Source organism: Streptomyces chiangmaiensis, from assembly GCF_036281785.1.
Lineage (GTDB): Bacteria > Actinomycetota > Actinomycetes > Streptomycetales > Streptomycetaceae > Streptomyces > Streptomyces chiangmaiensis.
This window is the reverse complement of record NZ_JAYWVC010000059.1, coordinates 1-40,415: the sequence shown is the minus strand read 5'-3', so window position 1 is coordinate 40,415 and position 40,415 is coordinate 1. Positions and strand designations below refer to the sequence as shown.

At 68.4% G+C, this 40,415-nt stretch carries 35 protein-coding genes and 4 pseudogenes; 21 read left to right on the top strand and 18 right to left on the bottom strand.

Going from position 1 to position 40,415, the window contains the following annotated elements:
• The 6 genes and pseudogenes from VXC91_RS19035 to VXC91_RS19010 all read left to right on the top strand — a co-directional run.
• Positions 1–1,249, top strand: a 1,249-nt coding sequence (locus VXC91_RS19035; protein ID WP_329508474.1) for a helix-turn-helix transcriptional regulator, incomplete at its 5' end; no start/stop codon positions are given.
• A gap of 270 nt (positions 1,250–1,519) precedes the next feature.
• Positions 1,520–2,296: an SDR family NAD(P)-dependent oxidoreductase gene (locus VXC91_RS19030; RefSeq protein ID WP_329508473.1), complete on the top strand. Its 777-nt coding sequence runs from the start codon at positions 1,520–1,522 to the stop codon at positions 2,294–2,296.
• 679 nt (positions 2,297–2,975) lie between these two features.
• Positions 2,976–3,281, top strand: coding sequence for a DUF427 domain-containing protein (locus VXC91_RS19025; RefSeq protein WP_329508472.1), 306 nt, complete (start codon positions 2,976–2,978; stop codon positions 3,279–3,281).
• A 112-nt stretch (positions 3,282–3,393) separates the two neighbouring features.
• A pseudogene (locus tag VXC91_RS19020) lies at positions 3,394–4,244 on the top strand (sigma-70 family RNA polymerase sigma factor).
• Positions 4,245–4,299: 55 nt separating this feature from the next.
• On the top strand, positions 4,300–4,551 hold the full coding sequence (locus VXC91_RS19015) for a DUF5133 domain-containing protein (RefSeq protein WP_329508471.1): 252 nt from the start codon (positions 4,300–4,302) through the stop codon (positions 4,549–4,551).
• A gap of 232 nt (positions 4,552–4,783) precedes the next feature.
• Positions 4,784–5,071 (top strand): hypothetical protein, encoded by a 288-nt coding sequence (locus tag VXC91_RS19010; RefSeq protein ID WP_329508470.1) that lies wholly within the window; start codon positions 4,784–4,786, stop codon positions 5,069–5,071.
• Between the two features lie 193 nt (positions 5,072–5,264).
• Here the strand turns inward: VXC91_RS19010 and VXC91_RS19005 are convergent, their stop codons facing one another.
• A complete protein-coding gene (locus VXC91_RS19005) occupies positions 5,265–7,061 on the bottom strand; it encodes an AfsR/SARP family transcriptional regulator (RefSeq protein WP_329508469.1) in 1,797 nt (598 codons plus the stop codon).
• Positions 7,062–7,613: 552 nt separating this feature from the next.
• On the opposite strand from VXC91_RS19005, the gene VXC91_RS19000 reads away from it, so the two are divergent.
• Positions 7,614–8,473 (top strand): IS5 family transposase gene (locus VXC91_RS19000; RefSeq protein WP_408057413.1). Its coding sequence is split into 2 segments (ribosomal slippage): positions 7,614–7,980 and positions 7,980–8,473, totalling 861 coding nucleotides; the frame shifts between segments, so codons are not numbered across the junction.
• Positions 8,474–8,504: 31 nt separating this feature from the next.
• On the opposite strand, the gene VXC91_RS47010 is transcribed toward VXC91_RS19000, so the two are convergent.
• The 8 genes and pseudogenes from VXC91_RS47010 to VXC91_RS18965 form a co-directional block, all read right to left on the bottom strand.
• Positions 8,505–8,630 carry a hypothetical protein gene (locus tag VXC91_RS47010; protein WP_408057411.1) on the bottom strand — a complete coding sequence of 42 codons (126 nt, stop codon included), beginning with the start codon at positions 8,628–8,630 and terminating at the stop codon, positions 8,505–8,507.
• 157 nt (positions 8,631–8,787) lie between these two features.
• Positions 8,788–9,588 (bottom strand): family 1 encapsulin nanocompartment shell protein, encoded by an 801-nt coding sequence (locus VXC91_RS18995; protein ID WP_329508468.1) that lies wholly within the window; start codon positions 9,586–9,588, stop codon positions 8,788–8,790.
• A complete protein-coding gene (locus tag VXC91_RS18990) occupies positions 9,585–10,646 on the bottom strand; it encodes a Dyp-type peroxidase (RefSeq protein ID WP_329508467.1) in 1,062 nt (353 codons plus the stop codon). Before VXC91_RS18990 ends, VXC91_RS18995 begins: the two co-directional genes overlap by 4 nt.
• Positions 10,647–11,357: 711 nt before the next feature.
• Positions 11,358–11,487, bottom strand: a pseudogene (locus tag VXC91_RS47005) (transposase); the annotation flags it as partial.
• Between the two features lie 360 nt (positions 11,488–11,847).
• A pseudogene (locus VXC91_RS18980) lies at positions 11,848–12,108 on the bottom strand (transposase family protein); the annotation flags it as partial.
• A gap of 73 nt (positions 12,109–12,181) precedes the next feature.
• Positions 12,182–12,676, bottom strand: a complete 495-nt coding sequence (locus tag VXC91_RS18975; RefSeq protein WP_329508465.1) for a cupin domain-containing protein — start codon at positions 12,674–12,676, stop codon at positions 12,182–12,184.
• Positions 12,673–14,079, bottom strand: coding sequence for an NAD-dependent succinate-semialdehyde dehydrogenase (locus tag VXC91_RS18970; protein WP_329508464.1), 1,407 nt, complete (start codon positions 14,077–14,079; stop codon positions 12,673–12,675). The genes VXC91_RS18975 and VXC91_RS18970 overlap by 4 nt, the downstream gene beginning before the upstream one ends.
• Positions 14,076–15,155, bottom strand: a complete 1,080-nt coding sequence (locus VXC91_RS18965; protein ID WP_329508463.1) for an isocitrate/isopropylmalate dehydrogenase family protein — start codon at positions 15,153–15,155, stop codon at positions 14,076–14,078. Before VXC91_RS18965 ends, VXC91_RS18970 begins: the two co-directional genes overlap by 4 nt.
• A gap of 178 nt (positions 15,156–15,333) precedes the next feature.
• Between VXC91_RS18965 and VXC91_RS18960 the strand changes: the two genes are divergently transcribed.
• On the top strand, positions 15,334–16,182 hold the full coding sequence (locus VXC91_RS18960) for a PHB depolymerase family esterase (protein WP_329508462.1): 849 nt from the start codon (positions 15,334–15,336) through the stop codon (positions 16,180–16,182).
• 6 nt (positions 16,183–16,188) lie between these two features.
• Here the strand turns inward: VXC91_RS18960 and VXC91_RS18955 are convergent, their stop codons facing one another.
• The 3 genes from VXC91_RS18955 to VXC91_RS18945 all read right to left on the bottom strand — a co-directional run bounded on the left by VXC91_RS18955 (position 16,189) and on the right by VXC91_RS18945 (position 20,354).
• The gene (locus tag VXC91_RS18955) at positions 16,189–17,364 is read right to left on the bottom strand and encodes a GDSL-type esterase/lipase family protein (protein WP_329508461.1); all 1,176 of its coding nucleotides are present in this window, start codon (positions 17,362–17,364) and stop codon (positions 16,189–16,191) included.
• 213 nt (positions 17,365–17,577) lie between these two features.
• Positions 17,578–18,903: a metallopeptidase TldD-related protein gene (locus VXC91_RS18950; protein WP_329508460.1), complete on the bottom strand. Its 1,326-nt coding sequence runs from the start codon at positions 18,901–18,903 to the stop codon at positions 17,578–17,580.
• Entirely contained in the window at positions 18,900–20,354 is a 1,455-nt protein-coding gene (locus VXC91_RS18945) for a TldD/PmbA family protein (RefSeq protein ID WP_329508459.1), read from the bottom strand. The genes VXC91_RS18950 and VXC91_RS18945 overlap by 4 nt, the downstream gene beginning before the upstream one ends.
• Before the next feature lie 301 nt (positions 20,355–20,655).
• Here VXC91_RS18945 and VXC91_RS18940 point away from each other — a divergent pair, with 301 nt between their 5' ends.
• From VXC91_RS18940 to VXC91_RS18905, 8 genes are all read left to right on the top strand, one after another.
• Complete coding sequence (locus VXC91_RS18940) at positions 20,656–21,813, top strand: C45 family peptidase (RefSeq protein ID WP_329508458.1); 1,158 nt, start codon at positions 20,656–20,658, stop codon at positions 21,811–21,813.
• A gap of 56 nt (positions 21,814–21,869) precedes the next feature.
• Positions 21,870–22,910, top strand: a complete 1,041-nt coding sequence (locus tag VXC91_RS18935; RefSeq protein WP_329508457.1) for an ABC transporter substrate-binding protein — start codon at positions 21,870–21,872, stop codon at positions 22,908–22,910.
• Positions 22,907–23,959 carry a FecCD family ABC transporter permease gene (locus VXC91_RS18930; RefSeq protein ID WP_329508456.1) on the top strand — a complete coding sequence of 351 codons (1,053 nt, stop codon included), beginning with the start codon at positions 22,907–22,909 and terminating at the stop codon, positions 23,957–23,959. Before VXC91_RS18935 ends, VXC91_RS18930 begins: the two co-directional genes overlap by 4 nt.
• The gene (locus VXC91_RS18925) at positions 23,956–24,984 is read left to right on the top strand and encodes a FecCD family ABC transporter permease (protein ID WP_329508455.1); all 1,029 of its coding nucleotides are present in this window, start codon (positions 23,956–23,958) and stop codon (positions 24,982–24,984) included. The genes VXC91_RS18930 and VXC91_RS18925 overlap by 4 nt, the downstream gene beginning before the upstream one ends.
• A 9-nt stretch (positions 24,985–24,993) precedes the next feature.
• Complete coding sequence (locus VXC91_RS18920) at positions 24,994–25,830, top strand: ABC transporter ATP-binding protein (RefSeq protein WP_329508454.1); 837 nt, start codon at positions 24,994–24,996, stop codon at positions 25,828–25,830.
• A gap of 87 nt (positions 25,831–25,917) precedes the next feature.
• The gene (locus VXC91_RS18915) at positions 25,918–26,637 is read left to right on the top strand and encodes a VIT1/CCC1 transporter family protein (RefSeq protein WP_329508453.1); all 720 of its coding nucleotides are present in this window, start codon (positions 25,918–25,920) and stop codon (positions 26,635–26,637) included.
• Positions 26,634–28,481, top strand: a complete 1,848-nt coding sequence (locus tag VXC91_RS18910) for an FAD-binding protein (RefSeq protein ID WP_329508452.1) — start codon at positions 26,634–26,636, stop codon at positions 28,479–28,481. Before VXC91_RS18915 ends, VXC91_RS18910 begins: the two co-directional genes overlap by 4 nt.
• A 9-nt stretch (positions 28,482–28,490) precedes the next feature.
• The gene (locus tag VXC91_RS18905; protein ID WP_329508451.1) at positions 28,491–29,078 is read left to right on the top strand and encodes a Chromate resistance protein ChrB; all 588 of its coding nucleotides are present in this window, start codon (positions 28,491–28,493) and stop codon (positions 29,076–29,078) included.
• 25 nt (positions 29,079–29,103) lie between these two features.
• On the opposite strand, the gene VXC91_RS18900 is transcribed toward VXC91_RS18905, so the two are convergent.
• The 3 genes from VXC91_RS18900 to VXC91_RS18890 form a co-directional block, all read right to left on the bottom strand.
• Positions 29,104–30,030 carry a MurR/RpiR family transcriptional regulator gene (locus VXC91_RS18900; protein ID WP_329508450.1) on the bottom strand — a complete coding sequence of 309 codons (927 nt, stop codon included), beginning with the start codon at positions 30,028–30,030 and terminating at the stop codon, positions 29,104–29,106.
• A gap of 134 nt (positions 30,031–30,164) precedes the next feature.
• Positions 30,165–30,383, bottom strand: coding sequence for a hypothetical protein (locus VXC91_RS18895; protein ID WP_329508449.1), 219 nt, complete (start codon positions 30,381–30,383; stop codon positions 30,165–30,167).
• A complete protein-coding gene (locus tag VXC91_RS18890; RefSeq protein ID WP_329508448.1) occupies positions 30,380–31,177 on the bottom strand; it encodes a COG4280 domain-containing protein in 798 nt (265 codons plus the stop codon). The genes VXC91_RS18895 and VXC91_RS18890 overlap by 4 nt, the downstream gene beginning before the upstream one ends.
• Before the next feature lie 130 nt (positions 31,178–31,307).
• On the opposite strand from VXC91_RS18890, the gene acnA reads away from it, so the two are divergent.
• Positions 31,308–34,022 (top strand): aconitate hydratase AcnA, encoded by a 2,715-nt coding sequence (acnA, locus tag VXC91_RS18885; RefSeq protein ID WP_329508447.1) that lies wholly within the window; start codon positions 31,308–31,310, stop codon positions 34,020–34,022.
• Between the two features lie 95 nt (positions 34,023–34,117).
• Positions 34,118–34,291: a hypothetical protein gene (locus tag VXC91_RS18880; protein WP_329508446.1), complete on the top strand. Its 174-nt coding sequence runs from the start codon at positions 34,118–34,120 to the stop codon at positions 34,289–34,291.
• A gap of 454 nt (positions 34,292–34,745) precedes the next feature.
• On the opposite strand, the gene VXC91_RS18875 is transcribed toward VXC91_RS18880, so the two are convergent.
• A complete protein-coding gene (locus VXC91_RS18875; RefSeq protein ID WP_329508445.1) occupies positions 34,746–36,062 on the bottom strand; it encodes a glycosyltransferase family 4 protein in 1,317 nt (438 codons plus the stop codon).
• A gap of 260 nt (positions 36,063–36,322) precedes the next feature.
• Between VXC91_RS18875 and VXC91_RS18870 the strand changes: the two genes are divergently transcribed.
• Together VXC91_RS18870 and VXC91_RS18865 are read left to right on the top strand one after the other, a co-directional pair.
• On the top strand, positions 36,323–37,543 hold the full coding sequence (locus VXC91_RS18870; RefSeq protein ID WP_329508476.1) for a sensor histidine kinase: 1,221 nt from the start codon (positions 36,323–36,325) through the stop codon (positions 37,541–37,543).
• A gap of 19 nt (positions 37,544–37,562) precedes the next feature.
• Positions 37,563–38,225 carry a response regulator transcription factor gene (locus tag VXC91_RS18865; protein WP_329508475.1) on the top strand — a complete coding sequence of 221 codons (663 nt, stop codon included), beginning with the start codon at positions 37,563–37,565 and terminating at the stop codon, positions 38,223–38,225.
• On the opposite strand, the gene VXC91_RS47000 is transcribed toward VXC91_RS18865, so the two are convergent.
• A complete protein-coding gene (locus VXC91_RS47000; protein ID WP_408057412.1) occupies positions 38,191–38,490 on the bottom strand; it encodes a DUF6233 domain-containing protein in 300 nt (99 codons plus the stop codon). The genes VXC91_RS18865 and VXC91_RS47000 overlap by 35 nt on opposite strands.
• A gap of 277 nt (positions 38,491–38,767) precedes the next feature.
• On the opposite strand from VXC91_RS47000, the gene VXC91_RS18860 reads away from it, so the two are divergent.
• Entirely contained in the window at positions 38,768–39,835 is a 1,068-nt protein-coding gene (locus VXC91_RS18860) for an alkene reductase (RefSeq protein ID WP_329508444.1), read from the top strand.
• 24 nt (positions 39,836–39,859) lie between these two features.
• On the opposite strand, the pseudogene VXC91_RS18855 reads toward VXC91_RS18860, so the two are convergent.
• Positions 39,860–40,415: pseudogene (locus VXC91_RS18855) on the bottom strand (C40 family peptidase); the annotation flags it as partial.

The following is a 40,415-nucleotide window of genomic DNA, read 5'->3' as shown; positions in this document are numbered from 1 at the left end:
TTTTCATGCCGCGGTGAACCAGTTGCGTCCGGAGCCGCCGCTGCTACTGGCTGTCGCGGTCCAGACGTTCGGTGACCCTGCTCGTGCTGGGGCGGCGACTGTGGATCAGCTGAACAGGATTCTCGACACCGCTATGGACGAGACTGATTCAGCCCGCATCGTGCGCATGGGAACGGCGTCGATCTATCCCGACCGGCTCTCGGTACTGCGTGAGCCCTCCTGGCGAGTAGTGCACCAAGGGCGTGACGGCGGCCCCGTGCGCAGACACCTCGGCGGCTTGATGCACCTGTGCCTGGACAGCTACCACTCAGGCCGCTGGGACGAGACGGCGCAGCTGGCCGACGAAGGTCTCCAGCTGTGCGAAGAGTCTGGGTACAGCTTCTTTGCGTGGTACTTCCTCTACAACAAAGCGATAGTCGCTGCCTCTCGCGGCGACACGGACACCGCTCAAACACTCACCGACCGGATGGCCGACTGGGCGACTCCACGTGGAGTCCGCTCTGCCCTCGATTACGCACGTCATGTACAGGCTGTCGCAAGCATTTCCGACGGCGACTTCGAAAGTGCCTACCGACACGCCAGCGCGGTGAGTCCTCCGGGCCGGCTGGCACCCTACACACCGCACGCGCTGTGGCTGATCTTCGACCTCGTTGAGTCCGCAATCCGTTCGAACCATCGGGTGGAGGCGGTCGATCACGTACGGGCATTGCGTGAAGCCCATGTCGAAGAGTTCTCACCCCGCCTTGCACTGTTGCTCGGCGGCTGTGCCGCTCTGGCCTGTGAGGAAGACGATGTGGCTCTGCGACTGTTCGACAAAGCACTGAGTGCTCCAGGCGTGGACCGATGGCCCTTCGACAGAGCGCGCGTCCAACTGGCACGCGGCGAGCGGTTGCGCCGCGCCCGCGAAACTATGGCCGCCAGAAACAGCCTCGTGAGTGCGCTTCAGGTATTCGAACAGCTCGGCGCGCGAGCCTGGGCTCAACGCGCGACTAAGGAACTACGAGCCGCCGGCTGGAACGTGCCACGCTCGGACGACCAGCAGAAGCAGGAACTCACCCCGCAAGAAAGGGAAATCGCGCAGCTCGCCGCCTCGGGCCTGACGAACAAACAGATAGCCGAGCAGCTGTTCATCTCGCACCGCACCGTCGGCGCCCACCTCTACCAGGTCTATCCCAAGCTGGGCATCTCATCCCGGGCCGCTCTCAGGGACGCGCTTACCGCGCTTGAAGCGTCCGGCTTCGATGGCTGACCTCGGCATGGCGCAGAGCGCCTGCGTCTCATCAGCGGCTCTGCACGACACTGCCAGTGCTGACCGACAAGCTTGGAAAGCCGAGCGGTCCGCCGTGCTCATGACTTAGACAAGCCATAGCAGACGACTTAAGTCATTCTCCCGATGTGAGTGATGACCTCGTCTGTTGCTATAGCCGGTGTGCGGGTGCGCGTTGAATCGAGTGATGCCTGCCCAGGCCCGGCGATGGTGCGGCCAGCCCGAACCTCGCACTCCAGTTATGGGAAGCAGATGACCAAAACAATCTTCGTGACCGAGGGAACCGACGGTTGGGGCGAGTACATCGCCCGGGCACTGGCTGACGCGGGCCACACCGTGTACGTGGGCAAGGGCCAGGCAGGCACCGAGTCCAAGCCGGTGGACACTGGTTCTGACGATGGCACCGAGGCAGGCTACAAGGGACTGCGAACAGTCGCGTTCGAAGCCGTCGACCAGCATTCGATCGCTGCTGCAGTACGTGAGATCGTTGACGAGACCGACGGCATCGACGTGGTGATCTACACAGCCTCACCGGTGACGTTTGGACCTGCCGAGTCTTTCACGCCGTACCAACTGAGTCAGGTCTACGACATCGGAGTTCTGTCGGTGCAACGCATCGCCCGCGCCGTCCTGCCCTTGATGCGCGAGCGCCGCGACGGACTGCTCATTTGGATAGGTGCCAGTGTCGATCCAGGACCAGCACCCTTCGCAGGGCCAGGTCACGCCGTACGAGCAGCACTGCATCAACTCGCGACGAGTTATGCAACGGAACTTGCCGCCTTCGGGATCGACGCCACCTTCCTCACCTACGACCCCGGACATCTGCTGGACACACACGCGGCTTCGGCCCCCCTCCAGCCAGGGGATTCCGACACCGTTCAGGCCTACCGTCAGGTCATAGAGCATGGGCTGACGCTGCCGGCACAGCAGTCTCCAGATCCATCGGTCCACGCCTGGAAGGTGGCGGAATGCGTGATCGGCATCATTGACGCTCCTCAAGGCGCACGGCCAGCTCATGTGATCCTCTGACCGCTCCGATGCTGGACTCCGCCAAAGGTTGTTGACACTCCCGTCGGCGTTAGCCGAGGTGTGCTTGTGGCAAGCTGCGGCGAACAACGGGGTCTTGTCGGCGGGATGGCCGGACGGCTCACTATCGTGGCGAGCCATCCAGTCGCTGACTCTGTGGACGCACCGGAGGTCGGTGTCGCTGAGGTAACGACAGCCTTAGCCCTGGACGTATGGCGCTCTGTGCACGTCCCGATGGGCGCGGAGTCAAGGCGGAGAGTGGTCGCTTCAGTTTGGACTTGACCGCGTTCACCGTTGTGGTAAGCGCAACAAAAGCACCTGCCGACGAGATCGGGGCTATACCGCTGCGAGGGGCCTGGACCGGAAACCGCGGCGTCCTACGCGAGGGGCATGAGACCGTGCGCTTCCATGTGAGGGATCAGATTTCCACGCCGAGTACCGGGTCCGAAGGGCACTCCTGGCCGCCAGCAATGCGACGGTGAGCACACCGGCGGGCACACGCGCAGGCAGGGCCCGTCCACGCCTTTCCGGGGGCTGACACAAGAACTCGGCTCCCAGAGCCGCGCCGGGTAAGAGCACGACTGCCTGCAGCGCTAAAGAAAAAGCCCTCAAAATAGCCGGGGGCTGACGGCGCACCCTCGCCAGCAACGCGCCGACGGCGCAGTAAGGAGAGGCACCCTTTATGAAAGCCACCATGGACGGGCACGTGCTTGCTGAAGCGCCCGACGACGAGACGATCGTGATCGAGGGAAATGTCTACTTTCCCCCGACCGCAGTGATACACGGCCTCCTAAGCGAGAGTGACACTCAGTGCACGTGCCCCTGGAAGGGGCGCAGCCAGTACTTCGACGCCACTATCGGTGACAAGCGGGTGGGCGACGTGGCTTGGAGCTACCCCGACCCCCGTGCCAGTGCGATAGAGGTCGTGGGACGGGACTTTTCTGGCTACGTGGCTTTCAGCCCCGGCGTGGCCGTCAGTAGAGGCTGACCAACAGCGGGAGCGGTACAGCTGCTTCGGTGCTCCGGCTTCTCCGGGGCGACCCGGGCAGCGCCGTTCCCGCGGAAAGTCCCCTGAGATCACCGTTCAGGAGCGGATCCGCATGCTCATCGAAACGCTCACCATCCGTCCCGGTGCCCCAAAGTCCACCAACCCCTCCGCTGCCTCCGCCTGCCGCCGGCACGACGACGCGCCCGACACCATGGCGGTTTTCGGCCGCCTGGCGGGGCTGGTGGACGGACTCGAACGCAACGCCGTCCGCGACGAACTTGTCACGGCCTGGCTGCCTATGGTCCACCACACCGCCGGATGGTTCCGGGAACTTGGGAGATCCATCGAGGACCTCCGCCAAGCCTCAGCGCTCGGCTTGGTCAAGGCCATCGACCGCTTCGACTCCGAGCGGGGAACCTTCGAAGCTACGCTGTGCCCCCATCACCGGTGAGGTCAGGTGCCAATTCCCCGACCGGACACAGGGCCTGCGGGTGCACCGCCCGGTCCAGGAACTACGCAACAAGGTGCGCGTTGCCCGACGCGAACTCGCCCAGAGCCCGGGCAACCCCGAACCCTCGGTGGCCGCCCACACCGCACTGACCGAGGACGAGGACGCCGCCAGCATGGACGCGCTGGAGAGCTTCAGCAACCGTCCACTGGACGCCGAACTGCCGGCTGGCGACGACGGCTACAGCTTCGCGGACACCCTCGGCGCGGCCAACGCCTCGTCCGACACCGTGATCGACCGAGAGTCCGCCAAGGAGGGCCTGCCCAGGCTGCCCGAACGTGAACGCGTCATTCTCTACATGCGCTTCTTCGAGGACATGACGCAGAGCCGGATAGCCGTCTGCCTGGGCATCTCGTCGATGCACGTCTCGCGGCCCATCAGCCGCAGCTGCGCTCGTGCGCGACGAGGCGATGGGACAGCGAGCGGTCCGCCCCGGTCACCCGGCGCGGACCTGATGAGCCGGACGGCGATGAGTCGGACGGACCGGGGACCCAGGGAGGGACGAGACGGATGCTGATACCACACCCGGCGGTGCTGCGCAGGCTCCTGGAGGAGTACGAGGCCGCCGCGATGAACGAGCCCGACGACGGGAGGGGCGAACCGGGCCCGCGGACCCGGGACCTGGCCTACACACTGTGTGTGTCGACCGGTACACGTGACGTGCGGCAGGCTCTGGAGACCGCCCGACGCCAGCTCGCAGACGCGCCGTTACCGGCGCCGCCTCCCGTGTCCGGTGGCGCGCACACCGACGTAGCGGACTGACGCGAGTGACGAACAAGGACGCGAAGGCACGACTGTCTGTATATCGCCAGGCGGTGGAGGGACAGTCGAACGTAATCGTCCGGCACCAGTCGCTCAAGCGGCCGGCGACGGCGACGTCACTCGAGAGCACGGTCAGCAAGGAGTCCCCTGGCGTTCGGGCCTTCGTCGGGCCGGCTGCCGAGCTGTGGGCCGCCGACGCATTCGGGTTCTCCCTCAGGGCAGCTACACGGCCGTGGCCTTCACACGCCTGTGCCTGTCCGGCGCCGCCACGCCGGAGCTCACCAGCCTTTACCGCCGGAGCGCGCCGTCGGACGGCCGTGCCAACTCCAATGGGACCGTACGGGCTGGTGACTCAACCACGCCCCGTCCTGTCGGTGCTGTCGAGTACTCCGGCCCCTACGCAGCAGAGGTCACCGAGCGCTTCGTGCCAGCACTGTTCCTCCACGAGTTCGGCTCCATTGCTAAGTTCGGCCTTAACCGCTTCAACGGCCGTCCGGTTGAGGCGACTCGTTCGACGTGATGCTCTCCTCCGGGGCTGGGTCCTCCATGGAGGACGGTGTGGACGCCTCCAGTGTCTGCGCCGCCTTCCCTTACAGCGGCGCCCCCATACGATCGTGCGAAGCCGTCAGGTTTGCCGCCCTTTCGGGAGCTGGTCGGCCTCATCTACTGATCTGGCCTTGCTATGAGCATCTGTGCCCTCGGCGCTTCGCAGGTCAGGTCGTGAGAGCCTGGCCGGATGCCTCAGGCATGCTCGGCCTTGCCTGCTCCGCGGCGAACGCGGCAACAAGTCGGTTCCAGCTGTACCTGCCGGGTCCGACCTCTGAGATGAGGTGTGCGTGGATCAGCCGCGGTAGCGTCTGACGCACCCGTTGTTCGGGCTGCGCGGCCGTGTTTGCGGCGTCGGACGCGGCGAACATGGCGCCAGGCCAGGCACTCAGGGCGCGGAAGAGGCATGCTGCCTCTGGGTCGAGTTGGCGGTACGAGCGGGCTATGGAGGCGCGGACGTCGAGTGCCGGGTCCTCTTCGCTGGCGAAAGCGTCCAAGACGTTGTGCTCGGACGGGGCGTACTCGTCGGCCAGGCTCGCCAAATGCATCTGGGGGCGGTAGGCCGCGCGGGCTGCGATGTTGGCCAGCGCGAGGGGGAGGCATCCGGCGAACCGGATGATGCGATCGACGGCCTCGGGCTCAGCCGCCGTCCTCGATGCTCCGAGACGGCGGGCGAGGAAGCTGCGCGCGTCGGCCTGGCTCAGTGGAAGCAAGGTCAAGGGGAGCGCCTGGTAAGCAGCTACAAGTGCGTGAAGCTGCATGCGGCTGGTGACGAGAGCCATGGAACCGGGGCTCCCCGGGAGGAGGTCCTTGAGCTGGTCCGTACTCGCAGCGTTGTCGAGCACGACGAGCATGCGACGCTTGGCCAGCAGGCCCCGGAACATGAGCCCTCGGGCCTGTGTGGTCTCGGGTATGGCCTCGGGCCGCACCCCTAGAGACTGCAGAAAGCCCGCGAGGACCTCTGCCGGGTCCCTCGGTTCGGCTCCCGGCCCTGCACCGTGCAAGTCTGCGAAGAGTTGTCCGTCGGGGAAGCGCCCTGCCAGGCGGTGGCCGGTGGCTGTGGCGAAGGCTGTCTTGCCGACGCCTGCCATTCCGCCGACCACGCAGATGGCCACCGAGGACGACGCTTCTGCGTCGTCCGCCAATCGCTCCAGCTGCTCCTGCTCCTTCTCGCGCCCGACGAGGCTGGGCAGGGCGGCTGGCAGCTGTGCCGGCGCCTGGGGCGCGGCGGGGTGCCGCCCTTCGACCGGGCGGTTGGTGCTCTGCGGAAGCTGGAATCGCCCGGAGAGGATGCGTTCGTGGACTTGCTGCAGTTCCGGCGAGGGGTTGACTCCGAGGCGCTGGCGCAGCAGGTGGCTGGTCGTGTGGTAGATCGTCAGCGCCTCGGACTGCCTCCCCGCACCGTACAGAGCGGTCATGAGAAGCCCGCAGATGCGCTCACGCAGCGGATGCTCGACGAGGAGGGCGGAAAGTTCCGCGGCGGCCTCGGCGTAGCGCCCCCTCTCCACCTCGCAAGCCAGCTGTTCCTCGGCGCAGGCGAGGCGGAGCTCGCCGAGGACGCTGCGCTGCATGTCGGCGAACGGTCCCGGGACGCCGGCGAGGGCGACGCCGTTCCACATGCTGAGGCTCTGGGACAGCAGGTCCGCCGCCAACGTGAGATCTCCGTTGCTGCGGGCCTCTCGTGCCTTGGCCGCGGTCTGTTTGAAGCGATTCAGGTCCAAGTCATCAGGCCTGATGTGGAGCAGGTAGCCCCCGTCGACGAGTCGGACGGAGCTGTCACTCTGCTCGCCTAGGGCCTGCCTGAGCCGGTAGACGTATGTGCGTACTGAGCCGACGGCCGAGGGAGGGGCTTCGTCCCCCCACACATCGTCCACCAGCCTCGGAAGGCTGACTGGCCTGCCCGCTCTGAGCAAGAGCGAAGCGAGGACCGCGCACTGCCTTGGTTGGCCGGCTGCCTCCTCCACCCCTTGCTTGTGCAGTCGGACCGGGCCGAGGACTGAGAACTGGATGCCTGCGTGTATGGCTCCTACCGCCCTGAAGCCTTGTGAGGGTGGGTTGCCTGACTGTCCGTGGAGGGAGCACATACCCCAAATGTACCTCAGGTCGCTCTAATTTTCCGGACTAAATAGTCCCTTCCCAGACCGGCCACCTGCTCTTTGTGGGAACTTCAACGCCTCTACTCTTGGAGTTGCCGCCCTGGGACAGCTCGAAACACCCGGATCTGACCCTGTAGTTCGCCGGCTCTCGGACCAGGTACAACTCGCTTGCCCGGCCCGTGACTCGATACAGACGCGGACCCGGAAGGCGGCGCAGGGACCCGGGGGCGTTCCGCTAGGTCATCGCCACGCCTGCACAGATAGGCGGATCTTCATGGACGAGTAGCGTTATCCGGACCACATCGTCCAGTGAGGTGCAAGGCCGGCCAGGCCTGCTCCGGGTGATGCGGATGCGAGCCATGACACGCTCGAACTAGGGTCCGTCTTCAAGATCATCGGGTGGTGGATCATGGTGGGGTGATACGTCGTCATGAACTAACCGACCAGGAGTGGGAGTTACTCGCCCCGCTGATACCGCGGGCCGTGACAGGTCGTCCTCGTGTGGAGGATCGGCAGGTCATCAACGGCATGGTCTACAAGATCCGTACCGGCGTCTCCTGGCGTGACCTGCCGGAACGCTACGGCCCGTGGAAGACGGTGTACACCCGCTTCCGCCGCTACGCCCTGGACGGCGTGTTCACCCGAGCCCTGCAGCAGATCCAGGCCCGCGCCGACGCGGCCGGGGACATCGACTGGCTGGTCCAGATCGACTCCACCATCGTTCGCGCCCACCAGCACGCCGCCGACACCGGTCGAAAAGGGGGCAGCATCGACAGGACGAACCGGACGATCACGCCCTCGGCCGATCCCGCGGAGGACTGACCACCAAAATCCACCTCGCCTGCGACGGCAAAGGCCGACCGCTGGCCGTCCTGCTCACTGCCGGACAACGCCATGACAGCGTCTGCGCACGCTCCCTGCTCGAACGCATCCGCGTGCCTCGCACCGGACGAGGACGGCCACGCTGCCGCCCCAACCACGTGATCGCGGACAAGGCGTACAGCTCACGCGGCCTGCGCGCCTACCTGCGACGACGCAACCTCACCCATACCATCCCGGAGAAGCAGGACCAGAAGGGACACCGACGCAACCGCGGACGTCGCGGCGGCAGACCACCAGTCTTCGACCGTGACACCTACCGCCGGCGCAACATCGTCGAACGCTGCTTCAACCAACTCAAGGGATTCCGCGGCCTAGCGACCCGGTACGACAAGACCGCCACCTCCTACGAAGCAGCGGTCTCTCTCGCCTCGTTCCTGCTCTGGGCAAGATCCGTTTGAAGACGGACCTTAGGTGCAGTCGTTCACCGGGTTAGCCGGCCCTGCGGAAGCAGCGCGCAACGAAGTCGAACTGCATGTACGTCTTGGCGTGGCCGACGTGGCTTGGGCCGTAGGCAGTCGGCCCGCAGACGAACATCTTCACAGCCCCATCGCCCATCGGAGCGAACTCTTCCTTCTACTTTGTCAGCGTGTTGTAGATCTTGATGGCCATAAATCGACCACTCAGGCCTGGGGTCCGTCCCCTCGGTGGCAACGCCAGGCTGCACTCCAGGGGCTCGTCGCTCTCCGTCTTCGACCCGGCTCCGGCGGGCCGCTCACTTGCCGGCGAAGGGGAGGGCTGCCTCGGCGGCGTGCACGAGGAAGGTGAGCGTCTCCTGGAAGTAGAGCTGGATCGACTCGGCGTCGTGGGAGAGGTAACCGATCGACAGGTCCTGCCCAAGGCGGAGGGTGAAGTCGCCCCCTCGGGTCGTCACGAGGAAGGCGCCGGCGACGGCGGGCGCCCAGACGATGTCGCCCTCCAGCAGGCGTGCAATATGTGCTCGGACGGGATGGCCGTGGTCGGACGTCTCGCTGACCGCTTCGTATGCGCTCGCGCTGAGGGCGAGCGCGTATGGGCCTTCGACGCCGGAGAGCCTGAGCGCGGAGACCGCTCTTGCGACCGCTTCGGGGTACTCGCGCGCGTCGATGGGCAGTGCCAGGGGCGCATGGGGGGAGCCGTTACGCAGTCCCTCGATCCCGGCTGCCGAGAGTCCTTCGAAAATTACGTGGTCCTCGGCGAAGGCGATGCGCCTGGCTGCGTCCTTCACAGGCTGCCAGTCGGCGTCCCTCGCCCCCCTCTCAACGTCGTCGATCTGCTGGCGACTCAAGCTGAAGGGCACCCGCAGCTCAACGAGCGGCTTGGAAGACCTCAGTCTGGCGTGCACCGCCTCGTCCGGTGTGCTGACAGGCTCGCTGTGGCCTGTGGGGACCGCGGCTAGCTCGACTCCACCCGCCTCGGGGACGTCCACGAGGCGTCGGCCGGCGACGTGCGCCTTGAATGTCCGGCGGGCCTCGGCCTCAAGATCAGCCCACGCTGCATCCGACACGGGGGCGAGCTGGCGGTGCAGATTGTTCATACGGAAGGACCCTTTCCGAGGCTGCCGATGCCGAGAGAGCCGTGCCCGGTTCCGCCGGGGGCAGGCGGTGCGGCTGGCCGACTGGGAGCAGCCCGGCCGAGGAAGTTGTCGAGGAAGGTTTGGCTGGGGGCGAAGAAGAGCGCTCCAGTGACGGCGTGGGAGAAGTCCAGGATTCTGTCGTGGCTGGCGGTGGCGGTACCGAGGAACATGTTGCGCAGCATCTGCTCGATGACCGAAGGCGCACGTGTGTACCCGATGAAATACGTGCCGTACTCGCTTTTCGCGGCACTGCCGAACGGCATGTTGAAGCGGAGGATCTGCTGTTCGGAGCCGTCTGGTCGGAGGACCTTGTTGAGAACCACGTGGGAGTCGGGCTCCTGGGTGGCGTCGTCCAGTTCGATGTTGGTCGCCTTCGTGCGGCCGATGATCCTCTGCTGTTGCTCCACGGGCAGCGCGTTCCACCCGTCGAGGTCGTGCAGGTACTTTTGGACCACGACATAAGCCCCGCCCGCGAAGCATCGGTCCTCGTCCCCGACGAGGACAGCTGTGGAGGCCGCCTGCCCTGTCGGGTTCTCCGTGCCGTCAGCGAAACCCAGGAGGTCTCGTTCGCCGAAGTACTTGAACCCGACGACCTCGTCGATAACTGTGGCGGCCCCCTTCAGATGGTTGACGATTTCAACGGCTAGTTCGAAGCAGAGGTCGCTGCTCGTCGCCCGGATGTGGAAGAGGAGGTCGGCAGGGGTGGCGACAGCCCGCCGCCCGTCCCCAGCGATCTCGCGGAAGGGGTGCAACTGGGCGGGGCGCTGACCGGCGAACAGGCGGTCCCAGGCGTCGGACCCAATCCCGACGACACAGGTGAGGCGGCTGCCTGAAGCCCGTGAGAGGACCGCGCGAACCAGCGATGGGAGCTTAGCGAGCAGCTGACGAGCCTGCTCCTCTCCTCCGTCGTCCAGGGTAGCGAGGAGGAATGTCGCAGCGGGTTCCGATGTCTCCAGAACCGCCTGAGGGACGGTTAGGGCCTCGGCTACCGGGTTCTTGCCCTGGCTCTCAGCCGCCATTCGCTGCGCCTCCGTGTGTCCGGCCGACTGCCCGGCCCGTCGGCCGGCGTCGGTTCCGGGTTGTCTCTTCTCTTGCTGCATGCTGCGCTCCAGCTAACCAACAGCCGATCTACGGGTCGTCTACACACGGTCAACGGACGGGCGCAGGCCCGGTCTTCGGGCGCGCCGCGAGCGGGGCCGCCCGCGCGGCCTTGCTCCCCGGGCAGTGGCTGCCTGGGCAGCCTTGCTGTGTCAGATGCTGCTGGGAACCCTCCGGTGAGGCCTGCCTGCAGCGTCCTCTGCGCTGCCCGGTCCGGCCCTGAGGGGGCGCTCCTTAACCATGGAAGGAAGACGACCCCCTTGGCTAACGGGTGCTTGTCACTCCGCTTCGACGCCACCCTCTCGAACCATGCCGCAGACCGCGGTCGGTGTACGTGTACGACGTCACCTTCGGCGAAACGACCTCTCACGCCGAAGGCGCCCCGGTGGTCGTCGACGAACTGGAAGCGGTTCCCCACCAGTTGGTCTCCCCGGCGAAATATTTGGCCGCCTTGCGGAGTATGCCCTGCTCGGTGGCCAGCTTCCGCTCACTTGCCTCGAGCTCGGCCGCCCGGGCCTCGAGCCAGCGGATCCGCTCGTCGGGATCCGGAGGCAACACCATCTGCCCGGCACCAGCCGCAGCTTCCCTGTCTCCGGCCGGGCCAACACCACGGCGTTCACACTTCCGTAGCACCCAGTTCCGCAAGCTGCCTCTGCTGATGCCCAGGTCGGCGGCGATTCCCTTGTAGGTCACCCCGGGTGTGGACTCGTACAAGGCCACCGCATCGCCCTTGAACTCGTCCGAATAGTCCTTCATCGCCATCGGCGGTCATCTCGCTTCCTCCGGATCAAGCAGATCCAGTATCAGCGTGTCCACCACTCAGGGGGAGGCCCCGTCTCCACGTTCGGAGGGGATTGACACACATCACGGCCCAACCTCGTGCAAGAACATTGCTCCCCAGATCGATAGAGGCACCCTCCGTCGTGCCCACTTCCCGCTGGCAGCCCTGCCGCCCATGGCGAGCCGTTCACCCCGGGGCGCACGGTGTGCCAGCGAGCAGGTCGGCGGCGCTGCGCCAGCCGTCTCGGATACGGTCGCACGGGCTTCCCCGACCGCATCCCGCACGGCCGGAACTCTTACAGGGAAATGACGACGGATCCGGCGCCGTAGCGGCATGCGGCAGCAGCCGAGCGTGGGACACACCAGCCGTCGCACCCGCACACGGACCACCACCCGGCGGTCATCGATCGGCACGTCGGCCACCGTCCGTAACTGATAGCCGTGCACCCGCCCCGACGGCGCCCCGCACACCGGGCAGACCGCAGCGTCCTGCAGAGTCCGTGCCCGCACCACGATCCGCTCACCCTCGTCGGCCACATCCTCTACGACCAGCGGGGACAGACCCGAAAATACCGTCTTCACAGGCTCGTTGACTTCCGCCACGCGAGTGTCAACGACCCTCACGACTCTCCGTCACCACCGAATGTGAGACAGGGCCGTTGAATTGACACACCGTCTAATCATTCCTGGACCAGTTCCCCGTCCTGGCGGGCTTTGCGTGTTCGGCGTCGATACGAGCAGTCGCCCCCGTCTCCACGATGGTGCGGGTAGCCTCCACGGAGGCGTAAGTCCACAGGATCCGCATGGTCTCGGTGGTCGAGGCGTTGCGGAAGCAGTGAGGAGTACCGGCGGCGACATACGTGGTGTCAAAGCGGTTCAGCCGGTGCTCGGTGCCGTCGATGTCGACCACTGCGCAGCCGTCGAGGATGACCACACTCTCGGCGCAGTTGTGGGTGTGCGGCGGGATGCCCGCGCCGGGTGCAAATAGGGTGATTCCGTTGAGGAAGACCTGCGCGCCGACTGCCGTGGTGACCAGAGGCGTGGTGCTGGCGCCGCCGCCGCGCTCGTAGGCGGGCAGCTCGGCGGTGCGCAGCACGGCCGGAGGGAAGGCGTCGTGGCCGGGGTCGGGAGCGGGCTCCTCGTGCGAGCCGGGCGTGTTCGGTGTGGTCACTGGGGAGTTGCTCCGTTCGAGGCGGGTCGGCTTGCCGTGGTGGGGCCGATCCATACGGTCTTCACGTTGACGAACTCGCGGATGCCTTCGGGACCCAGCTCACGGCCGTAGCCGGACTTCTTGATGCCGCCGAAGGGCAGCCGTGCGTCGGATGCGACCATGCCGTTGACGAAGACGGCACCCGCGTCCACTTGGCGCACGAGCGTTCGGGCCCGGCTCAGGTCGCCGGTCCACAACGTTGCGGCCAGCCCGTACTCCGTGCGGTTCGCCAGGGCGATGGCGTCGTCGGCGGTGGCCACCCGGGTGATGGCGGCGACCGGGCCGAAGGTCTCCTCGTCGAAGGCGGCCATGCCTGGTGTGACGTGGTCGAGGACGGTCGGCGGGTAGAACCAGCCCAGGCTGTCGATCGGTTTGCCGCCCAGTCTGAGTTCGGCTCCCGCGGCGATGCTCCGTTCGACCTGGTCGTGGAGCGTCTCGCGCAGGTCGGCGCGTGCCATCGGGCCGATGCTGGTCGCGCGGTCCGTCGGATCTCCGACGACGAGAGCCTGCGCGCCTCGGGTGAACGCGGCGGCGAACTCCTCGGCGACGGTGTCCTGGACGATGAACCTCTTGGCGTTGACACAGCTCTGACCGGCGTTGATGAAACGAGAGGCGACGGCGGTCGCTGCGGCCCGTGCGACATCCGCGTCGGCCAGGACCACGAAGGGATCGGAGCCTCCGAGTTCCAGGACCTGTTTCTTCAGTGCGGCGGCCGCCTGGGACGCGACGATCGCACCGACCCCGGTGGAGCCGGTGAGGCTGACCGCCGCGATGCGTGGATCGGCCACGATGCCCCCAACTCGGTCGACTTCGACCAGCAGGGTGCGGCACAGCCCCTCGGGCGCCCCGGCCTCCTGTACCGCCCGTTCGACGGCGAGAGCGCACTGTGGCACGTTATTGGCGTGTTTGAGCAGCACCGCGTTGCCGGCGGCGAGGGCCGGGGCGGCGCAGCGGACGAACTGCCAGAAGGGGTAGTTCCACGGCATCACCGTGAGCACCACGCCTAGCGGCTCGTACACCACGGCGCTTTCGGTGGCGTCCGAGTCCACGGGTCGGTCCGCCAGTTGGGCGGGGGCGTGCTCGGCGTAGTACTCGCAGGTGACGGCGCACTTCTCGATCTCCGCCTCTGCCTGGCCGATGGGTTTGCCCATCTCGGCGGTGATCAGCTGTGCGTAGGCGTCCTTGTTCTGCCGTAGCACGTCGGACAGTCGTTGCAGCAGCGGGACGCGTTCCGTCGCGGTACGACGGCGCCAGTCGGCCTGGGCGGCCACGGCGCCGGCCAGGACTGCCTCCACCTCCCTTTCCGAGTGCGGTGTGAATCGGGCGAGTTCGCTGCCCGTGGCTGGATTGGTCGAAGCGATCACGAGGTGGCCTCCGGTGCGTTCTCGACGGCGTGGCAGAGCGCGTCCGCGAACTCGGCGGTGCCCAAGTGACCACCGATGTCGCGAGTCCGGGTGGCGGGGTCGTCCAGCACGGCGTCCACCGCGCCGCTGATCGATGCGGCGGCGCGGCGCAGCCGGTCGTCCCCGTCCTGGCGGCCTCGCCAGTCCAGGAGCATGGCGGCGGAGAGGATCAGGGACGTCGGGTTGGCGACGCCCTGCCCTGCGATGTCGGGGGCGGAGCCGTGCTGGGCCTGGGCGACGCAGATCGTGTCGCCGGCGTTGACGGATCCGCCCAGGCCCAGGCTGCCGGACAGTTCCGAGGCCTCGTCCGAGAGGATGTCGCCGAACATGTTGGTGGTGACGACCACGTCGAACCGCTCGGGGCTGCGGATCAGCAGCGCGGCCGTGGCGTCCACGATCAGCTCCTCGAGCTCGACGTCGGGGAACTCGGCCGCGACCTTGCGCACCTCGCGCAGGAACAGCCCGTCGGACAGCTTCATGACATTGGCCTTGTGGACGGCCGTGACCTTGCGGCGGCGGCCCCTGGCCAGCTCGAAGGCGGCCCGCGCGATCCTCGCACAGGCTCGGGCGCTGACCTTGCGCACCGACAGCGCCAGGTCCGGGTCGGGCATGAACTCGCCGCCGCCCGCGTACATGTTGCGGTCGGAGTAGAAGCCCTCGGTGTTCTCGCGCACGATCACCAGGTCCATCGGGGTCCGCAGGACGCTCAGTTCGGGGTGGGAGCGGCAGGGGCGGATGTTCGCGAACAGTTCGAAGGTGGTGCGCAGCTCTGCCGAAGGGTTGATGCCGCCCTCTGCGCGCGGGGGGTACTCGTAGTGCGAGACGGGGCCGAGCAGTACGCCGTCCACCAGGGGGACACGCCGAAGCACGGTGTCCGGCAGTGTGGTGCCGGACACGGCCAGGGACGCGAGGCCGATGTCGTGGGTCTCGTAGGCCAGGCCGAGACCGAGCCGCTTGTCGGCGGTATCGAGCACATCGAGCGTCGCCCCGGTGATCTCGGGGCCTATGCCGTCGCCGGGCAGGACCAGGATCTTCACGGACTGCCTTTCCTAGAGGAGGGGTTGACGTGCCGTCAGGCCGCTGCGGTCGCGGTGGCGCAGCGGTGCCGGGTGCACTGCGACCCCGGCGGTTGTAGTATCCACTACGGTCTGGTTGCCATATTGATAAATATGCTACAGATAGGCGTCGTGGCAACCCGCGGCGAAAGGGAAACCGTTGAAGACATCACAGCCCGCCACGTCGGGCGCCCGGATTCTGCACCCGACCGAGTTCTTCCACTCCGGCGTCACCGCGTTCTTCGCCCTCCAGAGCGACCAGCGCTTCTCCTACTGCCTTTACGTGCCGACCGCCCACCAGCAGGCCAGCGAGCCGCTGCCCCTGGTCGTCGTCGTGCACGGCACCAACCGTCTCGCGGAGCGGTACCGCACCCACTTCCGGGACTTCGCCGAGGAGCAAGGCTGCATCGTGCTCGCGCCGCTCTTCCCGGCGGGTGTAGCCGATCCGGAGGACCTGCACGGCTACAAGCGGCTCCTGCACCAGGGCATCCGCTACGACGCGGTCCTGCTGGACATCGTCGAGCAGATCGGCAGACGCTACACCGTCGACACCACACGCTTCCTGCTGCACGGCTTCTCAGGCGGCGGCCAGTTCGCCCACCGGTTCGCCTATCTGCACCCCGAGCGCCTGACCGGGCTGTCCGTGGGTGCACCGGGCCGGATCACCCGCATCAACCCCGAGGTGCCGTGGTGGCTCGGCACGGCCGACGTCGCCGAGCGGTTCGGCCGGGAGATCGACCTCGACGTCCTGCGTACGGTGCCGGTGCAGATGCTCGTCGGCGACGCCGACACGGACACGTGGGAGATCGCCGAACCCGGGCTCGACGTCGGCGGCGACACCCGTATCGAGCGCATGAAAGCCCTGCGCGACAACTGGGAGCAGCACGGCATCCCTGTGCACTTCGAACTCATACCCGGCATGGGGCACAGCGGTTCGGCGGGGCTGCCGCACGTACAGCGGTTCTTCGCCGGCATCCTCGAGCCCTCGGAAGCCGGCCGAACCGTGTAACGCGTCTCAGACGAACGCGCCGCTGCCACCCAGCACACGCTCGGCGAAGCGCTCGCCCATCCTCCGGTAGCCGACGGCATTGGGATGGATGCCGTCCGGCATGTCCGCGGCGTCCTGCGGGCCGAACAGCTCACGCCCGTCGAGGTAGTACAGGTGCGGGTCGTCGCCTCGGCGCCCGAGCACGATGGACTCGAGTGCCTCGCGGACCATGGGCAGGGTCAGCGGCGCGAGACCTGCCTCGCCGGGATCCCCCGGCTCCTCGTCCGCCCTGCCGTCACCGGCCCTCGCGTACTCCGCGCCGAAGCCCGGTACCGCCGGGGCGTCCGGGCCCGCCGACTCAACGCGTGGGCAGAACACTGGTGAGACCACCAGGAGCGGAACGTCCGGGTGGCCGTCCCGCACGGTGTCGAGGAAGCCGTGCACCGCGGGGACGAACGTACGCGGCTTGAACGCGGCCTTGAGCACGGGGTTCAGGCCCAGCTTGAGGCTGATCAGATCGGCCGGCAGATCACGGATCGTCCGGGCGACATAGGGATCCAGCATGCCGTTGCCCGCCATGCCCAGGTTCACCGGGTCCAGCGAGCCCAGCGCGGCCGCCACCGCCGGCCAGGTGCCGGTGGGCCCGTCGGCCTGGGTGCAGTGGCTGATCGAACTGCCGTGGTGCACCCAGCGGGGCCGGCCGGACGGCTCGGGCGGCGATATCTGCGCATCAGCGCGCAGAGCGAGGAGCTCGCACGGGGTCTGCTGCGGCAGCCACAGTTCGATCTCCTTCATGCCTTCCGCCAGCCCGGGGAACCATACGGTGCCTGGCTCACCCGGGGTCTCGCGTGCCGCCGCCCGGGCGTGAGCCAGCCGAAGCACCCGGCCCACGGGAGCGGCCTCCCGGGCCACGAGCCGTCCGTCCACGACGAGTTCGAGCATGCCGGCGGGCGTGGGCGCGGCCGCTTCGTCGAAGTGGCGGACGGTGGTGAGCAGGTCGAGTTCCAGTGTCCGGGCGGCGGTGCGGAACGTCAGTCTCACGCCTGACGGCATGGCCGACACGAAGTCCATGAAGGCGTCGGGGTACTGCTTTCGCGTCCATGCCGGCAGCCGTCGTGGCAGCAGCCCGCCGCCGGGGCGCCGCTCCAGATCCAGTGCCCCTGAGAAGAGGACCGGACCGCCGGCCAGCGGTACCTCGTCCATCGGCGATGCCTCCTGCTCTCGTGGTCCCGGTACATCAACGCACCGGTGTCCACCGTCCCGTGACGGGTGGGACGTCGCCGCGGGCACGGTGGCCGACCGGTCGGCTGTCCGGCGCGGCGGGAAGCGGGCAGGTCGTTCCCCCGGTGTCCGGGGGACGGTACCGCGCATGTCCCGCCGCCGGGCGGTGGGGCCCCGCGCTGCGCGCGGAGGTGGTCACAGACTGATCGGGCCGGCGTCCACCAGCAGCGCGGGTGCCACGACGCTCTCCATGAACACCGCTTCGCCGCGCTCGCGGCGGCTGCCGGCGGCCAGCACCGCGTCGAGCACCTCGTCCATGCGGAAGGTGAGACGCACCGACGGCTGCCAGGCCACTGGTTCGCCGTCGTGGATCCAGTACGTGGCGTCCCTCGTCGTACCGGTGACGAGGGTGTCCTTGGGATGCAGGATGCGCAGGTAGTCGAGACGGCTGATCACCAATCCGGTCCCGCAGACGGCGGCCAGCTTCTCCTCGGTGTGGTCGCCGCCGGCCAGGAGGAGGTGCGACGGCGAGGGATCGGCGCCGAAGCGCCAGCCGGCCGGCACCGCGTGGCCGGTGGACGAGCCGCCCGTCACATCGGCGCGCCTGAGGTCCGACACCACACCGGTGAGTACACCGCTGTCGACCAGCCGCGTCGGCCGGCGCGGGGTGCCCTCCGGATCGAAGCCGCTGGCGAGGCCGGCGGGATCGGTGCCGTCGTCGGTGATGGTGAGCAGTTCGCTGGTCACCCTGCTGCCCATGCGGCCGGCCACCGCGGTGCGTCCTTCGGCGTATCCGGCCGCGCCCAGGGCGACATAGCCGTACGTGGCCAGCAGGGTGATCACCGCCTGGGGCCGCAGCAGAACCCGGAACGTGCCGCTGACGGGTGCGCGTTCCGGTAGGTCGGTCAGGTCGTCAAGGAGTCGGCGGGCCACGTCGGTAGGGTCGATGCGAGCGGCGTCCCGGTGGACGAGACGCACGCTCGACGATCTGCCGTCGCGCTCGGCGATCGCCTGCAGCGACGCCTTGGTGAGGGTCTCCTCGCGGTACAGGCCGCTGTGGTCGGCGACCACCCGGTGGATCACGTCGTGCCGGATGGATCCGCCCAACTGGGCCGTGTCCGCCAGGCCGTCCCGCACGGTGCTGAACCACGCATGGCGCTCGGCCGGTCCGGCGCCGAGCGTGGCGGCGCCCACCTCCGGCGCCACGGGGTCGGTGTCGGAGCCGCTACGACGGGAAGCATCTGGCTCGCCGGAGGGCGCCGGAAGCAGGGCCAGGGCGGAGCGGAGCCGGTCGGACAGGGCCTTGACCTCGGTGGGTTCGAGGGTCTCCAGGGTGCCCAGGGCCGTTCTGCCGCCCTCGGTGAGGCGCACCCGCACGCGCAGGCGCTCCTCGCTGTGCTGGGCGGTGACCCGGGAACGGGCGTAGCGGAGCAGGCCCGTGCGTTCCTGGGAGAGGTCGACATGGGTGCCCGGCCCCATGATGTCGAGCGCGTACCGGACCTGACGGCGATCGATGCTCATCGGGTGCCTATCTGGACGTTGCGGAAGCGGGCCGGGACCGTGCCGTGCCCGATGTGGGCGACCTGGAGCGGCTCGCCCTTGTTGCAGGAGGGGATGCCGTGGACCTGGAACTCGTCGCAGTTGCCCAGGGCGTCGCAGTCGGCCCAGAACCTGGGTGTGACACCGCTGTATGTGCAGTTCTTCAGCAGGCGGCCGAGCCTTCCGTCGCGGATCTCCCAGCCCGCCTCGGCGCCCAGCCGGAAGGACAGCCGCTGGTCGTCGATGGAGACGCTCTTGGTCATGTCCATCAGCACACCGCGCTTGGTGTCGGCGATCATCTCGGCCAGTGAGGAGTCGCCCGGTTCCAGGCACAGGTTGGTCATCCGGACCAGGGGGATGCGCTGCCAGCCGTCGGCGCGGGCCGCCCCTGAGGACTCCTGGCCCAGCGCCGCGGCCGACTCCCGGCCAGAGAGGTAGCCGGTGAAGACGCCGTCCTTGACGAGTTCGGTGCGCTGCGCGGCGACACCCTCGTCGTCGTACGCGTAACTGCCCAGGGCGCCGGTGATGGTGGCGTCGGCGTGGACGGAGACGAGGGGGGAGCCGAAGCGGAAGGTGCCGCGGCGCTCGGGCGAGGCGTAGGTGCCGCCCGCGAGGCTGACCTCGGAGCCCAGGGCCCGGTCGGCCTCCATCGGGTGACCGGCGCACTCGTGCAGCAGCATGGCGAGTTGGGCGCCGGTGACAACCAGCGTGCTGGTCTCGTCGGGGCACTGCGGGGCGGACAGCAGGGCGACGGCATCGGCTCCGACCCGGGCCGCCTCCTCCACCAGGCGCAGGCCCGGGATGTGCTCGTAGCCGGCGGTGGCGAACTGCCCGCGCTGCCCGCGGATCGAGCGGGGCACGGCCTGCGGGAACGAGCGCCGTTGGACGTCGTCGTCGTCGGAGGCGACGGCCATCAGACCGGCGCCGCTTTCGGTGATGGTCTGTTCGATCAGGGCGCCCTCGGTGTTGGCGAAGACCTTGTCGTCGCGGAAGAAGTCCATCGAGGCCTCGATCTGGCGCAGCAGCGGCCCGGCGGTGCGTGCCTCGGCCACGGCCGCGGCGAGCAGGTCGAGCTTGCCTGACAGCGGCACTGTGAAGGGGTCGACGGGCATCGGGGAGGACCAGCGGGCGCGGGTGGTGACCGGCTGACCGAGCGCGATCTTCGCTCCGCCGCCGGCGGCGCGGGCCTGTGCGACGGCTTCGGCGACCGCGGCCGTAAGACCCATGCGGTCCAGGCGGTGAGTGGCCGCGAAGCCCCACTGACCGCCGATGACGACGCGGACGCCGACGCCCAGCGAGTTCTCCCGCATGACGTCGCCGGGGCCCTCGTGTTCGACGAGGACCAGTTCGTGGGTGCGCTCGACGACGCGGACGTCCGCGTATGCAACGTCCCTGGGCAGCAGACCCAGGACCGTCTCCGCAGTGTCTTTCACAGTGTGTCTTACCCTTCGATCGGGGTGCAGCGCCGGGCAGTGCCGAGCGGGCACCGGTGTGAGGTGCGCAAGGGCTCCAGAAGGCCGGGCACTTCTCGAAGGTAGCGTTTGCTACAGACATTGACAACGAGTGTTGTGAGCGCTTCAGAAGCTTTTGAAGCGTTCTACTACAGGTATTGACTCGACTTGTAGCGGTTACTACAGTGCCACCACCCGGCGAGGCCAACTCCCGGTTGATCTGGCCCTTCTTGCAATCGAACTGACAGCGGACAGCGCGCCTCACTCGCCCCAGGAAGTTCTCATGCCCGAGCAACTCCTCTTCATCGACCTGACGAGTGCCGACCCCCAAGAGCGCGGCCGACAGTACGGCGTGGCCGCGCGCGAACTGATTGAACGCTCCATCGACTTCTACGCGGAACTGTTCCTGCGTACCGCCGGACTTCAGTGGACCGAGGCCACGGCCCGGGCCCGCGCCTGGATACCGCTCATCGACGACTACTTCCCGGGCATCCTCGACGAGATCCGCGGGATCGCCGAAGGCGCCGGACGCGACTTCGAGGAGATCCTCGCCCTCAACGCCCGCTTCGAACTGAGTCAGTCCAACCCCTTCGACGACAAGGCCGACGAGGGCTGCACCTCTTTCGCCCTACTGGAAGAGGCGAACGGCCTCGGGCATGTGCTGTGCGGTCAGAACTGGGACTGGCGTGAGCAGGTGGCGGACACCGTCGTCGTGCTGCGCGTTCAGCAGCCCGGGCGGCCGACCCTCATCACCCAGACCGAGGCCGGACAGATCGGTCGGCACGGCGTCAACTCGGCCGGTATCGGCCTGAACGCCAATGGACTCGGTGGCGGATTCGACGCCGGACTCAGCGTGCCCGGCACCTTCGTCCGCCGCAAGATCCTCGAGTCCTGGGACGTGTACGACGCCCTGCGGGCCGCCTTCCAGGTCACCCAGTCCACCCCCAGCAACCTCCTGATCACCCATCGCGACGGATTCGCGATCGACCTGGAGACCACCCCGGGCCGGCACGGCTGGATGTACCCCACGCACGGAGTCCTGGTCCACGGCAACCACTTCCAGGCCTTCGTCCCGCCCCAGATCGAGAAGACCTACCGGCCCTTCTCCGTGGACTCGCTCTTCCGTGTCCCCCGCGTCGAGAAGGGGCTCCAGGCCGCCCGGTCGGTCACGTCCGGCGCCCGGTTGCGCGCCCTCGTGCGCGACGTGATGAGCGACCACTTCGCCCACCCCAACTCGGTGTGCCAGCACGCCGATCCACGACGCCACGAGGCCGACCGCTACGAGACGGTCGTCTCCAGCCTGGTGGACCTCAGCACCGGCGAGTACCTGCTGACCGCGGGACTCCCGTGCGAGAACGACTATGTCCGGGTGCCCTGGAACATCTACGACGGGCCAGAGGCACCGTCGCCCGCTCCGCACGCGGCCGCCCACACGGGCTGACCGTACGACCAAGGCACCCGCACGCCACGTCCCTGTCCCTCACCCCTGGAGCCTCGATGCCTCGTCCTCTCCTTCCCCGTTCACCGAGACGACCCACAGCGGCGCTCGGCGTCGCTCTCACCCTCGCCGTGCTCACCGCCGGCTGCGGCGGCACCGCGGGATCCGCCGGATCCGTCGCCAAGGACGACAGCGCCAAGGGCGGCGGGCAGGCCGCCGCCCAGTCCAAGGCCGAGGCGAACGACGCCATCTGCGGCAAGAACAGCCGCCCCATCAAGCACGACCTCGGCACCACCACGATCACCGGCAAGCCCAAGCGCGTCGTCGCTCTCGAATTCTCCTTCGTGGACGCGCTGGTGAACGCCGGCGTCAAGCCCATAGGCATCGCAGACGACGGGAAACCGGACCGGATCCTCAAGCCGCTGCGCGACGTCGTGGGCAGCTACACCTCGGTCGGTCTGCGGCAGTCGCCGAACCTCCAGGTCATCAAGTCCCTCAAGCCCGACCTCATCCTCGCCGACAGCCAGCGCGACGCGGCCGTCTACGAGCAGCTGCAGAAGATCGCCCCGACGGTGGCCCTGGGCAGCAACGCCGCCGACTACGAGCGGGTCATGCAGAGCGAGGTCGTGGTCGGCGAGGCGGTCGACGAGTGCGACAAGATGACCGCCGCACTCGACAAGCACAAGAAGGCCATGGCCGACCTCAAGGCCAAGATCACCGCCGATGACAAGCGCAGGATCGTCTTCGCCATCACCTACGACAAGGGGGTCAGCGCCCAGACCCAGCGGGCCTTCGCCCCCACCGTGCTGCGCGGCCTCGGACTGACGACGGTGCCCTCGACCAAGGGCCAGGACTCCACCTTGAGTATGACCTTGGAGTCCATGGTCACCCTCGCGCCCGACGTGCTGTTCATGGCGCGCAACACGCCCAAGACGCTGAGCGACCAGTGGCAGTCCAGCCAGCTGTGGAAGCAGATCCCGTCCGTCAAGAACAACAAGATGTACGTGGTCGACGGCAACGTCTGGTCCAAGAGCAGGGGCACCCTCGCCGCCGAGATGATCGCGCGCGAGGCGATCGAGAAGCTCTTTCCCGCCTCATGAACGCCACCACCACCGCGATGCGGCCGTCCCTGGCCGGCGACGCCGGCCGGGGACGGGGCCCCGGCATCGTCGTCGCGGCCGTCGCCGTCGTAGGAGTGGCCCTGCTGGCCGTCGGCATCCTGTGGGCCCTGTCGATCGGCAGTGAACAGATCAGCTGGTCGTCCGTGGTGCACTCCTGGTTCTCGGCCGACTCCCCGGCCGAGCAGATCGTGCGCACCATCCGGCTGCCGCGGGTGCTGCTCGCGGCCCTGGTCGGCGCCAACCTGGCGGTGTCCGGCGCGGTGATGCAGGCGATCACAGCCAACCCCATCGCCTCGCCCGACATCATGGGTGTCAACTCGGGCGCAGCGATGGTCGTCGTCGCGGCCATCACCATCGTGCCGACCATGGCCGGGGCCCCCTCCATCATCCTTGCCTTCGGCGGCGCGGCGGCGGCGGGCATCACCGTGATGGTCCTGGCGGGCATGGGAACGGGCAAGGTCAGCCCGGTCCGGCTCGCCCTCGCCGGAGTGACGGCAAGCACCCTGCTCGTCTCCCTCACTCAGGTACTCGTGATCTTCCATGAGAACGACACCCAGTCGGTACTGTTCTGGCTGGTCGGCGGCGTCAACTTCGCCCAGTGGCAGGACATCGGCACCGTGCTGCCCTGGACCGTGGCCGGGCTGCTGGTCGCCCTCGCCCTCGCCAAGTCGCTCAACATCCTCGCCCTCGGTGAGGACATGGCCCGCGGCCTGGGCCAACACGTGGAGCGCACCCGCGCGTTCGGTGCCGCCGTCGTGATCGTGCTGTGCGGTGCCTCGGTTGCGGTGGCCGGCCCGATCGCCTTCATCGGACTGATCGCCCCGCACATCACACGCAAACTGGTCGGCTCCAACTACCTTCGCGTCCTGCCCGTCTCGATCCTGGTCGGCGCCGTCCTCACCGTCTACGCCGACATCGGCTCCCGCTATGTGAACCCCCCCTTCGAGGTACCCACAGGCGTGGTGACCGCCCTGGTGGGGGCGCCGATCTTCATCTACCTCGCCCGACGGCAGAAGGTGACGCGATGACCGTCAACGTAGCGATGGGACGGCCCGTGCGCCGTACCGCCGTCGCGGCCCGCAGACCCTGGATCCTGGTCGGCTCGCTGCTCGCCCTGGCCGTGGTCTGCACCCTCGTCAGCCTGACGATCGGCGCCACGCGGATCCCGTTCTCGGACGTCCTGACCGCGCTGTCCGGACAGCGCACCACCGACGGGGCCGAGGTCGTCCTCGACTTCCAGTTGCCGCGGGTGCTGCTGTGCTGGGTGGTCGGCATCGGCCTCGCCGTCTCCGGCGGGGTGATGCAGGGCGTGGTCCGCAACCCGCTGGCCGCCCCCGACATCATCGGCGTGACCAAGGGCGCCGGCTTCGCCGGCATGCTCCTCGTGCTGACCCTGCCCGGCGCCTCCGTCGCCCTGGTCCCACCGGCGGCCTTCGCCGGTGGAGTCGTCGGCGCGGGACTGGTGTACCTCTTCGCCTACCGGCGCGGGGTCTCTCCGGTCCGGCTCGCGCTGGTGGGCATCGCCGTCAGCGCCACCTTCGAGGCGGGCATCCGCTATCTGCTCGTCAAATACCCGCTGGACGTCAACGCCTCCCTGATCTGGCTCACCGGCAGCCTCTTCGGACGGTCGATGGACACCGTCTGGATGGCCCTGCCGTGGATCGCGGTGCTCGTGCCGGCGGTGCTGGTGATGGCGCGCCGCCTCGACGTCCTCGGCCTCGGCGACGACCTGGCGACCGGCCTCGGCGAACCGGTGGAGCGCACCCGCCGCAATCTGCTGCTGCTCGGCGTGGCGCTCGCCAGCGTCTGTGTCGCCGTCGCCGGGACCATCACCTTCGTCGGACTGATCGCACCGCACATCGCCCGGCGCCTGGTCGGCGGCCGTCATGTGGTGCTGCTGTCGGCCGCGGCCATGATCGGCGTGCTGCTGATGCTGCTCGCCGACACGGTGGGCCGCGGGATCGCCCCGCCCCTGGAGATCCCCGCGGGCGTGGTCACCGCCGTCATCGGCGGACCGTACTTCCTCTATCTGCTGGTCAAGCTGGGCAAGTAGGAGCGACCGATGAGACTGCAGGCGCAAAACGTGCGACTCGCCTACGACACCCACGTGATCGCGGAGGACCTCAGCCTGACCATCCCGGACGGCAAGGTGAGCGTCCTGATCGGACCCAACGGCTGCGGCAAGAGCACGGCGCTGCGCGCGCTGGCCCGGCTCCTGCCGCCGCGCACGGGCCAGGTCGTGCTTGACGGCAAATCCATCCAGAAGACCCCGACCCGGGAAGTGGCCCGGCTGCTGGCGATCCTGCCGCAGGTCCTCACCGCCCCAGAAGGCATCACCATCGAGGACCTCGTGTGCTTCGGCCGTCATCCGCACCGCTCCTCGCTGAAGGTTCCCTCGGAGGCGGACCGCGAGGCCGTAGAGTGGGCCATGGAGGTCACCGGCGTCGCCGAGATGCGGCATGCCCATGTGGACCAGCTCTCCGGCGGTCAGCGGCAGCGGGTGTGGATCGCCCTCTGCCTGGCCCAGGAAACCGACATCATCCTGCTGGACGAGCCCACCACCTATCTCGACGTCGCCTACCAGCTGGAGGTGCTGGACCTGCTCGCGGACCTCAACCGCGACCACGGCACGACGATCGCGATGGTCCTGCACGACTTCAACATGGCCGCGGAGTACGCCGACCACATCTTCGTGATGCACGCCGGCGCGCTCGTCGCCGAGGGCACTCCCGTCGAAGTCCTCACGCCCGAACTCATCCACCAGGTCTTCGGCGTGGAATCACGGGTCGTGGACCATCCCGTCAGCGGCAAGCCGCTGTGCATCCCCGTCCGCCAGGAACGGGTCGCGCGGACGGCGCCCGGACGGCGGGGCGCCAAGGCGACGGCCGACGCCTCCTGAACGACGTCGCCACCACACTCGCCCCCTCATCTCACTCATCCCTTCCCTCCGTACGCCCTGCGCACCACGAGAACGGATCACACACGCATGTCATCGACCGTCGACAGCCGCATGCCCGAACTGCATCACGCCCACCGGGACGTGACTGGCGGTTGGCTGCGCCCCGCCACCTTCGGTGTGATGGACGGCCTCGTCTCCAACTTCTCCCTCGTCGCCGGCGTGGTCGGCGGCGGCGCCTCGGCACAGGCCGTGATCCTCACGGGCCTGGCCGGACTGGTCGCGGGCGCCTGCTCCATGGCCACCGGCGAGTACACGTCGGTGTCCTCGCAGCGCGATCTGGCCCATGACGAGATCGCCACCGAGCGGCGCGAACTGGAGGCCAACCCCGACGAGGAACTCCGCGAACTCACCCTGATCTACGAGGACAAGGGGCTGCGCCCGGAACTGGCCGCTGAGGTCGCACGCGAGATCACTGCCCAGCCCGAGGTGGCCTGGCGCGTGCATGTGCGCGAGGAACTCGGCATCGACCCCGACGACCTGCCCTCGCCGTGGACGGCGGCCGCCTCGTCGTTCGCGGCCTTCGCGGTCGGCGCTCTCATACCGCTGCTGCCGTTCTTCCTCGGAGCCTCGGGCATCGTTCCGGCACTGGTGATCAGCGCCGTGGCGCTGGTCCTGACCGGCGGCGGCATAGCCCGCCTGACCGCACGCCCGATGTGGTTCGGCGGACGGCGCCAATTGCTGCTCGGTGGTCTGTCCGCCGCGGTGACCTACGGCGTCGGTCTGCTCGTGGGAACGGGTGTTTCATGACCGATCCCGTGATATCCCCCAGGGGTGCGGCGCAGGGACTGCGCGCTGTCGCCCTGGTCAAGCAGGTGCCGCTGGACGGCGGCTCCGGCGACCTCGATCCGGACGGGCGCCTCAGACGCACCGGCCAGGACGCGGAGATGAACCCCTGGTGCCGGCGTGCCGTGACCCAGGCGGTCCGGCTCGCGGCCGGGCCCGGCGGCCACAGCACCGCCGTCACGATGGGACCGCCCCGCGCTGTGGACGTGCTGCGCGAAGCGCTGGCCTGCGGAGTGCAGAGCGCCCTGCACCTGACCGATCCCGGCTGGGCCGGCGCCGACTGCCTTGTGACGGCCAAGGCGCTGGCCGCGGCGCTCGAGGCGCACACCGACGCCGAAGTGATCCTCGTCGGACGCAGTTCCGTGGACGGCAACACCACCGCCATCGGCCCCATGGTGGCCGAACTGCTCGGCCTGCCGTTCATCGGGGCGGCCCTCGACATCGACGTCGCCGAGGAGGGTGGCGCCCGCGTGCTGCGCGCCACCCTCCAGTCCGAGGAGGGACGGCGCACGGTGCGGGTGGCGCTGCCGGCCGTGGTCGCCGTCGCCGAGCGTTCGTGCCGGGGGGCCAAGGCGCCGTCGGACATCTGGCCCGGTACCGACCGGATCCGTACGGTGTCACGGCGGGACCTCGGGCACACCGGCCCCGTGACCAGCCCGACCCGGGTGACGGGGGCACGCCGGCAGGCGCGGGTGCGTACCCCGGTGGTGCTGTCCGGCACCCTCGACGAGCAGGTGGAGCAGGCCCTCGATCTCTGGGAGTCCCGGACGGAGCCGGATGCCGCGGCCGCCGGCGAGCCCGTGCCGCCGCGGCACCGCGGCACGCCGTTCGAGCGGGTCCTGGCGTTGACCGGACCGCCGGAGACGGCCGAGCCTCGAGCGCTCCTGGGCGAGGCGGCGGGCGTGGCCGTACGCTTCGGCGCCGGGGTCATCGCCGTCGTCCTGCCGGGCGCCGACACCCGCGGCTTCGGGGCGTGGGGGGCCGATGAGCTGCTCGTGCTGAGCGGCGACGCGCCCCGGTCGGCAGCGGCCGCCCTGCACGCCTGGATCATTGAGCACGACCGACCGCACGCCCTGCTCAGCTCCGCCCGCTCATGGGAGCGCGAGGTGCTGGGCCGGCTCGCCGTACGCCTGGACAGCGGGCTGATGTCCGATCTCGTCGCGGTGGAGGCCCGCGACGACGGCCTCGGTCCCCGGCTGGTCGGAACGAAGCCGTCGGGCCAGTCGGCCCTCGCGGAGATCGACAGCCTCAGCTCCGTGCAGATCGCGACCCTGCGCACCGGAAGCCTGCCGCTGCGCACACCGCGGCCCGGCTCCGGTCCGTTGCCCATGCGGCAGCTGGACGTGCCGCCGGACCCGGCCCTGCGGGCGGGACCGCTCAAGCCGGACGCGAACTACGACGCGCTGGAGCGGGCCCGGGTCGTCATCGGTGTCGGACAGGGGGTGGATCCGGGCCGGTACGCCGAGTTGGAGCCGCTGCGCCTGCTCCTGGACGCCGAACTCGCCGCCACCCGCAAGGTGACCGACACCGGCCGGCTGCCGCACTCACGCCAGCTGGGGGTCACGGCACGCGCTGTCGCACCCGAGCTGTACCTCGCGCTGGGCATCTCCGGCAGCACCAACCACATGAGCGGGGTGGAGCGGGCGGCGACCGTGCTGGCCGTCAACCACGACGCCGGGGCGCTCGTCTTCGAGCGGTGCGACATCGGGATCGTCGCCGACTGGGCGGCGGCCGTGGAGGCGCTGTGCGCGGCCCTGGACAAGCGCCGGCGGCTGACCGGTGGGCTCCGCGGCGAGCGAGGAGATTAGCCTTGCGATATGGCCATCGACACCCGTACCGAGCCCCCCGCCACAGATCCGACGCAGGGCCCCTGGCTGCTGCTGATCTACCGCGTGCCCAACGAGTCGTCGGGGGCACGCGTGGCGGTGTGGCGGCAACTGAAGAGGCTGGGCGGGTTCTATGTGCAGCAGGCGGTGTGCGTGCTGCCCGACCGCGGGGAGCTCAGGGAGAAGCTGAGCCGGATCCGCGAGCGCATCGACGAACTGGGCGGCTCCAGCGTTTTCCTGACCCTCACCGATGTCGAGGAGGACGCCCGCGTCCAGTTCGTCGAGGGCCTGCGCGGACAGTCGGCGAAGGAGTACGCGGAGATCGTCGAGGAGTGCGAGACCAAGTTCTTCAAGGAGATCGAGTTCGAGCGCTACCGCGACAACTACACCTTCGAGGAGGCGGAGGAGATCCGCCAGGACCTCGAGAAGCTGAAGCGCTGGCTGCGCAAGGTCGAGGCGCGGGACTGGATGGACGCCGACGGCAAGGAGCTCGCCCGGCAGAAGGTCGCCGAGTGCGAGCAGATGCTGGAGGAGTTCGAGGCGGACGTCTATGAAAGGACCGTCAGCGAGGTGGGATGAGCCGCCGCCCGCGCCGGGCGGCGGCTCAGGTGCGCCGCCGTCCGCCCCTCCTGGTGCCTTTCGCCTCGTGTGCCCTCGCCGCGAAGCGGGCGTCGAGCAGTTCCCTGAGCTGGTTGCGCTTGTCGAACGTGCGTATGGCCCGCTCTTCGTCGCGTGCCGCCACAGCCAGGGTGAGTGCCTCCAGCACGATCAGGAACATGCTCTGGCCGCCGTACATCTCCGGCCGGCCCGTCGGGGCGGTCAGCACGGCGTCGGTCCACTCGTCCAGGGCCTCGCGCAGGGTGTCGGTCAGCAGGACGGTGCGTGCTCCCGTGTCCGTGGCGTGCTGGAGGGTCACTTCCAGCTCGGGCCGGATGCGGTTCTGCGCGATGATGAGGACCACGTCGTCGGGTCCAAGCGGCAGCAGCCGGTCGACCAGCTGGAAACCGGTGTCGGAGGCCGGCCGGGCGCGGTAGCCGAGCCGGTTGAGCCGGGTCACGGTGTACTCGACGAGGCTCGCGTCCCCGCCCAGGCCCCACACCAGCGTCTCGTGGGCGTCCGCGACCAGCTCCACCGCCCGGCGGAAGTCCGCCGGGTCGAGGGTGCGTCCCAGTTCGTTGAGCAGGTCGGCCCGCTCGGCGAGCAGACTGCCCACCACGCCCTCGGGGCCCTCGCTGAAGTTGCTGATGGTGTTGTGCAGCAGGTGGGTCGGCGTCAGCAGGGTGCCGAGGTGCTCCTGGAGGGTGCGTTTGAGGCCCGGAAGCCCGTCGAATCCGAGGGACTTGGCGGTGCGTACGACGCTGGCGTCGCTGGTGCCGGTGGCCGTGGCGATCTCCTCCGCGGACGAGAACGCCGCCTGCTGGGGATGCTCGCACAGATAGGTGGCGACCTTACGTTCGGTGGGGGTGAGCGACTCGTAGCGTGCGGTCACCCGCTCCTGCAGAGTGGGCAGTTTGCGGATAGCGGACGTCATGGCTACGGCTCTCCTCGGTTCACCGGCGAACGGGCTGTAGCGGATACTACGCGCACTAGCCGGTTCACGACAAAGAGTCGAGGGGCGGGCCCGGAGTTCTCTCCGGGCCCGCCCGCCGTGCCGTACCGCACGTTTCACGACTTGGTCGGCCGTACGTCGATGGCCAGGCTGACGGAGAAGGCGCCCACCAGCAGGACGCCGCCGATCACGGCCAGAGCGGCGTCCCCGAACAGGCCGAGCGAGAGGACTGCCAGCAGGAGGGCCAGGGCCAGCACCACGGCGACCGCGATCTTCCAGTCGTCGCCGATGACGAAGTCGTACCAGAACTGCCCGAAGGACTTCAGGAACTTCATCGCACGTTCTCCTCGATCGGGCCGGCAAGAGCCGGCGTGCTGGTGCCCGGGGTGCGCAGGGTGCTCACGAACACCCGGCTCAGGAGGAACCACACGACCAGCAGGCCGAGGATCGCCAGGTCGTGGCCCGGCCACTCCAGGCTCTCCTGGCCGGCGCGGAAGATGCCGATCCCCTCCACCGCCCAGTAGGTGCCGAAGGAGGCGAGCAGCAGGCCGACGCCGTACTTGAGCAGGTTCTCGTCGATCATTGACAGCGGACGGCGCACCGCGAACGCGATGCCGAGCACGATGACCACCGCCGCCGCGGCGCCCACGCTGGCCGCAGGCACGTTGTCCGCGTTCAGGCCGAAGGTGATGACGATGAAGACGACCTCCATGCCTTCGAGGAACACGCCCTTGAAGGACACCATGAAGGAGAACATGTCGAGCCGGCCGGCGCTCTCTCCCGCCGACTTGGCCGCCTCGACCTCCTCGCGGTAGATCGCGTCCTCGTCGTGGACGGCCTTGCGGCCCGATGAGCGCAGGATCGCCTTCCTCAGCCACTGCAGGCCGAATATCAGCAGCAGGCCGCCGATGACCAGTTGCAACGCTGCTTCGGGGAACCAGCGCCCGAGTGCGTAACCGGCGATCGATGTGACCACTGCGAGTACTGCCAGGGCGGCTGCCACTCCGGTGAGTGCCGAGCGCCAGCTTCGGGTGTAGCCCATCGCCATGACGATCGTCGTCGCTTCGACCATTTCCACGAAGCAGGCGACGAAGGTCGCGGTGATGAGCCCCCAGGTTGCCGCATCCACGGCGGCTCCTCTCCATTGGTGAATGAAGCATCTGTTGCATCATCACTTTAGTTACGTGAAACATATGTTGTCAACGCATGGAGCGTGTGCCCCGGGCCTGCGCCCGGCAACAACAGAAGGAGCAGCACGAATGGACCATCTGAGAAACGGTGTTGACGGATTCGGCACCGTAGGCACCCTCACCGTGAGCGGCGATCGGTATGCCGTTCACCGGATTTCCGGCATCGCGCCGCCTGACTGGCCGTACACCATCAAGGTCCTGCTGGAGAATCTGCTGCGCCACGCGTCGTTGGGCCGGGTGACGCCCAGTCAGATCGAGTCGCTGCTCGGCTGGGGGCGTGCGGACTCCTTCGCGCGGGCCGTCGACATCCACCCGACGCGTGCATTCCTGCATGACACGAACGGCGTGCCGGCCCTCGCCGACCTCGCCGCGCTGCGTACCGCCGTGGCCGAGCGCGGCGGCGATCCGGCACACGTCAACCCGGTCATCCCCGTCGAGTTGACGGTCGATCACTCAATCGTCGCGGACATCGCCGCCCGCCCGGACGCGGCCGAGCGTAATGTCGCACTCGAATACGAGCGCAACGCCGAGCGCTTCCGATTCCTCAAGTGGGGGCGCGACGTGCTGCGTCACGTGGCGGTCGTGCCGCCAGGCACCGGCATCATGCACCAGGTCAACCTCGAGTACCTGGCCCGCGTGATCGTGGCCCGCGACGGCTGGGCGTTCCCCGATCTGTGCCTGGGCACCGACTCGCACACGACGATGATCGGCGGCCTTGGCACCCTGGGCTGGGGCATCGGCGGCATCGAGGCTGAGGCCGCCATGCTCGGCCAGCCCCTGTCGATGCTGATCCCACCCGTGGTGGGCGTCCGGCTGGACGGCGAACTGCCGGAGAGCGCGACCGCTACGGATCTGGTCCTGACGATTACCGAACTTCTGCGCGGCCACGGCGTGGTCGGCAAGTTCGTGGAGTTCTACGGCCTCGGCGTGGCCCGCCTCTCCCTCGCCGACCGGGCCACCCTGGCCAACATGGCACCCGAGTACGGAGCGACCTGCGGGTACTTCCCGATCGACGAGGAGACCCTGCGGTATCTGCGCTTCACCGGCAGAACACCCGACCACGTCGCCCTCGTCGAGGCCTATGCGAAGGAACAGGGGCTGTGGCACCGTCCGGACGAACCGCCGTGCTACACCGAGACGCTCCGGCTCGACCTCTCCACCGTCGTCCCGTCCTTGGCGGGCCCGAGTCGCCCCCAGGACCGCATGCCCCTGGACCAGGTACGCGCCGCGGTGCGAGACATCGTGCGAGAGCGGACCGGTGCCGCAGCGCGGGAGGATGCCGTGAGCCCCGTACCGTACCGGACCGAGTCCCACCGCATGTCCGAGCAACCCGAGGACGCGGCCGTCGTGATCGCCGCGATCACGTCCTGCACCAACACCGCCAACCCGTCGGTGATGGTCGGTGCGGGCCTGCTCGCCCGCAACGCCGTCGAACGCGGACTGCGCCGCAAGCCCTGGGTGAAGACCAGCCTGTCGCTCGGTTCCCGCGTCGTCACGGACTACCTCGGCAGCGCTGGCCTGACGCCGTACCTGGAGAAGCTGGGCTTCCATCTGACCGGCTATGGATGCATGACCTGCATCGGAGCCTCCGGCCCCCTGGTCGACGGGGTCTCCGAGGCGGTGCGGGAACAGGACCTCACCGTGGCCGCGGTTCTGTCCGGCAACCGGAACTTCGAAGGCCGCATCCACCCCGACGCACGCATGAACTTCCTTGCCTCACCACCCCTCGTCGTGGCATACGCCCTGGCCGGCACCGTGGACACCGACCTGACCACCGACGCCGTCGGCACCGACCGCGACGGACACCCCGTCTTCCTGCGGGACATCTGGCCGACCGCCGACGAGATCCGGGAGGTCATCGAAGCCGCCGTCACGCCGGACATGTTCACCCGCGCCTACGCGGACGTCTTCACGGGCGACCCCCGCTGGGCGCTCCTCGACACACCGTCTGGCGAACTCTTCGACTGGCCCGACAACTCCACGTATCTGCTCCGGCCCCCGTTCCTGGACGGAGTGGGCGACGCGCCCGAGCCAGTGGCAGACATCCGCGGCGCGCGAGTCCTGGCGAGCCTCGGCGACTCCGTGACCACCGACCACCTGTCGCCGGCCGGGGCCATTCCCGGGCAGAGCCCGGCAGGCCGCCACCTCACCGCGCACGGCACACCACGCGCACAACTCAACACATACGCATCGCGCCGCGGCAACCACGAGGTGATGATGCGTGGTGCACTCGCGAACATCCGGCTGCGCAACCGGCTCATACCCGGTACCGAGGGCGGGCTCACCCGGGACTTCACGGCGGAAGGAGCGGTTACGACCATCCACGACGCGGCCGCCGCCTACCGCGCGGCCGGCATCCCGCACATCCTGCTGGCGGGCAAGGAGTACGGTACCGGCTCGTCTCGCGACTGGGCGGCCAAGGGCCCAGCCCTGCTGGGCGTCCGAGCCGTGCTGGCCGAGTCCTTCGAGCGCATCCACCGCTCGAACCTGGTGGGCATGGGCATCCTGCCGCTCCAGTTCCTGCCGGGCGACAGCGTCACCACACTGAAACTCACCGGAGAGGAGGTGTACGACATCACCGGCCTGTCCCACGCTCTGAAGGACGACGCCGATGCCAGCGAAACCTCACGCACGGCGCTGGTACACGCAGATGCCCGGACATTCCGCGTGACCGTGCGCCTGGACACGCCACGCGAGCGGACCCACTACCGCCACGGAGGCATCCTGCCCTACGTCATGCGCGACTTCACACGGCGTACACCCTTGGCGGGAAAGCCTCGGTGAGAACCCGAACAATTGCGCTCGGCGCGTGCGGCAGCACACTCGCGGCACCCGCTGAATCGAACCATCCGGGTAGGGAGCAGCGACGGTCAGGCCGGATGACGATGCCGATCACGGCCAACGGCCCACACCCGGAGACCGCCTGTCGGCGACGGTGGGTGGACGATCACGAGTGCGGGCACCACACCAGCCTCACCCAGGACTGGAGCAGGAAGACGCCCGGCTACTCCACGGCCGGGTCTTCCTGCGCACGCCGCACCGCCGCCCCCTAGTTCCAGCTAGTACCGGTTCGCGCCACCGCCGCGCCTGGAGCACCGTCACGCACGGCAAGGACAAGGGCCGCACCAAGCCCCGGTGATCCCACCACCATGGAGAGCGCCGGGACCATCCCTGGGCGGCAATCGTCCGCCTCCGCCTCCGCCTCCGTGGACGAAGACGCAACAGACGTGCCGACCAGTGACGGCCGGCAATGCCTGCCGGGCGTGGCTTTCCCCAAGAAGTTGTGCGGGTCCTCCTGCACCTCGGCGCCGGGCCGGTAGGCGTCGGCGTCGACGGTGTAGCTCTGGCCGGAGTTCTCTCGCATCCGCCGGGCTTCTGCTTCTGTGCGAGGGAGTTCGTGCCTCTGACCGGCCTTGCCAGCGCCCAGTTTCTCAGGAGACACTCCACGCGCCAGAGCGTCCAGCACGCCGCCAGGTCTGCCCACGTACTGGGGATCGGTGGCGATCGTCAGCGGGCATGCGGATCCCTCACGGAGGTATGGGTGTTCTGGGTGAGCGCATGTGCCGCGTGCAAGTATCGGCGTAGGCGCCGGTATGCGCCGCGGGCGGTGATGCCGAGGGTGGCCCGGCCGACGTAGAGGGGCGACAAGAGGTCGCGCCGTCCGGTTTGCGTGTCCGCGGGGAAGTGCCGTTGCAGATCGGTGAGGAGTTCCTCGTAGCGCCCCGCGACCTGCTTGGGGGTGAAGCAGGCCTGTGCTCTTGCTCGGGCAGCTTGTCCCATCGTTTCGCGCATGGGCTGGTCGTCCATCAGCTGTGCCAGTGCTCTGCTGAGTGCGGCGATGTCGTCGCGGGGAACGAGGCGTCCGTCGATGCCATGTCGGATGATCTCGCGTGGTCCGTGGGGGCAGTCGGTGCTTACCACGGGAAGGCCGTGTCCCATCGCTTCGACGAGGGTCATGCCGAATGATTCCTGTGCTGAGGTCACTGCGGCGATGGATGCTTCGTCCCATTTAGGGGCCAGCGGGGTCGCCGGCCCCATGAGTTGGATGTGCTCTGCCATGTTCCGGCGGTCGATCTCTGCTTGCAGAAATATCCTGCTCGGACCTGAGCCGTAGATACGCAGCTGCCAGTCCGGCCGCTGAGGGCTGACGCGCGTGAAGGCTTCGATGAGCATGTCGTAGCGTTTGACTCGGGTGAGCCGCCCGGCGGCCATGACGATTTTGCTGGTGCGGGCGGTGCCGGCCCGGTGCGGTGCGGGGATGCTGTTGGGCAGGGCCCTGATCGAGGGCTGTTGGAGGTGAAGTCCGCTGCGGTAGGCCGCCGCGTCCGCTTGCGTCATCGCCACGACGGCGTCCAAGGCTGGATACCAGCGTTGCATGGCGCGTCGCAGACAGTGCCGGAGCGAATCGTGGACGAGGTGTTCTTGTCCGATGCGGACGGCTGAGGTGGGGCCGAAGCGAGCCAGCATGACGTTGAGACCGGCGCGCGTGGAGATGATGACGTCGGTGGAGCAGGTGGCGAACCACGCCAGCAGGCGTTCTTCGGCCAGCTGGTGATATTGGCGTCGTCGGCTGTCGCCGCGTGGGAAATAGCTGCCTGCCTGATGAATGCGTGGGTCCGCGCTGTCGGGAGATGAACTCCTTCGATCCACGAGTGCGGTCAGCGTGATTGCGGGCGGCAGTTCCAGTCGGGGGCGTGTCCGGTCTTTGAAGACGGAGACCACGTGGACGTGGTGTCGCTCTGACAGAGCGGCTGCGAGGTTGAATGTGGAGCGGGTGGTCCCGCCGATGGCGAAGGCATTGTGCAAGAGGAATGTGATGCGCATGTGTCCCACGAGGAGCTCGGGTGCTGGTGCTGGTTCACTGCCGCAGCAGGCGTAGTGCCAGCATGGGTGGGCTCGAGCTGACCGTGAGGCGCCGATTGGGGGCCCTTGCGGGCGATAGGGAGGGCATTCTCGGGGGCCGGATGGGGGTTGTGTTGGCAGCCCGGGTGAGATAAGGGGTCTGCTTGATTAAGCGGGAGGACGGAGGCTGCGGAGAATTGGCTGCGGGACGTGGTGTTCTACCGGTCGGACCGGTTGGTGGAGTGTTCGCAGATGGGAGAGCCGAACGGCGCGATGAGCGCTGGCTGTTGGCAGTCTTGCAGGTGGCGTTTGTGGTTCTGCTGGGCTCGTCGCTGATTCGCTACCTGGCTCATGACCGGTCGGGCTCACATGTGCTCTGGGTCAGCTGTCTGTTCGCCCTCTTCGGGCTGCTCTACTTCTTGGGATCTCTTTGGGCTCCTGCGCCACAGCCTGGAACGCCGCCGGCCAGGCGCCATTTGTTGTGGTTGGCGGTAGTTTCCTCATGCTGGGCGGTCCTGCTCGCGCTGGCTCCCAGCGCCACGTGGTGCCTGATGCCGGTTTTGTTCGCCGGTCTCCACAGGCTGCCTACGCGCATCGCGATTCCTGTCGTCGCGGTGCTGACGGTCCTAGTGGTGGCCTCTCAGCTGCGCGGAGCGGGTGGTGCGATCAACCCGAACATGTTGTTGGCTCCACCGGCCGTTGCCGCGGTGGCCACGGCGGTCCTCGTCCGGCTGAAGCGGCAGTCAGCGCGCCAGCGCCTCCTGATCGCCGACCTCGTGCGCACGCGGGAAGCCCTGGCTGCCACCGAACGGAGGGCCGGCACACTGGCCGAGCGGCAACGTCTGTCCGCTGAAATCCATGACGTCCTTGCCCAGGGCCTCGCGAGCCAGCAGATGCTACTGCAGGCCGCCGACCACCTCTGGTCGACCAGTCCCGACACAGCCCGCCGTCATGTCAGGGACGCTACCGCCATAGTGCAGCGCGGACTCGTGGAGGCCCGCCGCTTCGTGCGCGATCTCAGCCCCGCCGACCTCGCCGATTACACACTGGCCGAGGCGCTGTCCGCGCTCACAGCGCGGGAAACCACCCCCCACCTCACGGTGACGTTCCACGAAGAGGGACCAGCTACTGTGCTGTCCCCGCCTATCGCCGGCGCCCTGCTGCGCATCGCACAGGGAGCGATGGCCAATGTCCGCGAGCACGCGAACGCCACCCAGGCCGTCATCACCCTGACGCACTTGGAGCAGCAGGTGTCATTGGACATAGCCGACAACGGCACGGGATGCGCACCCGAAGAGGCCTTGGTATCTCGGCCACGAGTGGACCATGCGCCAAGAGGGGACCGTGGCTTCGGCCTGCCCTCGATGCATGCGCGGGCACTCCACGCGGGCGGCACTCTCAGCCTCGAATCAGTCCCCGAGGAAGGGACCGTCGTCACCGCGACCTTTCCCATACCGTCCTGACCGCATGCGAAAGGCCCCCATGTCCCCCTCGCGCTCCCCGCAACCCGTGCGGATTCTCCTCTGCGATGACCACGCGGTGGTCCGTGCAGGCCTTCATGCTCTCCTGTCCAACAGGGACGACATGAAGGTCGTAGGCGAGGCGGCCAGCGGAGAGGAAGCAGTCGCCGTCGCCGCGCGCGTACACCCCGACGTGATCCTCATGGACCTTCAGCTGGACGCAGGACCCGATGGCATCGCCACCACGCGCAAACTTCTCGCCCAGGCAGCAGCCGCCCCGGAGATGCCCACACCCCGCGTGCTGGTTCTCACCATGTTCGACACCCACGCGGACATCACGCGCGCGATCAAGGCCGGCGCCACCGGATACCTACTGAAAGCCGACAACCCCCAAGCCCTCTACGACGCGATCAACGCTGCCGCCGCGGGACGGACCACGCTCTCTGGGCCCGTCACCGACCTCGTCCTCAGCCACCTGCACACTCCCCCACCCGCCCTGTCCGAACGCGAGCGCCACATCCTGCGACAACTGGCCGAAGGCCACACCAACCGAGAGATAGCCCGCGCACTCTTCCTCAGCGAAACAACCGTCAAATCACACCTGAGTCGAATCTTCAACAAACTAAACGTCCAGACCCGCACAGCAGCCGTTACGAAAGCCGCCGAACAGCGCCTGCTGGACTGACCGCCACCCTCTTGCATGCGGGGACTCGCGTCTTTCCAGAATCCCCAGCCGAGGATCCCGTCGGCAAGAACTGGCATGCCTCTGCCTCTATCACCTCGTCCGCGAGCGCCATCTGGGCTTCCTGCTCGCTGACGCTGTACGCCCTGCCGCGCGCCATGGTGCACTCGCCGGTGCGGACGATGGCGTGCTCCGGATGCTTTTGCGTCCAATTGCCACCAGGGACGCCAAATCGTCCGGCAACCCTGCTCGCGTGTCCCGCTATCACGGTCACTCCAGGGCAGGGCAGCGACGTGTAGACCGCTGCACGTGTACAAGCCGTGCGGACCCAAACTGGGCCGGCGAGCCACACGGAACCAGCGGGGAACCATATACGCCGGTGGACAGTCCGTCATTCCACGGCAAGAAGCCGTAGTTGGTAAGAGATCCGGCCCTGACGACGCAAAACGTGAGCGACCGGTCCAGCCGACCGGCGCAGAGACCGCAAGTCCGCCGTGCCCCGAACCACGAGGTCGGGGGACGGCGGTGCGACGAGAGGAAGTGTCGTGACGACCGCATTCGAACCCATCACTGTCGGAGCCACCACGGCGGCGAACCGGGTGTTCATGGCCCCGATGACGCGCAACCGGGCCACTCTGGACGGGCTGGCCACCGACATCATGGTCGAGTACTACACCCAGCGTTCGGGCGCCGGACTGATCATCACCGAGGGCATCCAGCCGAGCCCGGTCGGACAGGGCTACATCTCGACGCCGGGTCTCCACAGCGCCGAGCAGGTCGCCGCGTGGCGGCCCGTCACCGATGCCGTCCATGCAGCGGGCAGCACGATCTTCGCGCAGATCATGCACACGGGCCGGATCGGCCATCCCTCCCTGACGGGGCTCACGCCCGTGGCCCCGTCCGCGGTCAAGGCCCCAGGTCACTGTTACACCGCGGAGGGCCCCGTGGACAACATCGCCCCGCAGGAGCTCACCGAGGAAGAGATCCTCCAGACCATCGAGGACCACGTCACCGCCTCCCGCAACGCCATCGAGGCCGGCTTCGACGGCGTGGAGATCCACGGCGCCAACGGCTACCTCGTGCAGCAGTTCCTCTCCGACAACGTCAACCTGCGCACGGACCGTTGGGGCGGCACTGTCGAGAACCGCGTCCGCTTCCCCGTCGAGGTCGTCAAGGCCGTGGCCGCGGCCATCGGCGCGGACCGGGTCGGCCTGCGCATCTCGCCCGGAAACAATGACTTGGACATCGTTGAGAACGACCCCGCCGAGCTGTACACCACACTGCTGAACGCCCTGTCGGACCTGCCGCTCGCCTACGTCCACATGCGGGAGACCAAGGATGACCGTGATCTGACGCGCAAGATGCGCGCCGCCTGGTCGGGGCCGTTCGTCCTCAACCCCCTGTACGACGTGGACGCGCCGCACAAGGCCCTGACCGAGGTCCTCGACGACGGGATAGCGGACGCCGTGGCCTTCGCGCGGCCGTTCCTGGCCAACCCGGATCTCATCGCCCGCATCAAGACCGAGGGCCCGTACAACACTGCCGACCCCAAGAGCTTCTACGGGGGCGGCGCGGAGGGCTACACCGACTACCCGACGGTCACCTCCGCCTGACATCCGCACCCGGGGCACCCGCGACTACAGGGCGCCGTAGCCCTCGTCCGGACCCTCTGTGGCGGTACTCGGGAGTTCCGGGGGCGTAGCGCTATTCGGGCCCGGCGTTCGGGTCGGGGCGGACCGCGCCCAGAACCGGGTTCGCGGCGATCGGGGACACCTTGACCTTCGTTCCCGGTCGCGGCGCCTGCACGGCCTTACCGTCCCCGAGGTACAGGGCCACGTGTGTGGCCTTGGGGAAGTAGACCACCAGGTCCCCGGTGCGCAGCTCGTTCGGTGAGACGTGCGGCAGTCGGGCCCACTGTTCCTGGCTGGTGCGCGGGATGGTCTGTCCCGCGTGCTCCCAGGCCCGTGAGGTCAGCCCGGGCAGTCGTACGCCACCGGGCCCTCGGCGCCTCACCCGTACGGCTTCCAGATCCGGTCGAGGGCGTACCGCAGGGCGCGGTCGCCCATTGTGAGGGCATGCGCTCGGCGCCGAGCGCACCGGACGCCAGGAACTGCTGCTGTGCCGCCCCGGCCGCGTCGCGCTCCAGCGCGGCCGGGGCGGCGAGCTGCTCGGCGCTCAGCTTGATCCTTAACA

Bases quoted from the DNA above. Each gene is read 5' to 3' on its own strand.
- VXC91_RS18930 (WP_329508456.1), top strand. From the start codon at position 22,907: ATGAACGCCACCACCACCGCGATGCGGCCGTCCCTGGCCGGCGACGCC.
- VXC91_RS18920 (WP_329508454.1), top strand. From the start codon at position 24,994: ATGAGACTGCAGGCGCAAAACGTGCGACTCGCCTACGACACCCACGTG.
- VXC91_RS18925 (WP_329508455.1), top strand. From the start codon at position 23,956: ATGACCGTCAACGTAGCGATGGGACGGCCCGTGCGCCGTACCGCCGTC.
- VXC91_RS47010 (WP_408057411.1), bottom strand. From the start codon at position 8,630: ATGGGCGATGGGGCTGTGAAGATGTTCGTCTGCGGGCCGACTGCCTAC.
- VXC91_RS18880 (WP_329508446.1), top strand. From the start codon at position 34,118: ATGACGATGCCGATCACGGCCAACGGCCCACACCCGGAGACCGCCTGT.
- VXC91_RS19025 (WP_329508472.1), top strand. From the start codon at position 2,976: ATGAAAGCCACCATGGACGGGCACGTGCTTGCTGAAGCGCCCGACGAC.
- VXC91_RS18950 (WP_329508460.1), bottom strand. From the start codon at position 18,903: ATGAGCATCGATCGCCGTCAGGTCCGGTACGCGCTCGACATCATGGGG.
- VXC91_RS18940 (WP_329508458.1), top strand. From the start codon at position 20,656: ATGCCCGAGCAACTCCTCTTCATCGACCTGACGAGTGCCGACCCCCAA.
- VXC91_RS19015 (WP_329508471.1), top strand. From the start codon at position 4,300: ATGCTGATACCACACCCGGCGGTGCTGCGCAGGCTCCTGGAGGAGTAC.
- VXC91_RS18995 (WP_329508468.1), bottom strand. From the start codon at position 9,588: ATGAACAATCTGCACCGCCAGCTCGCCCCCGTGTCGGATGCAGCGTGG.
- VXC91_RS19030 (WP_329508473.1), top strand. From the start codon at position 1,520: ATGACCAAAACAATCTTCGTGACCGAGGGAACCGACGGTTGGGGCGAG.
- VXC91_RS18900 (WP_329508450.1), bottom strand. From the start codon at position 30,030: ATGACGTCCGCTATCCGCAAACTGCCCACTCTGCAGGAGCGGGTGACC.
- VXC91_RS18915 (WP_329508453.1), top strand. From the start codon at position 25,918: ATGTCATCGACCGTCGACAGCCGCATGCCCGAACTGCATCACGCCCAC.
- VXC91_RS18955 (WP_329508461.1), bottom strand. From the start codon at position 17,364: ATGGACGAGGTACCGCTGGCCGGCGGTCCGGTCCTCTTCTCAGGGGCA.
- VXC91_RS18990 (WP_329508467.1), bottom strand. From the start codon at position 10,646: ATGGCGGCTGAGAGCCAGGGCAAGAACCCGGTAGCCGAGGCCCTAACC.
- VXC91_RS18875 (WP_329508445.1), bottom strand. From the start codon at position 36,062: ATGCGCATCACATTCCTCTTGCACAATGCCTTCGCCATCGGCGGGACC.
- VXC91_RS18895 (WP_329508449.1), bottom strand. From the start codon at position 30,383: ATGAAGTTCCTGAAGTCCTTCGGGCAGTTCTGGTACGACTTCGTCATC.
- acnA (WP_329508447.1), top strand. From the start codon at position 31,308: ATGGACCATCTGAGAAACGGTGTTGACGGATTCGGCACCGTAGGCACC.
- VXC91_RS18935 (WP_329508457.1), top strand. From the start codon at position 21,870: ATGCCTCGTCCTCTCCTTCCCCGTTCACCGAGACGACCCACAGCGGCG.
- VXC91_RS18905 (WP_329508451.1), top strand. From the start codon at position 28,491: ATGGCCATCGACACCCGTACCGAGCCCCCCGCCACAGATCCGACGCAG.
- VXC91_RS18865 (WP_329508475.1), top strand. From the start codon at position 37,563: ATGTCCCCCTCGCGCTCCCCGCAACCCGTGCGGATTCTCCTCTGCGAT.
- VXC91_RS18910 (WP_329508452.1), top strand. From the start codon at position 26,634: ATGACCGATCCCGTGATATCCCCCAGGGGTGCGGCGCAGGGACTGCGC.